The sequence below is a fragment of the Dorea hominis genome (genome assembly GCF_014287705.1).
Lineage (GTDB): Bacteria > Bacillota > Clostridia > Lachnospirales > Lachnospiraceae > Dorea_D > Dorea_D hominis.
This window is the reverse complement of record NZ_JACOOY010000009.1, coordinates 57,672-115,342: the sequence shown is the minus strand read 5'-3', so window position 1 is coordinate 115,342 and position 57,671 is coordinate 57,672. Positions and strand designations below refer to the sequence as shown.

42 protein-coding genes and 1 riboswitch (1 of these 43 only partly in view) are annotated in these 57,671 nt (G+C 41.0%); of the genes, 39 read left to right on the top strand and 3 right to left on the bottom strand.

The window, feature by feature from the left end; all coding sequences use genetic code 11:
* The first annotated feature begins 43 nt into the window (after positions 1-43).
* The 8 genes from H8S07_RS08665 (at position 44) to H8S07_RS08630 (ending at position 12,309) form a co-directional block, all read left to right on the top strand.
* Positions 44-847: a transporter substrate-binding domain-containing protein gene (locus H8S07_RS08665; RefSeq protein WP_118660628.1), complete on the top strand. Its 804-nt coding sequence runs from the start codon at positions 44-46 to the stop codon at positions 845-847.
* 8 nt (positions 848-855) lie between these two features.
* A complete protein-coding gene (locus tag H8S07_RS08660; RefSeq protein ID WP_021860943.1) occupies positions 856-1,545 on the top strand; it encodes an amino acid ABC transporter permease in 690 nt (229 codons plus the stop codon).
* A 10-nt stretch (positions 1,546-1,555) separates the two neighbouring features.
* A complete protein-coding gene (locus H8S07_RS08655) occupies positions 1,556-2,278 on the top strand; it encodes an amino acid ABC transporter ATP-binding protein (RefSeq protein WP_147323698.1) in 723 nt (240 codons plus the stop codon).
* A gap of 180 nt (positions 2,279-2,458) precedes the next feature.
* A complete protein-coding gene (locus tag H8S07_RS08650) occupies positions 2,459-3,385 on the top strand; it encodes a DMT family transporter (RefSeq protein ID WP_186855874.1) in 927 nt (308 codons plus the stop codon).
* 226 nt (positions 3,386-3,611) lie between these two features.
* Positions 3,612-6,329, top strand: coding sequence for a DEAD/DEAH box helicase (locus H8S07_RS08645; protein WP_186855873.1), 2,718 nt, complete (start codon positions 3,612-3,614; stop codon positions 6,327-6,329).
* Complete coding sequence (locus tag H8S07_RS08640; protein ID WP_330598544.1) at positions 6,307-8,019, top strand: ATP-dependent helicase; 1,713 nt, start codon at positions 6,307-6,309, stop codon at positions 8,017-8,019. Before H8S07_RS08645 ends, H8S07_RS08640 begins: the two co-directional genes overlap by 23 nt.
* Positions 8,020-8,136: 117 nt before the next feature.
* Positions 8,137-9,996, top strand: a complete 1,860-nt coding sequence (locus H8S07_RS08635; protein ID WP_207722412.1) for an acyltransferase family protein — start codon at positions 8,137-8,139, stop codon at positions 9,994-9,996.
* Positions 9,997-10,140: 144 nt separating this feature from the next.
* Positions 10,141-12,309 carry a hybrid sensor histidine kinase/response regulator gene (locus tag H8S07_RS08630; protein WP_186855871.1) on the top strand — a complete coding sequence of 723 codons (2,169 nt, stop codon included), beginning with the start codon at positions 10,141-10,143 and terminating at the stop codon, positions 12,307-12,309.
* A 96-nt stretch (positions 12,310-12,405) separates the two neighbouring features.
* On the opposite strand, the gene H8S07_RS08625 is transcribed toward H8S07_RS08630, so the two are convergent.
* Positions 12,406-13,821 carry an APC family permease gene (locus tag H8S07_RS08625; protein ID WP_186855870.1) on the bottom strand — a complete coding sequence of 472 codons (1,416 nt, stop codon included), beginning with the start codon at positions 13,819-13,821 and terminating at the stop codon, positions 12,406-12,408.
* Positions 13,822-14,094: 273 nt separating this feature from the next.
* On the opposite strand from H8S07_RS08625, the gene H8S07_RS08620 reads away from it, so the two are divergent.
* Positions 14,095-15,399 (top strand): MFS transporter, encoded by a 1,305-nt coding sequence (locus H8S07_RS08620; RefSeq protein ID WP_186855869.1) that lies wholly within the window; start codon positions 14,095-14,097, stop codon positions 15,397-15,399.
* 14 nt (positions 15,400-15,413) lie between these two features.
* Positions 15,414-17,462, top strand: coding sequence for a CocE/NonD family hydrolase (locus tag H8S07_RS08615; RefSeq protein WP_207722411.1), 2,049 nt, complete (start codon positions 15,414-15,416; stop codon positions 17,460-17,462).
* Between the two features lie 161 nt (positions 17,463-17,623).
* Here H8S07_RS08615 and H8S07_RS08610 read toward each other — a convergent pair whose 3' ends face one another.
* Entirely contained in the window at positions 17,624-18,280 is a 657-nt protein-coding gene (locus tag H8S07_RS08610; protein WP_186855868.1) for a TetR/AcrR family transcriptional regulator, read from the bottom strand.
* Between the two features lie 106 nt (positions 18,281-18,386).
* Complete coding sequence (locus H8S07_RS08605; RefSeq protein WP_186855867.1) at positions 18,387-19,058, bottom strand: TetR/AcrR family transcriptional regulator; 672 nt, start codon at positions 19,056-19,058, stop codon at positions 18,387-18,389.
* A gap of 296 nt (positions 19,059-19,354) precedes the next feature.
* Between H8S07_RS08605 and H8S07_RS08600 the strand changes: the two genes are divergently transcribed.
* The 29 genes from H8S07_RS08600 to H8S07_RS08465 form a co-directional block, all read left to right on the top strand.
* Positions 19,355-20,683 (top strand): bifunctional folylpolyglutamate synthase/dihydrofolate synthase, encoded by a 1,329-nt coding sequence (locus H8S07_RS08600; RefSeq protein WP_330598543.1) that lies wholly within the window; start codon positions 19,355-19,357, stop codon positions 20,681-20,683.
* Positions 20,684-20,756: 73 nt separating this feature from the next.
* The gene (folE, locus tag H8S07_RS08595) at positions 20,757-21,314 is read left to right on the top strand and encodes a GTP cyclohydrolase I FolE (protein WP_118660636.1); all 558 of its coding nucleotides are present in this window, start codon (positions 20,757-20,759) and stop codon (positions 21,312-21,314) included.
* A gap of 50 nt (positions 21,315-21,364) precedes the next feature.
* Entirely contained in the window at positions 21,365-21,856 is a 492-nt protein-coding gene (locus H8S07_RS08590) for an HD domain-containing protein (RefSeq protein ID WP_186855878.1), read from the top strand.
* On the top strand, positions 21,853-22,668 hold the full coding sequence (folP, locus tag H8S07_RS08585) for a dihydropteroate synthase (protein WP_021860921.1): 816 nt from the start codon (positions 21,853-21,855) through the stop codon (positions 22,666-22,668). Before H8S07_RS08590 ends, folP begins: the two co-directional genes overlap by 4 nt.
* 103 nt (positions 22,669-22,771) lie before the next feature.
* Positions 22,772-23,626 (top strand): 2-amino-4-hydroxy-6-hydroxymethyldihydropteridine diphosphokinase, encoded by an 855-nt coding sequence (gene folK, locus H8S07_RS08580; protein ID WP_118660640.1) that lies wholly within the window; start codon positions 22,772-22,774, stop codon positions 23,624-23,626.
* Positions 23,627-23,698: 72 nt separating this feature from the next.
* A complete protein-coding gene (locus tag H8S07_RS08575) occupies positions 23,699-24,199 on the top strand; it encodes an NUDIX hydrolase (protein WP_186855866.1) in 501 nt (166 codons plus the stop codon).
* A 234-nt stretch (positions 24,200-24,433) separates the two neighbouring features.
* A riboswitch (glycine riboswitch) is annotated at positions 24,434-24,544 on the top strand.
* An 80-nt stretch (positions 24,545-24,624) separates the two neighbouring features.
* Complete coding sequence (locus tag H8S07_RS08570; RefSeq protein WP_186855865.1) at positions 24,625-25,872, top strand: serine hydroxymethyltransferase; 1,248 nt, start codon at positions 24,625-24,627, stop codon at positions 25,870-25,872.
* Positions 25,873-26,214: 342 nt separating this feature from the next.
* Positions 26,215-26,520 carry a hypothetical protein gene (locus H8S07_RS14460; protein ID WP_021860916.1) on the top strand — a complete coding sequence of 102 codons (306 nt, stop codon included), beginning with the start codon at positions 26,215-26,217 and terminating at the stop codon, positions 26,518-26,520.
* A 140-nt stretch (positions 26,521-26,660) separates the two neighbouring features.
* Positions 26,661-26,855: a hypothetical protein gene (locus H8S07_RS14455; protein WP_021860915.1), complete on the top strand. Its 195-nt coding sequence runs from the start codon at positions 26,661-26,663 to the stop codon at positions 26,853-26,855.
* A gap of 126 nt (positions 26,856-26,981) precedes the next feature.
* Complete coding sequence (locus H8S07_RS08560; RefSeq protein WP_186855864.1) at positions 26,982-28,541, top strand: glycosyltransferase family protein; 1,560 nt, start codon at positions 26,982-26,984, stop codon at positions 28,539-28,541.
* Positions 28,529-30,748: a glycosyltransferase family 2 protein gene (locus H8S07_RS08555; protein WP_186855863.1), complete on the top strand. Its 2,220-nt coding sequence runs from the start codon at positions 28,529-28,531 to the stop codon at positions 30,746-30,748. The genes H8S07_RS08560 and H8S07_RS08555 overlap by 13 nt, the downstream gene beginning before the upstream one ends.
* A 19-nt stretch (positions 30,749-30,767) precedes the next feature.
* Positions 30,768-31,913 (top strand): glycosyltransferase family 2 protein, encoded by a 1,146-nt coding sequence (locus H8S07_RS08550; RefSeq protein ID WP_186855862.1) that lies wholly within the window; start codon positions 30,768-30,770, stop codon positions 31,911-31,913.
* Between the two features lies 1 nt (position 31,914).
* Positions 31,915-32,892 carry a glycosyltransferase family 2 protein gene (locus H8S07_RS08545; RefSeq protein ID WP_186855861.1) on the top strand — a complete coding sequence of 326 codons (978 nt, stop codon included), beginning with the start codon at positions 31,915-31,917 and terminating at the stop codon, positions 32,890-32,892.
* Positions 32,873-34,084 carry a glycosyltransferase family 2 protein gene (locus tag H8S07_RS08540; protein ID WP_186855860.1) on the top strand — a complete coding sequence of 404 codons (1,212 nt, stop codon included), beginning with the start codon at positions 32,873-32,875 and terminating at the stop codon, positions 34,082-34,084. Before H8S07_RS08545 ends, H8S07_RS08540 begins: the two co-directional genes overlap by 20 nt.
* Before the next feature lie 156 nt (positions 34,085-34,240).
* Positions 34,241-35,575, top strand: a complete 1,335-nt coding sequence (locus H8S07_RS08535; RefSeq protein ID WP_186855859.1) for a hypothetical protein — start codon at positions 34,241-34,243, stop codon at positions 35,573-35,575.
* Positions 35,576-35,608: 33 nt separating this feature from the next.
* Complete coding sequence (locus H8S07_RS08530) at positions 35,609-36,604, top strand: Ig-like domain-containing protein (protein WP_118660648.1); 996 nt, start codon at positions 35,609-35,611, stop codon at positions 36,602-36,604.
* Between the two features lie 104 nt (positions 36,605-36,708).
* Complete coding sequence (locus H8S07_RS08525) at positions 36,709-37,422, top strand: TVP38/TMEM64 family protein (protein WP_118660649.1); 714 nt, start codon at positions 36,709-36,711, stop codon at positions 37,420-37,422.
* Positions 37,406-38,749 (top strand): TIGR04283 family arsenosugar biosynthesis glycosyltransferase, encoded by a 1,344-nt coding sequence (locus tag H8S07_RS08520; RefSeq protein WP_243176003.1) that lies wholly within the window; start codon positions 37,406-37,408, stop codon positions 38,747-38,749. The genes H8S07_RS08525 and H8S07_RS08520 overlap by 17 nt, the downstream gene beginning before the upstream one ends.
* A 25-nt stretch (positions 38,750-38,774) precedes the next feature.
* The gene (locus H8S07_RS08515; protein ID WP_186855858.1) at positions 38,775-39,800 is read left to right on the top strand and encodes a phosphotransferase family protein; all 1,026 of its coding nucleotides are present in this window, start codon (positions 38,775-38,777) and stop codon (positions 39,798-39,800) included.
* 41 nt (positions 39,801-39,841) lie between these two features.
* Complete coding sequence (locus tag H8S07_RS08510; protein WP_186855857.1) at positions 39,842-41,089, top strand: ABC transporter substrate-binding protein; 1,248 nt, start codon at positions 39,842-39,844, stop codon at positions 41,087-41,089.
* A gap of 39 nt (positions 41,090-41,128) precedes the next feature.
* Positions 41,129-42,025, top strand: a complete 897-nt coding sequence (locus H8S07_RS08505; protein WP_186855856.1) for an ABC transporter permease — start codon at positions 41,129-41,131, stop codon at positions 42,023-42,025.
* On the top strand, positions 42,012-42,824 hold the full coding sequence (locus H8S07_RS08500) for an ABC transporter permease (RefSeq protein WP_021860902.1): 813 nt from the start codon (positions 42,012-42,014) through the stop codon (positions 42,822-42,824). Before H8S07_RS08505 ends, H8S07_RS08500 begins: the two co-directional genes overlap by 14 nt.
* 55 nt (positions 42,825-42,879) lie before the next feature.
* Positions 42,880-43,911 (top strand): ABC transporter ATP-binding protein, encoded by a 1,032-nt coding sequence (locus H8S07_RS08495; protein ID WP_186855855.1) that lies wholly within the window; start codon positions 42,880-42,882, stop codon positions 43,909-43,911.
* A 7-nt stretch (positions 43,912-43,918) separates the two neighbouring features.
* Positions 43,919-44,800, top strand: coding sequence for a nucleoside hydrolase (locus H8S07_RS08490; protein ID WP_186855854.1), 882 nt, complete (start codon positions 43,919-43,921; stop codon positions 44,798-44,800).
* Positions 44,801-44,836: 36 nt separating this feature from the next.
* Positions 44,837-50,008 carry a leucine-rich repeat domain-containing protein gene (locus H8S07_RS08485; RefSeq protein ID WP_186855853.1) on the top strand — a complete coding sequence of 1,724 codons (5,172 nt, stop codon included), beginning with the start codon at positions 44,837-44,839 and terminating at the stop codon, positions 50,006-50,008.
* A 148-nt stretch (positions 50,009-50,156) separates the two neighbouring features.
* Positions 50,157-52,433 carry a rhodanese-like domain-containing protein gene (locus tag H8S07_RS08480; RefSeq protein WP_186855852.1) on the top strand — a complete coding sequence of 759 codons (2,277 nt, stop codon included), beginning with the start codon at positions 50,157-50,159 and terminating at the stop codon, positions 52,431-52,433.
* A gap of 176 nt (positions 52,434-52,609) precedes the next feature.
* Positions 52,610-54,388, top strand: a complete 1,779-nt coding sequence (locus H8S07_RS08475) for a fibronectin type III domain-containing protein (protein ID WP_186855851.1) — start codon at positions 52,610-52,612, stop codon at positions 54,386-54,388.
* Between the two features lie 308 nt (positions 54,389-54,696).
* Complete coding sequence (locus tag H8S07_RS08470; protein ID WP_186855850.1) at positions 54,697-57,447, top strand: leucine-rich repeat domain-containing protein; 2,751 nt, start codon at positions 54,697-54,699, stop codon at positions 57,445-57,447.
* Between the two features lie 201 nt (positions 57,448-57,648).
* Positions 57,649-57,671: the 5' portion of an Ig-like domain-containing protein gene (locus H8S07_RS08465; RefSeq protein WP_186855849.1), read on the top strand. It continues 1,801 nt past the right edge of the window; the window shows 23 of its 1,824 coding nt (coding positions 1-23); the start codon lies at positions 57,649-57,651; its stop codon lies off the right edge, out of view.

Below are 57,671 nucleotides of genomic sequence, written 5' to 3'. Positions count from 1 at the left end.
GGTAATATCCAAATACTTTGAAGTCATTTTAGGAGGAAGAAATATGAAGTTCAAGAAGTTAGTAAGTGTTGTTTTAGTAGCTGCCTGTGTATTTTCACTTGCAGCATGCGGAAGTGACAAGAAAAGCGAAGACAAAAAAGTAGAAGTAACAAAAGCAGAAGATCTGAAAGATCTTACAATTGGTGTTCAGCAGGGAACAACCGGAGATCTGGAAAGTTCTAAGATCGTAAAGAAAGATACACAGATGAAACGTTATCCAAAGGGTGCAGCAGCAGTACAGGCTCTGGAATCCGGAAAATTAGACTGTGTTGTTATCGATGCTCAGCCGGCTAAGAAGTTTGTTGAGAAGAATGACAATCTGAAGATCATTGACGGTATCTTTGATGATGAGCAGTATGCAATCTGCGTGAAAAAAGGTAATTCCAAACTGTTAAAAGAAATGAATACAGCATTAGAAGAACTGAAAAAAGACGGAACAGTTGATAAGATCATCGGTAACTACATTGGTGATGATGCAGGTAAATATCAGTACAAAACTCCGGAAGGAACAGATACTTCCAAAGGAACACTTGTAATGGCAACAAATGCTGAGTTTGAACCATATGAATATCACGAAGGAGATGCTATTGTAGGTATCGATGTTGATATGTCACAGGCAATCTGCGATAAGATAGGATACAAATTAAAAGTAGAAGATATGGAATTTGATTCTATTCTCCCGGCAGTTGCAGCAGGAAAAGCTGATTTCGGTGCAGCAGGTATGACAGTAACAGATGAGAGAAAAGAAAATGCCGATTTCACAGATACATATGCTAACGCTTCACAGGTAGTGATCGTTAAGAAATAGGAGTAATCATGGCAGATTTTTCAGCAAAGTTTTATGCGAACTTTATAAAGGATGACCGTTGGCTCGGTCTTGTGAGCGGTCTCAAGGTGACAATTATTGTCACCTTAGAGGCTTTGCTTTTAGGTGTTATCATTGGTTTTATTGTAGCGATCATTCGTTCTTACCATGATAAGACAAACAAATTAAAGATATTAAATGCAATCTGTAAAGTGTACCTGACAGTGATTCGTGGAACACCGACGATGATCCAGATCTTGATCATGTATCTGGTTGTGTTCGGCTCTTCTTCACTGGATTCCATTATCATCGGTGGTATTGCCTTTGGTATTAATTCCGGTGCATATGTTGCAGAGATTGTGCGTTCCGGTATTATGTCTATTCCAATCGGACAGACAGAAGCAGGACGAAGCCTGGGACTTAATTATGCACAGACAATGCGTCTGATCATTGTTCCGCAGGCATTTAAAAATGTGCTTCCGGCGCTGGTAAATGAGATGATCGTGCTGATCAAAGAGACAGCGATCATCGGTTATATCGGGGAGCAGGATTTGACAAAGGCGGCAATGATCATTCAGAGCCGTACATTCGATGCATTTATGCCTCTTCTGGCGGCAGCAGTCATTTATCTGGCACTTGTTATGCTGCTGACATTCTTTATGAATAAGCTGGAAAGGAGGTTGAGAAACAGTGAGCGATAATAAGGATACAATGATCCAGGTCAAAGACCTGCATAAATCATTTGGAAAAAATAATGTACTCAACGGTATCTCAACAGATATTAAAAAAGGTGAAGTGGTTGTAGTTATCGGACCATCCGGCTCCGGTAAATCTACATTTCTCCGTTCTTTAAATCTTCTGGAGCAGCCAACAAGCGGTTCGATCATTTTTGACGGAGATGAGATTACAGATCCGAAGACCAATATCGACCTGCACAGACAGAAGATGGGAATGGTATTCCAGCATTTTAATCTGTTTCCACACAAGACGATCCGTGAAAATATTACGCTGGCTCCGGTCACACTGAAAAAAATGACAAAAGAAGAAGCTGATAAAAGAGCGGATGAGTTACTGGAACGAGTAGGACTTGCTGACAAAGCAAATGCTTACCCGGAGCAGTTATCCGGTGGACAGAAACAGCGAATTGCCATTGTAAGATCACTGGCGATGGATCCGGAAGTGATGCTTTTCGATGAACCGACTTCCGCACTTGATCCGGAGATGGTTGGAGAAGTTCTGGATCTCATGAAGCAGCTCGCGAGAGAAGGAATGACAATGGTCGTTGTCACACATGAGATGGGATTTGCCAGAGAAGTTGGAACACGAGTTGTGTTCATCGATGAAGGCAAGATCAAAGAACAGGCAGAACCGGAGGAATTTTTCAGTAATCCAAAAGATGAGAGACTGAAAGAATTTTTGAGTAAGATATTATAAATAATAACTATTCAGAACGCTTATGAATAAGAAAACTGATACTTCATATTTATGGGGTATCAGTTTTTTGTTAGGAAATGTTTTTACAAAATGTTTTCTTTGGAAGCGATAGTAGTTTATAATAGCGAATAATAGAAAATAACAATTTATATCATACAACAGGAAAGAGAGTATAAACTAATGACGCAAAAACAAAGCACATTAACCAGAACCGGCATCGTGGCACTTCTTGCCTGCGTTTGCTGCATTTTATGGGGCAGTGCAATACCAATGATAAAAACAGGATATCACCTTATGCAGATGGATTCAGCAGATACGGCAAGCCAGATTGTCTTTGCCGGAATACGGTTTACGCTGGCGGGACTGCTGGTTCTGACATTTACATCAATAAGAGAGAAAAAGGTGATGTTTCCTGATAAAGAAGTCCTGAAATACGCGATACCGGTTTGCCTGGCGCAGACAGTCGGACAGTATTTTTTCTTCTACATAGGTGTTGCAAATACATCAGGTGTGAAAGGTGGTATTATTACCGGACTTGGCAATTTTATTGCAATTTTGCTATCCTGTCTGGTATTTAGAAATGAACGTATGACGGTACGAAAATCAGCAGGCTGCATACTGGGATTTGCAGGAGTTGTTGTGATCAACATCATGGGAAATTCTCTGGACATGGGATTTAAGCTGACTGGTGAAGGGTTTATTCTGATCGCACAGCTTTCCTATGGAATTTCTACCGTATTGATCAATATATTTTCAAGAAAAGTTTCTCCGGTAATATTAAGCGGAACACAGTTTACAATGGGCGGAATCGTGCTGACATTGATCGGCACCGGAATGGGCGGACACCTCGGAAATGTCACGATTGGCGGTGTAGCAATTATTTTCTATCTTGCAATGGTTTCGGCGGTTGCATATACGCTCTGGTCGGTGCTTCTTGCATGGAATGATGTCTCAAAAGTTGCGATTTTCGGGTTTGTGAATCCATTGTGCAGTGTGATATTATCTGCGCTGATATTAGGAGAGGTACGTCAGGCATTTAATATTGGGAGTCTGGTGGCTTTACTTTTGGTTTGCACCGGAATATATATTGTCAATCATAAGAAATAGTAGGATATTAAAACCACAAAGAAAGGAACACGCATGGGAAATGAATCAGGCGAATGGATCATTTCATAAGAAGAGACGGAAGACACAGAGATTTTCTCGAACGAATTGAAGAAATTAGGAAATATTTTATGATTATTATTAGGTGGCATTTTAATGTGGCGAGAACAACAGTTCTGTGCTATACTTAAATGCGAATATATGTTCGAGGACAGAGGGCTGGAAATACATGACAGAAGAATTCAGAGATTATATTATTCATACAAGAAAGATACCGGCAAAAGAGGCGGTTTGTGAAGCATATCCAGAATCGCTTAAGGATGAGCTGAGAGATTATCTTAAAGAGAACGGATATCAGCAGCTTTATTCGCATCAGGTGGAGATGTTCAAAACTGCGGAAGCGGGAAAGAATGTCGTGATCACAACTTCAACGGCGAGTGGTAAGACGCTGGCATTTCTGCTTCCGGTTTTGCAGGAGATTCTTGAGAATCCGCTGGCGAGAGCGATTTTTGTTTACCCGACGAAGGCGCTGGCAAGCGACCAGTATCGTGCCCTGCAGCCGGCGATTGAGTTTTTCGGCGACGGGAAGATATCTGCCGGGGTATACGATGGAGATACGAAACCGGCAGAGCGTACGAGAATCAGACAGAGCGCAAATATTATCCTGACGAACCCGGAGATGTTAAATGGAGCTTTTTTGCCAAATCACAGCAATTACGGGTTTGATACGATTTTCGCAAATCTCAAATATATTGTCATTGATGAATTACATTCTTACCGCGGAGCGTTTGGAGCGCATTTGTCGAATATTTTCCGGAGACTTCACCGGATCTGCACATATTACCGCTCAGAACCGCAGTTTCTCTGTAGCTCTGCGACGATTGCCAATCCGATAGAGCTTGCAGAGAAGATCTGTGGTGTACCGTTTTCGCTGATCGACCGGAACGGTGCTCCGGCACCGGATAAAATCTATCAGATTGTCCAGCCGCCGGAGAACAAAGGAAAGAATGATAAAGTATATGGACGAATCGCGGCATCGGCAGTAGCGGCAAAATTAATCCCGAATCTTGTGGCAGAAGACAGACACTTCATTGCATTCGGACGTTCCAGACGGAATGTGGAAGTCATTTTAAAAGAAGCCAGAGATAAGATGAGTGCTGCAGGATTTCTTGGCGCATTCGGAAGAGCAGGAAAACAGCCGGAGGAGTTGATTGCCGGATACCGGAGTGGTTATACGCCACTTGAGAGAAGAGAGATTGAACGAAAGATGACACATGGAGAACTGGCTGGGCTGGTATCTACCAATGCGCTGGAACTTGGAATTGACATCGGTAAGCTGGATACGACCGTGATCGTTGGCTATCCGGGAACAAGAGCTTCGTTCTGGCAACAGAGCGGACGTGCCGGAAGAAGTGGTGTCTCCTGCGTCAACTACCTTCTTTTGGAGAACCGCCCCTTTGACCAGTATATTGCGATTGATCCGGAATGGCTTTTCTCAAATGAGAGTGAGAATGCAATCGTTGATCCGGACAATCTTCTCATTGAGCTGGCGCATCTGCGTGCGGCGGCAGCAGAACTACCATTGTCGCTGGATGATATTGCACTGTTCCCGGATCTGGGAGAGATGATTCCGGTTCTTTTAAGTGCAGGAGAAGTGAAGAGCCTTGGCGGACGGTTCATATGGGCAGGACCGGCATATCCGGCAGGTGACTACAGCCTCCGCAATATGGACAAGACGAGATTCAAACTTCTTGCGAAGAAAGACGGACATGAGATCACGGAGATGGATGAATTGCAGGCGTATCATGAGATCCACCCAGGTGCAGTTTATATGCATGAGGGAACACTGTATGAAGTTGTGAAGATGGATCTGGTCGGAAGAACCGCAGAGGCAGTTGATTTTGATGGAAATTATTACACAGTCCCGTCAGGAACAAAAGAGACGCGCATTTTACGATGCTTTGAAGAAGAGGAATATAAGAGGACAGAACTTCATTTTGGGGATGTGAATGTCAATGAAGTGATTTCCATGTTCCAGAAATTACAGTTTCACAATCACCAGAATCTTGGCTATGTAACACTGACTCAGCCTTTAAAGAAAGACTACGACACAGAAAGTGCATGGATCACACTGCCGGAGAATGTAGTGCGTGCTTACCGGAGTCTGCTGGTTCCGAACCGTCAGGGGCAGTATATACTTAATGACCATTTTGAAGGAATGAAATATGCGATAAAGAACGCATCTATGATGATTACGATGACAGAGCGTGATGATATAGATGTTGCGGTGTCGAACAATGCGACGATACCGGATGATTATTATCATGAAAAAGTCTCTCTTTTTATTTATGATAAATACGAAGGCGGTCTTGGGTATTCGGAGAAGATCTATGGACTGGTGCCGGAGATCCTGTACAATGCAATCAGGATGGTGAAAGGTTGTCCATGTGAAGACGGCTGCCCAGCATGCGTGGGCGATTACACGCTGGATAAAGGAATGATACTCTGGGGACTTGAGAATCTTCTGGAAGAGACAGAAGCACCGGAGTATGTGCGTAAGAACATAAAAGAGCCACATCCTGCAATAACGAAAGAATTTTCCTTTTTTGAATTGCCGGAGAAATGGCAGAGTTTCTGTGCGGCAGTTCTGAAAAACGGGGAAAGCGGTGGTCGTTTCCTTAAAACAGTAAAAGCAGTGGGTGTAGAAGAGCACAAACTGATTCTTACTGTGGAGAATGCATTTTATGCCGGATGGATACAGGAAGCAGAGAATCGGAAGAGCCTGGAGAATATTCTCAGATACTATGCAATCTGTCCGGGTGATATGAAGATAGAAGTTATTCTTGAAAACAGACAGGGAGAGAAGGAAGAGAAAGAGCAGGAACGAAAGAAAGCCCGCCTGCAAAGGAAATATGATGAACAGCTTGGAAAGAAAAAGACTGAATAGTTACCAGAAAGAAGCCGTATTAGATGAAAGCCCGGCATGTCTTGTGAATGCGAATGTCGGGAGTGGCAAGACGACAGTATTGACGGAAAAAGTACGCTATCTGCATGAGGAGAGACTTGTTCCTTATGAGAAAATGATGGTGCTTACATTTACGAATAAGGCAGCAGACGAGATCGCGGAGCGGCTGGGTATTGAAAAATCTATGTGGGGATTCGGCACATTCCACAGTGTAGCAAGACAGCTTCTCTGTAAGTATCTTCCTGAAAAATGTACAGTCGAAGACACAGATAGAGCAGTGAATCAGAATGAGACAACCGACTGGAATCGTGAATTTGAAGTGATAGAACCGGAAGAAGAGCTGCAGATGCTGCTTGACCTTGTAGATGCGAACGGATATAAGATCAAGTATAAGAACCGTCTGCAGGCGAGGCTGGAGAATGACTATGAAGCATATCTGCAGGGAAAACCAAAAGGAAAATATAAGGATGATCTGTTCCGGGTATTTCCGCTTCTTGATCGAAAGAAACGTCAGGAGAACAAGATGTCTTTCGCAGATCTTATCCGTGAGGGAACGAAATGTGCAGAGGAACACAGAAAAGAGTTGGGGCTTCAGTGGATTATTGTAGATGAAGTGCAGGATAGCGACCAGAAGCAGCTGGATTTTATCGAAGCACTGAAAGATGCACAGACCCGATTTTTCGCAGTAGGAGATCCGAATCAGGTGATCTACAGCTGGAGAGGAACTGCACCGAATATGTTCTTCATGATCAAGCACCGGTTTGAAGCAAAAGAACTTTCCCTGCCGGTCAATTATCGTTCAAGTGATGTGATCCTGGAAGCTGCGAACCGTTTTCTGCAATTTGGAGGAAAGATTGAGGGCAGCGGTGTGAAAGGTGATAAGATTCTGATAAAGAATCATTATGATCCGTTTATAGAGGCAGAATATCTGACAGAACGAATCCGGAAACTTCACGAAGATGGTCTGCCATACAGCCAGATCGCAGTTTTTTACCGTGTGCAGAAGCAGGCGGAGATTTTGGAAAAGGTATTTGAAAGAGCGGAATTGCCAGTTACATTTTCCAATGTCGGAAAAGAAGGAGAAGTACTACATTTTATGACGTTGCATGCATCAAAAGGTCTGGAATTCGATTATGTATTTATTGTCGGATTGAATCAGGGACTGATTCCCCTTCGGTGCACCGGTATGGAGCAGGAAGAAGAGGAGATGCGTCTGTTTTTTGTAGGGCTTACCCGTGCGAGAAAGAATCTGGAATTATCTTATTACACGAATCCGACAATTCCCGGCGTGTTTGAAGCACCGAGCAGATATCTGAAGCGTCTGCCGGAGCATCTGCTTGACTGGGAAGAAAAACCGGGAAGCGAAGAGCGAAAAGCAAATTTACAGAGTTTAAGACGGCAGGCAGTAGAAACGATAAGGAGAAAATCTGCGGAGGAAAATATGGCAGAAACAGAGCCTGTAAAACAAAAAGAAAGACAGATAGAAACAGAGTCTGTAAAACAAGAAGAAAGACATACAAATACAGAAGAGCGGGTTGTACGGAGAGGCAGACATCCAAAGTACGGTGAAGGCATCATCACATCAGAAGATGATATGACGATAGAAGTGGAATTTCCGGGATATGGAAAGAAACAGTTTCTGAAAGCATTCGGAGAAATAGATGTATCATAATAAGAAAACTTAAAGAAATATTAACTATTTAAGAAAGCGCAGAGGAAGGAGCATATGTTATAATCAATAGATAAAACGACAACATACGAAAGACAGCATACGAATGAGGAAAAGAAAATGGAAAAGAAAATACAGAAAAAGAGAAAGTATATCAAAGAAATTGACGGATTAAGGGCACTTGCTGTAATCATGGTTCTGGCATATCATCTGAAGATGCCATTTGCGAAGAGCGGGTTATTGGGAGTAACCGTATTTTTTGTAATATCCGGCTACTTGATCACAGGAATTCTGATAAATGAGATAGAAGAAAGCGGCGGCGTAGATCTGAAGAACTTCTGGCTGCGGCGAATCCGAAGACTGCTGCCGGCAGTACTCTCCATGGCAGTTGTGATGATCTTCGTCAGCGCAGTCGTGAACCGAGTTGTATTTACGAAAGGTTGTAATGATTTGTTATCCGCGGTGTTTGGATATAACAACTGGTGGCAGATTTTCAGAAAAGTATCCTATTTTGAAAATGCAGGAGCGCCTTCTCCATTTACCCACTGCTGGTCATTGGCGATTGAGACACAGTTTTATTTGATTTATCCAATCCTTTTGATTCTGTTATCGAAGGCAAGAAACAGAGGAAAAATATTTGCGGCAGTCACAGCAGTGCTTGCGATGATCTCAGTAGTATTGATGGGCGTACTCTACAGCCCGGACGGAGATCCGAGCCGCGTATATTATGGAACAGACACAAGAGCATTTTCTCTTCTGATCGGAGCGTTGGCTGCGATCCAGAAGGAATATCATATTATAAAGGTAAAGCTGCGGGGAAAACTATGGGCAGTGATCGGAAGTATTTCTGTATTGATCCTGATCGGAATGATGATGCTCATCAGCTCCTACAGCAGTTTCTTATATTATGGAGGTCAGGCAATCGTATCTGTCCTGGCGGCATTTGTCGTATATGCAGTGACAGTAAGCAGAAGCCTTTTAAATATAATATTAGGCTCCAGCATACTGAAATGGATCGGAGACCGCTCTTACAGTATTTATCTGTGGCACTATCCGATTATTGTGCTGATGAGCGGCGGAAAGAGAGCGGCATGGTGGATTGTGATTTTAGAAGTAGTCTTAAGTGTGGGGTTTGCAGAACTTTCCTATCGTTTTATTGAGACACCGGTCCGTCATGGGATCATCGGAGAATATATCGGAATCATCAACAGCAGACCGCATAACAGAAGAGAACGTCACAGACAGATCCAGGTGGCACGGAGAAGTCTTAAGGCGATGGCAGCAGTATTAGCCACAGGACTTGCATTAAGCTTATGTATTGCATTTGTTCCGAAGAAGACAACACTGGATACGGTAGCAAAGCGTGAAAAGAAAGCAACCGAAGTAACAAAGCTGACGAATCAGAAATTAAAAGAACAGAAAGCAAAAAAGACAGCAAAGACCAGCAAGAGTACAATGACGGATGAAGAACTACTGAAAAATGTACAGATGCTGCTGATCGGTGATTCCATTACTGTAGATGTAACAGATTATTTTTACAAAGTACTTCCAAACAGTATCAGCGATACGAAGATCGGACGTTCTACCCTGACAGGAGTGAAAGTATTTGACGAATACCAGACACAGAAGAAATGGGACGGCGATGGCGTGATCTTTGCACTTGGAACAAATGGTCCAATGTACGATACACTTGGACGAATAAGACAGAAAGTCGGAGACAAACCACTGTTCCTGACCACTGTCCATGCTCCGAAGGAAGATTTTGAGAGTTCTAATAATGAAGAAATCCGCAAGTTTGTCAAAGAACACGAGCATACCTATCTGATCGACTGGTATACGGCAAGTGCAGATCATCCGGAATATTTTGACCAGGACGATACACATTTGCTTCCGAAAGGGGCAGAAGCTTATGCACAGTGCATCAAAGATGCTGTTTTAAAGGCAATGCGCGCGGAAGAAAAGGTGAATGATAAAGTATAAAGCCTTCTTGCGAACCGGCGCCTGACAGGGTATACTGACTCTAACTATAGATAAATATTCAGACTGCCATAGCATTTTTAAAGGCATGGCCAACGGTAAGTCCGGCAGTTTATTTTGCGGCTGGAGAGCAGGGAGAAGGCGCATATGAAGATAAGGACAAGTCATAAAAAGTATTTTTATATTGAGCTGACCATTATTTTGATGATAATTATAGGAACTGTATTATACTGGTACAGCTCCAGTGTTCAGGACCGGTCAGCCAGACAGAGTTTCGTCATTCTGGATGAATCAAGAGATCAGTTAGGGCAGATGATCACGAATGAGATGGAGAATGAACAGGAGCATCTGGAGGCAGCGTCCAGTCTGCTAAGAGATCTGCTCCCGGAGCATCAGAAGAACCAGCAGGAGATCTTAAAGATTATGAACGCATCCAGTGCGGAAAATGCCTACACGCACTGGGAGATCTGTTTTCCGGATGAGAGTGGCGTGCGAACAAATGGAGAAACCTTTAAGTTGCTGCCGAAGTATTCGTTCAGGGATCGTGTTAAAAAGGGTTTCACAGTATCGGAGCGCAGAACATCATTGAAAGACGACAAGACGCAGATCATCATGCTGTCGAATCCTATATTTAAAGATGGAAAATGTGTTGGAATCATATCAGCAGTTATTGAACTGAAAGAGTTTGCAAGAGCATTTCACAGCAATATCTATGGCCAGCAGGCAGATATCATGCTGTTTGAAAGAGAAAGTGGGGATGTGCTGATCAATTCCTGGGAAAGTACACTGGGAAATATGAAGAACGGTGGAAAACGCAGTATCTTAAGTGCAGCAGGCGGCTATGACTGGACGACGATTACAGAGAATTATAATAAAGAGAAAAACGGACATGCAGCATTTATGTCACAGAAGAAAGGCGAGACGGTCTACTTCTCTTATGCAAAGATTGGATACAGTGACTGGGAACTTCTGTTATTTGTGCCAGGTTCTGTCTGTATGCAGACCGCAAATGCAAACCGGGCGACAGCATATCTGGCATTCACAGTGATAGCGGCAGCGGTGTTTGGTTTCTTTATCTTGATTACAATGGGAGAACGGAAAAGACAGCGAATAAATGAAGCGCGTTCAAGAGAACTGAGCGCAGCGCTTAAGAAGGCAAATGAAGCGAATGTGGCAAAATCCAGATTCCTGTCCAGAATGTCTCATGATATAAGGACACCGTTAAATGGCATTATCGGTTTCCTCGATCTGTTTGAAAGCAGAAAGGAAAGTCTGGAAACGCTGGAAGTACAGAGCAGAAAAGTGCGGGTGGCAGCAGAACATCTCCTGTCGCTCATCAACGATATTTTGAATATGAGTAAGCTGGAAAACAATAAGGTTGAATTGTCTCATGAAGCATTTGATATCCGCCAGCTTGCAGAGGAGATTCTGTCGATCACACAGATCCGTGCAGAAGAGGTGGGCATTACGATCCACTATGAAGACTGCGGAAAGAATATCCGCCATCCGTATATTTATGGAAGTCCGCTGCATGTACGCCAGATTTTTGTAAATATATTGAGCAATGCGATTAAATATAACAAGCCGGACGGAGAGATTTTTGCGAAAATAGAGAGCAAAAAATGTACGGAAAAGAAGATTTTTTATACCTGTACGATTACAGACACAGGAATCGGTATGAGCAGAGAATTTTTGCAGCACCTGTTTGAACCGTTTGTGCAGGAGAAGGTTGATGCGAGAAGTGTTTATTATGGAACAGGGCTTGGAATGGCAATTGTGAAATCGCTGGTTGACATGATGCACGGAATGATCAATGTGGTCAGCAGACCGGGTGAGGGAACGACTTTTGAAGTGACGATTCCATTTGACATTGCAGAAAAAGAAGATCTGGAAGGATATGTAAAACGAAAAGAAGAAGTATCGATAGAAGGTGTGAAGATCCTGCTTGTGGAAGACAATGACCTGAACCGTGAGATTGCAACTACACTGTTGAAAGAACAGGAAGCAGAGATTACAACAGCTGTAAACGGTGCAGAAGCAGTTGCAGCATATGAACAGGCACCGGATGGAACTTTTGATGTGATTCTGATGGATATTCTTATGCCGGTAATGGACGGACTGGAAGCAGTCAGAGCAATCCGAGCACTTGACCGGAAGGAGGCAAAGACGATTCCGATCATAGCACTGACAGCAAATGCATTTGCAGAAGACATCCGCAAGAGTAAAGAAGCAGGAATGAATGCACATATTTCCAAGCCAATACAGTTAGATAAGATGGTCTGTGTAATCGCAGGACTGGTGCATGAAAGCAGATAAGAATCATGATAAATGAATTAAAATAATCAAAGAATAACAGAAGCCCTGTGCAATCATCTGCACGGGGCTTCTGTTGGGAAAGGTACTCTATATTAATTATTCGATAGGTTCTACTTTGTTTTTCAATCCGGAACGTTTCCACAGATATAATCCGGATAACAGTACGAGAAGACCACCGCCGATCATCTCAATTTCATATACGATGTTGTCATGCATGTTGCCCATAACCGGGAATGCAGATGCTGCGATAGAAGCAACACATACAACCAGTTCAATCCAGCCGATTGCGACACCAAGAGAGCGACTCTTTGTCATTACATATAATCCTTCTTCTTCTTTTTTCTGCTTCTTAATCTTGATATATGCAAGATAGAGAAGTACATATGGGAAGAGAGAAGTTAATGCGGTCATTGTTACAAGTACATTGTAAATGGTATCAACACCAGGAAGAAGAGCAACTGCTGCAAGCAGAACAGAGATGATCACTGCCTGAAGGATAATTGCTTTCTCCGGAATACCATGTTCGTTAGTATTTGTCAGTTTCTCCGGGAAAATACCTTTTTCAGTATTACCGAAGAGGATCTTGATTGGGAATCCAATATAAAGGATCAAAGCTCCGATGACGGATAAGGTAATTCCGGCTGCAACAATCTGTACGAAGATATGAGGAATTCCAAGCAGATCACAAGCACGGGTAAGACAGTCCAGGATACCGGTAGAAGCCTGGATTTCTGAAGTAGGAAGAATACTTGTAATAGCAACAGAACCCAGTACATATAAAATACAGATCAATGTAGCGGCGGTAATGATCGCCTTCGGGAAGTTTTTCTTCGGATTTTCAATCTCTGTTACATATGTAGCTGAAATCTCAGCTCCTGTGTAAGCAAAGATGATACCGGAGATTGCAACCAATGAGTTTCCGTTTAACTTCGGTGTCATAGAAGCAACGGTATATGTAGAAGCACTTGGCGCTTTTTTCAATACAACGACTGCCAGAAACGCCATACCGATCATAAGGATCGTAGGTATGGTAGATCCCAAAGAACCGACGTTGGTAAAAAATTTACCAAAGGACATTCCTTTCATACTGAAGAATGATAATACCCATATAACGACGAGTGATAAGATAAGTACAAACATCTTGCTGTTAGCAAGATCCGGGTTTCCTAACATATAAGACAGATTGATCGCCAGGAATGTCAGGAATGAAGCAAACCAGAACAGCTTGGCTGTCCAGTTCAGCCAGGAGATAAGAAATCCATATTTTGTACCGAATGCGATCTTTACCCATTCACCAAGACTTCCGTCAGATGTATACGCAGCAGCAAGCTCTGCACACATCAGTGCCTGTGGTACGAAACACAGAAACATAAATATAACCCATGATGGAATACCGGCAAGCCCAAGTCCAAAACTGTCGGCAGTTGATTTCGCAATCCAGCGAATACCATAAATCGCTGATACATTCATTAGAACAAGTTCGCCGAATTTTATCTTTTTCGTAGTTCCCATTCTTTACCCTCCTTAAAGAAAAAATATAAATTGTGTGTTAATAAACCTTGCGCTAGTAGTAATTGTCTGAAAAACAATAAGCAGAGTATTTCTTTGCTGACATTATAACAGCACATAGCATAATAATCAATAGTGAAAATGCGATCATTATTAAAATATAATCATGATTGACAAAAATAAGACGACGTAGTATAGTGTAGTCAAAAGTAGAGTGTGAGTATTTCTTAAAGCAAATGATTTATAATTTTGATGAAAGAAATGAGGAAAAGTAAAATGAGTAAAAAGTCAGCATTAAAGAAGAATTTTCTGACCGTTATCTTATTAGCACTTGCCGGTTCCATTATTTACGGACTTCCTTACTATCGCTTCTATTATTATGATAGTTACATGCAACTGTATCATCTGTCCAATGTACAGATTGGTATGCTGGGAAGTGCTTACGGATTCCTTGGAATGTTATCCTATCTCCTTGGCGGCGTAATGGCAGATAAGTTTAATGCCAAGAAAATGGTTGTTTTCTCTCTGATCGCAACAGGAGCCTGCGGATTTTTACATCTTCTTACAGGACAGTTTTATGTATTGTTAGCGATTTATGTAATCTGGGGTCTGACATCTCTTCTGACTTTCTGGCCTGCATGTGTGAAAATGGTTCGTATGCAGGGAAATGCCAGTGAGCAGAGCCGTACATATGGAATATTTGAAGGAACCAGAGGCGCCTTCAATGCCGGACATCTGGCGATCGCAACAGCGATCTTTGCAGTATTTCAGGCAAAATCAATGCCGGCTATGGGAATCCACGGTGGCCTTATATTCTATTCTGTGACACCGATCATTTTAGGAATTTTATTTATTTTCATATTAAAAGATCCGGCGAAGATGGAAGCAGAGGTTGCAGCAGATGAAGAAAATAAAGATGCAAAACCACAGAAGAAATTCGAGTGGAGTGATGTCATCAAGATTTTGAAAATGCCTGCAGTATGGATGGTCGTAGTTATGGTATTTACAAGCTATACATTCAATATGTCTACGACATACTTTAATCCATATGCTACAAACATTCTAGGAACAACAGCAGTTGTGGCTGCCGTTATTACGACATCCACACAGTATATCCGGCCATTTTCCACAATTTTTGCTGGCTTTCTGGCAGATAAATTCGGAAAGAGTACATTTATGGCGATCGGTTACATTATGATGATGATCGGTCTTGGTCTGGTAATGTTTGCCGGTCAGTTAAGCGGAACAACAATGGGTGTTGTAATGATTGCCGGAATTGTTATCATGTATATCGGAATGTATTTTTGCTTCGGACTTACCTTCTCTTTTCTGGAAGAGGGCGGTGTCCCGATGGAACTTTCGGGAACAGCTACCGGTGTGATCTGTACACTTGGATATTTGCCGGAGGTCATTGATTCCCTGATTGCCGGTAAGATTCTTGATACTTATAAAGGAATCGGCGGATATTATATTTATTTTGTATTTATGCTTGCCATGGCAGTGATCGGACTTATCTTTGCGGTCATCTGGGGCAAAACATATGGAAAACGTTATAAAGAGCAGCAAGCTGCCAAAGAATAAAGGAGGACAAAACAATGGCGAAAGTAGAACCAAAAGCAAAACAGGTCATGAAAAAAGAGGATTTCCCATATGACTGGGACGTAATCGAGAACACATGGATCCCGATGCCGGACGGATGCAGATTATCCAGTCGTATTTGGCGCCCAAAGACGGACAAACCGCTTCCGACTATTTTCGAGACGCAGCCATACCGTAAGCGTGACGGTATGCGAGGCCGTGATGAACCAATGTATGGATATTTCGCAGGTATGGGATACAATGTAGTGCGTGTAGATATGCGTGGTGCAGGCGAATCTGATGAGTGCTTTTACGATGAATATCTCAAGCAGGAGCAGGATGATGCAGTAGCAAGTATCGAATGGATCGCAAAACAGCCTTGGTCAGACGGTAATGTAGGTATGATGGGTAAATCCTGGAGTGGATTCAACTCCTTACAGGTTGCAGCCAGAAGACCAGAGCCATTGAAAGCTATTATCTGTGTTGGCTTCGTTGATGACAGATATGTACAGGATATTCATTATAAAGGCGGATGCCTGTTAAATGATAACTTCTGGTGGGGCAATATTATGCTTGCTTACATGTGCCGTGCAGTTGATAAAGAGATGAAACCGGATACATGGAAAGAAGAATCAATTAAAAGACTGGAAGAAATGCCACTTTGGCCAAAGAACTGGCTGGAACATCAGACAAAAGACGATTACTGGAGACATGGTTCTGTCGGAGAAAACTATGCGGATATTCAGGTCCCAGTATTCGCTTTAGATGGATGGGCAGATTCTTATACAAACAGTGTACTGACATTGATGAACGGACTTAACGTTCCAAGAAAAGCAATGATCGGACCATGGGCACATGTATTTGCACATGACGGAGCACCGGGACCGGCTATCGATTTTCTTGGTGAAGCAACCAAATGGTGGGATAAATGGCTCAAAGGGATTGATAATGATGCAATGGACTGCCCACAGGTACAGGTATGGCTGGAAGACAGCATGAAACCAGAAACCGTGCATCCGGTCAGCAATGGGCGCTGGGTAGGCCTGGACAGCTGGCCGTCAGCAGATGTTGCAATGAAAACATTGTCTATGACATATGGAAAATTACAGGAAGAGGCAAATACAAAAGAAGAGATTGTAGATCTTTGCACATTACCGAACCACGGACTTCTTGCAAATGAGTGGATGGGCGCAGGTGTTCCGGGAGAAAGTCCGGCAGACATGCGTGTAGATGATGGTATGGCAATGGTATTTGATTCTGATGTTCTTGAAAAAGAAGTAGAAATCGTTGGATATCCGGAATTTGAAGTAGAATTTACAAGTGACAAACCAAATGCATTTATGTATGCAGAACTTTGTGATATTCATCCGGACGGAGCAGCAACAAGAGTTTCCTATGGACTTATGAATCTGACTCATCTGGAAGGACATGATAAAGTTGTTTATCTGGAGCCAGGCAAGAAGTACAAAGCAAAAGTAGAGCTGGATGTATGCGGACATAATTTCCCGGCAGGACACAGAATCCGTCTTGCTATTGCAAACTCCTTCTGGCCAATGATCTGGCCTTCACCAGAACTTGCAACTTTGAAACTGGATCTGTCTACAGCGAAGTTTGCACTTCCGATCTTCAGCGGAAAAGATATTGAAGGACCAAGCATGCAGCCGAAGTGCGCACCGCTTACGCCGATGACAACGTTATCACCGGGGCATGTAGACCGTGAAGTACATTACGATCTGATCACAGATACATGGACATCTATTACCAATGGTGTCGGTGGTGTATTTGGAGAAGGAATCTACCGATTTGATGATATCGGAACTGTTGTAGAGCATAATCTGAAACGTGAACTTGTTATGAGCAATAAAGATCCACTGTCAGCTTCCTATACAATAACACAGAAGATGAAGAACGGAAGAGAAGGCTGGCTGACAGACTGCGATATTGTTGTAACACAGACAGCGGATAAAGATTACTTCTATCTGAAAGGAAGTATGGATGCTAAGATCAATGATGAGAAAGTATTCCACAGAGATTACGATGAGAAAGTAAAACGTAACGGATTATAAAAGACAAAGATAGTTAAAAGACATAAAATCCCCTCTGATATTAACCATAAAAACTGCCGGCAGTGAAGAACTGTCGGCAGTTTTTAAACTTGCTGATCGGTAGGTATATAATAATAAAAGCCTCCATAAGGAGGCATAATATATGTTATATAAAATATATATCAGCAGGAACGTGATAAAATATATGAAATATAATGATTCATCTTAGCTGTGTATTCTGGAATATTAACAGAATCCTTTGATTCTTCCAAAAGACAACAATGCAATAATTGATGATAAGCACTGATGATCAGCTCACTGATCGTTTCAAGTTCATCCAGTGGACGTCCCTCTTCTACTAGCAATTCGCGAAGTGGTAGCAAATTGCGATTTCCGAGTTGGTAGTCGGATAAAATCGGATAAAGCACATCTCCTACCGGAGGAAGTTCTTCCGGGAATAACTGATAATATTCATCACAGATTGCAGTAAGCGAACTACTGTGTTTATTAAAAAAAATCTGATGAAATGCGTCAGGATGTGCGAAAGAAATCTGACAGAAAATCTGCCACATGACATAGAAGCGTTCTTTTGCGGTATGACACTTTTTTAGCTCTTTTGCAACGGAGTTGTTATAAAGACTCAGATATTTTAAACAGGCATACAGAACTACGTGATCCAGGTCATCAAAATAATTATAAAGCGTTGCATTATTATAACCGGCACCATCAGCGACCTTGCGAAGCGTAATTCCTTGCATGCCTTCAGCTGTCATAATATCCTGGGCTGATTTGATAAAATAAGTTAGCATTCTTTTTTTCTTTAATTCCATATATGCCATAGTTTCCTTCCACTTTTTCTACTTTAAGTATAACATTGAAAGAACGGAAGTTTCAATAGAAATATAATCAAAATATAAAAAATAAACACTGTTTATTTTTAAAAAATTATACATTGTCTGCCGGTGAATGTAAGACAATAAATTTCAGATAATCCAGCATACGTTCCACATAATCCGTAATGGAATAAGCAGTGTGTGTTTCAAGCTGTATCAGACAGTTATTTAATAATTGATGATAAGCTGCAACACATAATTCATTCATCAGTTGCAGGTTGTCTGTAGGACGGTGCTCTTCTTCCAGATAAGGCTTTAAAACCAGTGTGTTACGTGTGTTAAGATCATACCCGGAGAGAATGGGATACAGATGACTTGCAGCATCGGTTCTCTCTTCGGGAAATACTTCATAATAACGTTCACAAATCTGAGGTAGTGTATTACTGTGTTTATTAAAGAAAATCTGATGAAAAGCTTCCGGATTTTCAAAAGAAATTTCACAAAAAATTCGCCAGGAAAGATAGAATTTTTCTTTTGCTGAATTACAATCTGTCAGTTGTTCATTGAGTGCCTGATTATAAATTTGTAAGTATTTCAGACATGCGAATAAAACCAGCTGATCCAGATCTTCGAAATAATTGTAAAGTGTAGCAACATTATAGCCAGCACCCTGTGCAACCTTACGAAGTGTAACACCGGAAATACCATCCTCTTTGATGATGTTCTGCGTAGAACGAATGAAATAAGATAACATCCTGCGCTTTTTTAAATCTTTATTTGTCATGATATCCTCTCAAGTTTTGGGTATATTTTTATATTTATGATACGTGCAGATTATGTTGTACTGTGTGTACATTTATAACCCTATAACAGTGTTATTATACTGTAGTTTATTAAGAGTTGGCAAGGTATACAAAACGAATTCCAACAGATTTGTAAAGAAATTTATATGAATTATAGACAAAAGAGAAAGTGCTTATTAATAAAAATGATACTATAGGGCAGTGATTTTTCTTGAGAGAATGAAAGGTTAGTGCTATTATGAAGAGGTTAGAACAATTTCAGAAAGGAAATAGAAACGTGACTTATAAAGAAGCAAGGGTATATCTGGATGCGATGTCCAGATACGGAAGTGTACTTGGCTTGGATGCGATTCGGGGACTGCTTGAGGAACTGGGGAATCCACAGGAGGATTTAAAGTTCATTCATATTGCCGGAACAAACGGAAAAGGATCTGTGCTTGCGTATACTTCAACAATATTAAGTAAAGCAGGATACAGGACAGGACGATATGTTTCACCGACAGTGCTCTCCTATCGTGAGAAGATTCAGGTGGATGGAGAATGGATCTCCGAAAACGAACTTACAGAGTTGACGGAAGAGATAAAAGAAGCGATTGCCGGATTAGAAACAGCAGGTGCACCGATACCGACGCTGTTTGAAGTTGAGACGGCAATGGCTTTTTTATATTTTAAGAAAAAAAGCTGTGATCTGGTTGTGCTGGAATCCGGACTCGGCGGAAGACTGGATGCAACGAATATTGTAAAGACAACTGTGTTGGCGGCATTTGCAACAATCAGTATGGATCATATTGGGATTTTGGGAAATACAATCGAAGAAATTGCAGCAGATAAATGTGAGATTATTAAATCGGGATGTAAAGTTGTGTCTGCAAAACAGAAGCCGGAAGTGAAAAAGATACTGGAAGAAAAGGCAGAAAGAACAGGCTGCCCGTTTACGGAGGCAAAACCGGAACTTTTGATAATACAAAAAGAAACATACAAAGGAATGGATGTAGAAACACCGGATTTTGGAAACCTTCATAGCGGACTTACAGGTGAATATCAAAAAGAAAATCTGGCAACAGCGCTGGAGATAGTTTGTGCGCTTCGAAAAGAAGGATACAAAATACCGGAAGAAGCTGTGCAAATTGGTGTGGCAGAGACAAAGTGGCCAGGAAGATTTACCAGTCTGCGGGAGAATCCACCTTTGATTGTTGATGGCGCACACAATGAAGATGCAGCAAAAAAGCTCGCTATATCAATAAGACGATATTTTCCGAATTACAGGATCCACCTGGTCATGGGCGTTTTTAAAGATAAAGAATATAAAAAGATCACAGCATTGTTGTGTCCGGACGCAGAGTGTGTATATGCGATTCATCTTCCGAATGAAGAACGCACATTATTGGCAGGAGTGCTTGCGGAAGACGCAGCGAAATATTGTGAGAACGTAATTGCATTTGAAAAAGCAGACGCACATAGTGATTTGGAAGAGGCATTGAAGACTGCATATAGAAATGCAAAAAAAGAGATAGAAGAGAATCAGAAATCCGTTGTGATTGCCTGCGGTTCTCTATCTTATCTGGGAGATGTGATTCAGATTGTGGAAACATGGGATAAAGCATGAAAGTGATATATTTGCAGAAAACAACATTTTTGATAGAATAAAACAGATAGTAGAACTATAGAGGGAGAGAAACATGATCGATCATGAGAAAATAGAACAGGCAGTCCGTTTATTACTGGAAGGTATGGGAGAGGATATAACAAGGGAAGGCCTTAAAGATACACCGGACAGAATTGCCAGAATGTACGAGGAAATTTATGGCGGAATGGACGAAGATGCAGGAGTCCATCTGGCAAAAACATTTACCGTAGACAGCAGCGAAATGGTTATCGAAAAAGACATCACATTTTATTCAACCTGTGAACATCATCTGCTTCCGTTTTATGGGAAAGCACATATCGCTTATATTCCGGACGGAAAAGTTGTAGGACTTAGCAAACTGGCACGAACAGTAGAAGTGTTTGCAAGAAGGCTGCAGTTACAGGAACAACTGACCGGACAGATTGCCGATGCGCTGATGCAGTATATGTGTCCGAAAGGCGCAATGGTTATGGTAGAAGCAGAGCATATGTGTATGACAATGCGCGGCATTAAAAAGCCGGGAAGTCAGACCGTGACAATTGCAAGAAGAGGCGTATTTGAAACCGATCCGACTCTGGAAGAGCGGTTCTTCCGGATGCTTGGGAAATAGATGAAATGATGAAGATGAAGTCAATGGAACATGCAGAGAAAGAACAGAAGATGGAACGACTAAATACAGTACTCAGACATCCGTTATATCAGCAGTATTACGAAGAACTGAGAGAAGAAGAAAGAGACAGGATCTTCTGCTGTCATCAGATGGAACATTTGTTAGATGTAGCAAGAATTGCATATATTCGGAACTTAGAAAACAATCTTGGATATTCGAAGGAATTGCTGTATACGACAGCGATTTTACATGATATCGGAAAAACATTGCAATACAAAGAAAAGATTCCGCACGAGATTGCCGGAGCGCAGATTGCAGAGAAAATTCTGGATTCACTGCCAGAGGCAGTCGCCTATACGGAAGAAGAAAAAAAAGAAATTTTGACAGCTATCCGTGGGCATCGCAGGGAACGAAAAGATATGACAAAGTTGGAAAGACTTTTATACGAAAGTGATAAATGTTCCAGAAATTGTTTTGCCTGCCCAGCGAAAAAAGAATGTAACTGGAGTGAAGAAAAGAAAAACAGGGAGATACAGATATGATCATCGGGAAAAAAGAGTTTGATATTAAAAATGAAACGTATGTAATGGGAATTTTAAACGTAACGCCGGATTCATTTTCGGATGGAGGAAAATATAACGGTATGGATAGAGCGCTTGCACATGCAAAACAGATGATAGACGAAGGTGCTGCGATCATTGATGTAGGGGGCGAATCGACAAGACCGGGGCATGTACAGATTACGGAGGATGAAGAGATTGCAAGAGTAACACCGGTTATCGAAAGACTGAAACAGGAGTTTGCTGTTCCTGTTTCCATCGACACTTACAAGAGCAGAGTTGCCGAAGCGGCACTTCAGGCGGGGGCTGATCTGGTGAATGACATCTGGGGATTAAAATACGACCCGAAGATGGCAGGAGTGATTGCAAAGTATGATGTGGCATGCTGCCTGATGCATAACCGGGAAAAAGCAGAATATACAGATTTTCTGACGGATTTCATGACAGATATGGAGGAGTGTGTGACACTTGCAAAAAAAGCAGGTATTTCAGAGGATAAGATTATTCTTGATCCGGGTGTAGGATTTGGAAAAACTTATGAGATGAATCTGGAAATCATTGATAAAATGGAATGCCTGAACAAGCTCGGCTATCCGGTACTTCTCGGTACGTCGCGCAAATCTGTGATCGGACTTACTCTTGATCTTCCGGTAGAAGAAAGAGAAGAAGGAACGCTTGTTACAACTGTATATGGTGTACAGAAAGGTTGTGCGTTTGTGCGTGTGCATGATGTACAGAAAAATCTTCGCGCAATCCGCATGACGCAGGCAATTATGCGTGAGCATGAAGTGTAAAATATGGGAAACAGGTAGCTGATTAGGACAATAATACTCATGAAGTTTTGCAAACAGGAAAGCAGACTGGCAGAAAGAGTGACAGGTGTGAGGAATAATAATTATGAAATATATAAATAAAAAAACAAGTCAGGATTATGACCAGATAAAAATTACAGATCTGGAAGTATTTGCCAATCACGGTGTATTTCCGGAGGAAAACAAACTGGGGCAGAAATTTCTTGTGTCAGCAGTGCTTTATACAGATACAAGAAAAGCCGGGAAGACAGATGATCTGACGGCATCTATCCATTACGGTGAAGTCAGTGCATTTATCACAAAATATATGAAAGAACATACCTACCAGTTGCTAGAACGGGTGGCAGAAACCCTTGCGGAAGAGATGCTTAAGAGCATATCGGGACTTTGCAAGATCGATCTGGAGATCAAGAAACCATGGGCACCGGTAGGACTTCCGCTGAAAACAGTCAGTGTTAAAATTTCGCGCGAATGGCATACAACATATATCGCACTTGGCTCTAATATTGGTGACAGTGAAACTTATCTGAATGAAGCAGTCGAAAAAATAGGACAGATTCCTACTTGTACAGTTGAAAAAGTTTCTTCTTATCTTGTAACAGAGCCTTACGGAGTGACAGATCAGCCGGATTTTTTAAATGCATGTCTGAAACTGCGGACGCTATTATATCCGGAAGAATTGTTAAAAGAATTAAACCGGATCGAGAAAGAAGCGGGCAGGGAGCGGATTATACACTGGGGACCGAGAACACTGGATCTGGATATTCTGCTGTATGATGACATCGTACTGGAAGAAGATGATCTCTGTATTCCACATGTTGAAATGCACAAAAGAAGCTTTGTGCTGGAACCATTGGCCGAAATTGCACCGTACAAACGCCATCCGGTATATGGAAAAACAGTGCGGGAAATGTTAGAGGAAATTCAGGCACAGTTATAGTATAATAAACAGGGGCAATGAGGCAGAGAAACTGCAGACAGTAATATCAAGACAGAAGAAGGAGGCAGAAGAATGGAACTTTGGGATATTTATGACAAAGACAAAAATCCAACCGGTCGCACGATGAAGAGAAATGACTGGTGCTTGAAAGATGATGAATATCATCTGACAGTACTTGGAGTAGTTGCAAGACCAGATCACACGTATCTTATCACAAAACGTGTAATGACAAAAGCGTGGGCACCGGGATGGTGGGAAGTATCCGGAGGCGCAGCACAGGCAGGAGAAACTTCGGAAGAAGCTGTTATACGCGAAGTGAAGGAAGAGACAGGGCTGGATGTAAGGAATGCGGAAGGTGGATATTGTTTCACATATCACAGAGAGAACCCGGGAGAAGGAGATAATTACTTTGTAGATGTTTATCGCTTTGTTCTGGATATTGACGAGAGTGATATACATTTACAGGAAGAAGAAACAGCGGGATACCGTTTCGCGACAAAGAAAGAAATTGAAAATCTTGCCGGAGAAGGCATTTTCCTGCATTATGACAGTATCAAAGAAGTTTTCAGATAGATTATCTATAAAATTGATAACTCTATAGATATAATAAATACACAAAAAAATGATAAAAAAATAACTTATTTTGTAATTATTGACGAAAACAAAAGCATTGTGTATACTAAGGGCAGTTGATAAGTCGGCAGATGAATTCGTGAGATACCGTATGGATAAAGAACAGGGGCTAGGCTTTATCCGAAACGGAGCCGAAGGGGTAGGCAGAAACTCTCAGGTAAAAGGAATGGATTCGGACGACACTCTGGAGAACAATATTTTTAATTGTACCGAAGAAGTAAACTGGCAGTTATATGGGGGAAAAACGATCAGCAATCTTTCAGGTAAAAGGACAGAGGCAGACAAAAGATCTTTAGTAAATGAAGCAAAGGTTTTTTGCCTGTTTTTTATTGGGGGAAACAGGCGTATCGAAGGAGGACAATAAGATGAACAGAATTGAAGATGTAACAAATTATATCAAAGAGTATGATGACGAAGTTGGAAAAGCACTGGAGCTGGAACTTGGAAGACAGAGAAGAAATCTCGAACTGATTGCTTCAGAGAATATCGTAAGCCCTGCGGTTATGCTCGCAATGGGAACAGTCCCAACAAACAAATATGCCGAAGGATATCCGGGAAAACGTTACTATGGTGGATGCGAAGACGTAGATATTCTGGAGAACATTGCAATCGAACGTGCGAAGAAGTTATTTGGCGCAGAGCACGCAAATGTACAGCCACATTGCGGAGCAAATGCTAATACAGCAGTTTATCAGGCACTCATCAAACCGGGTGATACAGTTATGGGACTGAACCTGGCACATGGCGGACATCTGACACATGGTTCACCGGTAAACTTATCAGGACTCTTGTATAATTTTGTACCTTATAATGTAAATGATGAAGGATTTTTGGATTACGACGAGATTCGTAAGATTGCACATGAGTGCAAACCTAAATTAATTGTAGCAGGAGCCTCTGCTTATCCAAGAGAGATCAAATTTGATGTTTTCGCTGATATCGCAAAAGAAGTTGGCGCATATCTGATGGTTGATATGGCTCACATTGCAGGACTGGTAGCAGCAGGACTTCACCAGAGCCCGGTTCCATATGCAGATGTTGTAACAACAACAACACATAAGACACTGCGTGGACCAAGAGGTGGACTGATCCTTTGCAAAGAAGAGCATGCAAAAGCAATTAACAAAGCTATTTTCCCAGGAACACAGGGAGGACCGCTTGAGCACATCATCGCTGCAAAAGCTGTATGCTTCGGAGAGGCTCTGAAACCAGAATTCAAAGAGTATCAGCAGCAGGTTGTTAAGAATGCAAAAGCACTTGCAGATGCTATGGTAGCAGAAGGATTTAACCTTGTAAGTGGTGGAACAGATAACCATCTGATCTTAGTTGATCTTCAGAATATGAACATTACAGGAAAAGAATTACAGAATCGTCTGGATGAAGTATATATTACTGTTAATAAAAATGCAGTACCGAACGATCCTGCAAGCCCGTTTGTAACAAGCGGAGTTCGTATCGGAACACCTGCAGTTACAACTCGTGGACTGAAAGAAGAAGATATGAAGACAATTGCAAAACTGATCAAGATGACAGTTACAGATTTCGATACAAAAGCAGATGAGATCCGTGAAGAAGTTAATAAGATCTGCACAAAATATCCGCTGTATGAATAAGAGCTGAAAACGCTTCATAGATGAATGGAATAGATCCCTTACTCAATTATAAACAGAAAAGTCCGGTGCGTTATGGAGAAGCACCGGATTTTTCTGTAGCTTTTTTCGCACCGCTGTGATAAAATACATCTACAACATATGTTGATTCATAAAAATCTAAGAGTACTTAATTTCAAAAAAATCAAAAACCATTATCAAAAGAATATCAAAACATATTCAAAAGGTTCGAGTCGAACAGGAGAATCCCAACTAAATTTACTTTCTAGCATATTAATAGAAAAGGGCGGACTGTGTAGATGTAGACGATTTTTCACTAATCCGTTATACTTAAGGAGGAAACATATGATTAAAAACGAAAAAATAAATATGGAAAATGATGCAATGCTTCAGAAGAATCAGGGTGGGAAGAAAGGTCGTACATTGAAAGATCTTAACTTGATGGACGATTTCCTGTTTGATGTTGCAACAGAAGATTTGGAAACATGTAAGACAATTATTGAGTTTGCAACAGGAAAAAGATTAAAAAGCTTGCGCTGGAAAGAAGGACAGAAAGTAATACATAATCTGCCGGGAAAACGAGGAATCCGTATGGACTTTGTTGCAGAAAAATATTCCTTAACACGAACGGAACAAATGCCGAAGAAGTAGAGCCGGAGCTAGTGGATTTTCTGCATTATATTACAGAAAGCAATGATACAGGATTGCGTGAAAACAGTGACCATCGGCTGAAGGACTTGCATCATAAAATTCAACAAATAAAAGCCAGCGATGAGATGGAGGCGAGTTTTATGAAAGCAGAGGAACGCGAAAGACTGATTAGGGAGAAAGGAAGAGAAGAGGGAAGAGAAGAGGGAAGAGAGGAAGGACGAAGACAAGTAGAATTGATAAAATTACTATTAGAAAAGAAACAGTATGATGACGCAAAGCGAGTAACGGAAGATGAAGAGTATTGTGAACAGTTATGTGAAGAATACAACATATAGATAATGCCTATAATAAAAAAAATCAATTAGACGGTCCGGAAAATGTTCTCTATAATTAATAAGATATAGAAAATGGAGATACTGTGTCTAAAATAAGAATCCAGAGGAGAAAGCGGTAAATCAGATATGGAAGATAGAAGAAAACTGGCGAACGGAAAAGAAATATGGGTCATCAAAGCCGGATTCCCGAATAATGCATCGAAGAAGAACTGGTCTGACTATTTTTTTGCCTGTACATTAAAAAAATATCTGAACAGAGCAGGCGTATATACAGTTATAGAATCCAGAGATGAATGGGAAAACGAAGGTGCAGCGGATGTTGTAGTTGCATTGCGGGGACCGGAAGCATATTATCCGGACAGAAGGGATCCGGATACCATTTACATTATGTGGAATTTAAGCCATCCGGACAGAGTTACGGTGGAAGAGTATAATGCCTATGACCTGGTCTGCATTGGTTCCGCAAAAGAAAAGTATCTGGAAGAGATCTGTAGGAAAGTGCAGGTTCCGGTACGTCAGTTGTTAATCTGTGCAGATATGGAGATCTTTCACCCGGCAAGAGTGGAGAAAGAAAAAAAATATGACTGGGTGTTTGTAGGTAATTCCAGAGGAATTAAAAGAAAAAGTGTTGTTTGGGCGCTGGAGCATCATATCCCGCTTAAGATATGGGGAAAAGGATGGGATAAGTTACTGCCGGAGCACGCCGATGCAGTCATGGCAGAGAACATTCCTAATTATATGCTGCCGGAATTGTACTGGGAGACGAAGATTACATTGAACGATCATTATGAAGACATGACGGAACATGGCTTCATGAATACTAGGATACTGGAAGCAATGGCATGTGGAGTTCCTGTTCTTTCCGATTATGTAGATATTATAGAAAAATTATTTGGAGATTCGGTACTGTTTTATACTAATGAAGAACAATTTGTAGAACAGGCAAAAAAAATACAGGTTGATTATCCTGCAATCCGGGAACGGGTAGAACAGATGTGGCAGGTGTTGCAAGAAGAATATTCCTTTGAAAGCCGTGTAGAGCAGCTGCTGACATTAAGAGAAGAATTGCAGGGAGAAAATCAAGGGATATTTGATATGTTTTATAAGAAGTTTGAGCAATTACAAAACGAAGCGGATACATTGGATTATGAGACATGGCATGATAAATATACAACAATAAAGGAAGCGTATATGCAGCTCCCGTGGATGGCGCAGAGGTCTGAAGAGCTTTTGGAAGATAAGAAGCGGATTCAATTTGAATCTTGCTTTCCGGGACTGAAAGAAAGAATAAAGGTTGCTGAAAGACAAAGAAGAGAGAGAACCTGGAAAGAGCAGGAACAGCATCTTCTTGATGAAACGGCTAAAAAAATAAAAGAAAATGACAAATTAAAAGAACGGAATCAATTTCTGGAAGAATGGAAAGACAGATTGGTGCGTGAAAGAACGGAGCTTCAGGAAAAGTTACAGCGGACTTATGAGGAAAAATCGGAGATTAACAGGAAATTGCAACAGACTTATAGTGAGAAATTCGACCGTGGTGTGGAAATTAAAGAATTAAAACAGATCAACAGAGAGCTGAAGAAGAAGATTGACGGAATCAAAGGATGTAAAACATACCGCCTTGCAAGATGCATAGGCTTCCCGGTCAGAATGTGGAGAAAATTGATAAGAGGATGGAAAAAGTAGGAAAAACAGACGTATCGGTGATTATGCCGGTATATAACACAGAACCTTATTTAAGAGAAGCGCTGGATTCGCTTCTTAAACAGACGAATCCGAATATAGAAATCATATGTGTGGATGATGGATCGACGGATGCCTCGGCTTCCATTTTGAAAGAGTATACAGAAAAGGATCCGCGTGTGCAGATACTAAGGCAAAATCATCAAGGCGCCGGAGCAGCACGGAATCTGGGAATGGAGAGTGCGCAAGGTGAATATCTGCTGTTTCTGGATGCAGATGATTTTTTCACAGATACACTTGTGGAAGAGATTGCCAAAAAAGGTAATAAAACAAATGCGGACGTGATTCTTTTTGGAGCAAGGAGGTATGATGATCTGACAGGGAGATCGGAGCACGTACCGCGTTATCTCTGGAGAAAATTACTGCCGGTACAGGAAGTGTTTTCGAGAAAGACCATGGAGGGGGAACTGTTTACACTGACAACACCTGCTCCGTGGAACAAGTCTTTCCGGCGAGAATATATTCAGGAGCAGAAACTTAAGTTCCAGAATCTTCCGAATAGCAATGATGTCTATTTTACATTAATGGCACTTGGAGCAGCGGACCGTGTGGCGGCTGTGAGAGAAGATCTGGTATATTACAGAGTCAATTATGGTGGAAGCCTGCAGAACAGAAAGGATCAGAACCCGCTTTGTTTTCTTGAAGCGTATGAATCGGTTTATAAAGAGCTGACAAGAAGAGGTATTTATGAAGAACTGGAGATAGGATTCTGCAATATGGTGGCATCCGGCTGTGTTTATAATCTCCGGACACTTCATTCGGAACAGGTGCGCCAGAAAGTGATCGATAAATTATGTTCGGACAGATTTCTGGATATGCATTTGTTGGAGCATGCGGATGAAGAATACGATATGCCTGAAAATATCAATTATCTGCGTGGACTTCCATATGCCAGAGAGGTGAGAAAAGAACGGGAACGCAGACAGAATTATGGAGCTATACGTTGCATAAAGGAAGGAAAGTCAACCGGGCATCCGGTAGTTACTGTTGTGATTGCCGCTTATAATGTGGAAAAATATCTGGAAGAGTGTCTGGACAGCATTACAGGACAGACTTTAAAAGAGTTGGAGATTATCTGTATTGATGATGGTTCCACGGATTATACACTGGGAATTTTGAAGCATTATGCAGAAGAAGATGAGAGAATTTCTGTATATACACAGGAAAACTGCGGATTGTCTGTGACAAGAAACAGAGGAATGAAAGCAGCATCCGGAGATTATATTTATTTTATGGACAGTGATGACTGGCTGGAACGGGAGGCACTGGAACAGCTTGCCGGAAGATGTCAGGAACATGATTTGGAAGTTTTATACTACGATGGCTGTGCGTTCTTTGAAGAGAAAGACATGGAGGATGTGCACAACGAATTTGACGGATATTACCAGAGAAAGGGCAACTATCCTGCTTGTTGTGATGGGAAAGAAATGTTTCAAAGGATGCAGAAAACAAAAGAGTACCGCACAAATGTAGGCATGCAGTTTTTTAAACGCCGGTATCTTGAGGAACATCATTTTGCTTTTCAGCCGGGGATTTTGCATGAGGATATAGATTTTACATTTATGACAATGCTGATGGCAGAGAGATGTGGATATTGGAAGAAGGAATTCTTCCACCGCAGAGTGCGATTGGGTTCTATTATGACGGCAAAGACCAGTTTTGAACATATTTATGGACTGATGAAGAGCTATGTGGCGATGGAACATTTTCTGGGAATCCATTCCATGCCGGAAGAGATGGCAGATGTCCTTTATGATACAATGCATACTGTATTATGGCGTGCGGCAAAACAATATTCCGAGATGCCGGAGGCACAGAAGTACGCATATGAAGGATTGTGGGGGCTGGATAAGATCCAGTTCCAGACGCTGGTGAGAGAGCATACACGGATCACGGAAAAACTGTTTCGGACATATAAGGAAAAATCCGAGATCAACCGTAAACTTCAGATCACATATGGAGAGAAATTTGACCGTGGAGTGGAGATTAAGAAGCTGAAAAAAGAACTTGCGGAAACCAGAAAAGAGCTTACAAAGACACAGAAAAAGCTGTCGGGCATCCAATATTCGGCTACTTACCGTGTAGCCAGAGTGATTGGATTTCCCATTCGTATGATACGCAAACTTTTCAAAAAAGCGAAGGAACAATAAGAAACGAGGAATTTGGAATATGAAGAAAGTATCGGTGATCATACCGGTTTATAATGTAGAAGAATATCTGGAAGAATGTATGGAGAGCGTGATTCATCAGACACTGAAAGAGATTGAGATTCTCTGCGTTAATGATGGATCAACGGATCATTCGCAGCAGATTCTGGAGCAGTATGCGAAAAAAGATGACAGGATCCGCATTATTTCACAGAAAAATGGTGGCTATGGGAAGGCGATGAACTGTGGACTGGATGCGGCGACCGGAGAATACATCGGCATTGTGGAGCCGGATGATTATGTTCCGTTAAATATGTATGAAGATTTGTATAGAAAAGCAAAAGAACAGAATCTGGATTTTGTGAAAGCTGATTTTTACCGTTTTGTAACCGCAGAGAATGGAAATAAAGAATTATATTATAATCATCTGAGTTTGAATCCGGAAGATTATAATCATGTGTTTAATCCGAGTGAAACACCGGATGCAATCCGCTTTATTATGAATACATGGAGTGGTATTTACAGAAGAGATTTTCTTGAACAGTATAAAATAAGACATCATGAGACACCAGGAGCATCTTTTCAGGATAATGGCTTCTGGTTTCAGACGTTTATCTATGCGAAACGTGCAATGATTTTAGATACACCTTATTATATGAATCGCAGAGATAATCCGAATTCATCCGTGAATAACCGTGAAAAAGTATATTGTATTAATCAGGAATATGACTATATTAAAGATATTTTAATGCGGGATGAAGCGTTGTGGAATCGTTTTCGTCATGTATACTGGTTTAAAAAATATCACAATTACCTCGGTACACTTTGGCGGATCGCAGAAGAATACCGCTATGAGTATCTGATGCGGTTCAGTGAGGAATTAAAAAGAGGAATTGCATTAGGAGATGTTAATCCGGATACATTTACAAAGAAAACATGGAATAACATTGAACGGATAGTGCAAGATCCGGAGCATTATTATAAAATGTGCGTGTATCCAAGAACCATCAATCAGCAGGTGTTCGAACAGATTACGAAGCTGGAAGAAGAAAATCAGGAACTTCGCCAAGAGATTAAAAAGATCAGGAGTTCCAAAACATTTCGTGTTGGAAAACTTCTCCTTGGAGCACCGAGTCTTTTAAAGAAGAAACTTCGTGGAGGCAGATAAAATGTGCAAAATATCGGTGATCATTCCGGTTTATAATGGAGAAACATATCTTGCGCAATGTCTGGACAGTATCATCGGACAGACGTTAAAAGAGATTGAGATCATATGTGTAAATGACGGATCGAAAGACCGGACACAGCAGATCCTTGAAAAATATGCGGAAAAAGACAGCCGTATCCAAATAATCAGTCAGGAGAACGGCGGCGCCGGAGCGGCGAGAAATGCAGGACTTCGCATTGCAAGAGGAGAATATTTATCCATTCTGGATGGAGACGATTTCTTTGAACTGGATATGCTGGAAAAAGCATATAAAAAAGCAAAAGAAAGTCGGGCAGAGCTTCTGGTGTTTGGATCAGATCAATACTACGAAACAACCGGCGAGTACAAAAGTGTGGCATGGACGATCAGGCGGCATGCACTTCCTCCATACCGCCCGATGAATTACCGACAGTTTACCGATAATGTATTCAAAGTATTTGTCGGATGGACATGGGACAAGCTTTTTCTTCGAAGCTTTGTAGAGGAACAGAGGCTTTATTTCCAGGAACAGCGCACATCAAACGATCTGCTATTTACCTTCCTTGCTATTGTGACCGCAAAGAATATAGAGATTCTGGATGAAGTACTCATCCATCAGCGCAGAGACAATCAGAATTCGCTGTCTAACACAAGAGAACAGTCATGGACCTGCTTTTATGAAGCACTTCTGGAACTTCGAGAGGAGTTGAAAAAAAGAGGACTCTATCATGAACTGGAGCAGGACTATATCAATTATGCATTGCATTTTTCGCTCTGGAATCTGGAGACGCTGAATGGCCCAAAGAAGAAAGAACTGTATCAGATATTAAAGAAAACCTGGTTTCACGAACTGGGAATAGACGGAAAAAAAGCGTTTTATTTTTACCAGAAGGGAGAATACCGCAAGTATCAGAATATTCGAAAGAAAAGCTGGAGAGTTTATGAACAGGAGCAGAGATAAGAACGAAGATAAAAAAATGATACAAGTGAATAATGTCAGAGAAGAGTCGGGAGAGCATGTGCCGAAGGTATCCGTGATCATTCCGTTTCATAATGCGCAGAGTCACCTGGAAGAGATGATGGATTCTGTAGAAGCGCAGACATTCCGGGAGATTGAGATTCTGTGCGTCAGTGACGGATCAGAAGATGACTCCATTAAGATTATACGTGAGCGCATGGAGAAAGATCCGAGAATTCATCTGATCGAGCAGGAAAAGCACAATGCCGGAGTTGCAAGAAACAAAGGTTTGGAATGTGCAGTGGGGAAATATGTTGTGTTCTGGGATGCAGATGACCGGTTTCATCCAAAAGCACTGGAGGAACTGTATCACAAATCCGAGCAGGTCCAGGCAGACATCTGTGTCTGTGAAGTGTGTGAATTTCGCGGGGACGGCAAATTATATGAAACAGGCGGATATCTGCAAAAAGATAAATTGCCGGAGAAAGATCCATTTAATAAATATGACATACCGGGGGATATCTTTGGCTTTGCATCGAACATGCTGTGGAATAAAATGCTTCGCAGAGCGTTCATTGTGGAAAATGAGATTACATTCCAGGATATCCGGCAGGGAAATGATACTGCATTTGTCATGCAGGCAATGTATCATGCAGAGCGGATTACAACGGTCAGTAAAGAGCTTGCTTATTATAGAATGAACAATCCAGGAAGTTTAACGTCACAGGCATCAGAGACATGGAAATGCCCATTTGAATCGTATCGTTATACATGGGAACAGTTGAAAAAGCAAGATGATTTTGCGTTGGTAGAGAAAAGTTTTCGCAATAAGATGATAAGAGGATTGTTTCGGTCTTTGAATATACAGACTTCTTTTGCCGCTTACCAAGAATTGTATGATTTTCTGAAAGAGGAGGGAATGCATGCGGTTGATCTGGAGGACGTGACAGAAGATATGGTAGAAGAACCATGGATGTATGCGGATCTCATGCGAATGAAGTCGATGTCGGCAGGAGACTTTCTTCTATGTAAAGCAACGGAACGGATGAATGACAGAGACCAGTTAAAATATACGCTTCGCAGGGTGCGCAGAAGACTGGCATTCCTACTGGCTCTTAATGAGAAAATAAAGCGATTAAAGAAGAAAATTAAAGGGAAATCTAAGAAAAGTATCGATGAAGAAGGAAACAGATAGAAAATCTATTGATTAAAACGACAAAAATATAAAATATGGTTTATTTATTGATACAAATGATAAATAAGCCATATTTATTGAATTTATCAATTAGAGAAAAGCCGGAAAATATGATACGCTACATAATAGACTATCGGGTCATTTAGGAGGAAAAACATGAAAAACAACAGATGGAAGAAGGCACTTTCTGTTGCTCTCGTCTGCTGTATGCTGGCTGGAACAGGACAGGGATTCACTGTTCATGCACAGGATGAAGCAGCGCAGGAAGAGGCAGTAGTAACAGCTGTTAAAGCTACGCCAGACACGCTTCCGGAGGACGGAGGGACGATTACGGTTAAAGCAACCGGAACAGGTCTCACATCCGAAAACTGGGGAGTAGAATTTGATGCGACTTTGAAAGAGGGAGGAATGTCTGTATCGAACAAGATACAGCCTACAGTCAAAGAAGTGAAAAAAGACACTGCAATCATCGAAGTTCCGGAGAACCCGATGAGGAATGATATTGACTTAAAGATCAAAGCAGGTGTCAAAAACGGGGAAACAATTGAGGAACAGGCTGAGACAACAGTCTTACTGGAAAAGAAGACAAGAGATATGGTGGAATTTCCAGTAGAGCAGATCGCACAGACAGGTTCCAATGCGATCACAGCAACCTTCAAGGAAGATATCCAGTTTGGATATGCGGATATGGAGAGAGTTAAGAGTAAAATCTATATTGCGAAAATGCACGGTACATTCGAGAAAATCCGTACGGTTTCAGATGAAGATGAAGTGCTCATCGAAGGAAATCAGCTTATCGTTCGCTTCAAAGAAGATTTTACGAAAAACGAACTTGGAGTGGATTCCGGTCTTTATGTCGGAGCCGGTGCATTAAAAAATGACGACAACAAATATAACAAAGAAGTTTCATGGTCAATCACTACAAAACCAACGATCAGTCAGATCGATCTTAGTAAAGATGTTCTTGACTATCAGGGTGGAACTGTAACTGCCACACTCAAAGGCGTACGTGTAGATGAGATTGATATTGAAAAGGATGTAGAAGCGTATTTAACCGGAGCAGGAGAAACAGATGCGGCAGTAGGAACAACGCTTGATGTTGTAAAGACAGAGAATGGTCCGCAGATGACAGTAACTGTACCGGAGAATACGACAGACAATACAATGGCCTATGCGATCAACGTAAAGTATAAGGGCATGTTAGTATACGAAGGAAACAATGGAAACCCGGCGAAGAAGGCAATCATTTCTGTATTGGCAAAAGGAACAGACCCGGCCAAGCAGACATTGGCAACAATGACGATCACCGGTAATAACAAAGACAACGCGGGTGATTCCAATAAAGATATTACAGTAAAAGTATCCCCACAGGTCGGAGAATTAAAAACCGTTCTTCGTCTGTATGGAACAAATCTTGATTCCAAAATAGTAAAAGTTCGTGCCATCGATGAGAATGGAATTATCTTCCCGGTGTATGACATTCCGGAATGAGATGGCACCTTACGATTCGTTGCAATCGCAGGAATGAATAAGAACGGAGCAGTTGGTGATGGAAACAGTCAGCTGATCGAAGTCCTTCCGGCAAGATTCGCCGGCACAAGAACAGACGAACCTAAGAAATTTACAATTCAGGTAGCACTGGATGGAAAACATTTCCTGGAAAGTCCGTCCGTAGTATTAAGAGTAGATAATACTGGAATCAGAGAAGAGACAGAATACGCATTTACAGATAAAGAAGACATTCGAACAGTCACTGTAAATTACAAAGAAGAGGGCACAGGAAAAGCCCTTGCAAAACCGGATAAATATGAGGCTTATGCAATCTCAATGGTACAACAGTTTGACATTGCGCCGAAGAGTATCCCGGGATATGAAGTAGTGAAAAACAAAGCGGGAGAACCGGTCATCAGCCCGGCAGTAAAATGGGATAAAGATCTGATCGGGGATGCTGGCCGCAATTACACATACACATATCGCAGATTAAAACCTGCAACTGTAAAAGTGAAAAAAGTTAAAGTTACAGGTTCTTATAAAAAAGTTGCAGCAGGAAAGAAAGTGAAGCTTACCGCAGCGGTTTCACCATCCAATGCGACAAACAAAGCAGTCACATGGAAGAGCAGCAATACAAAAGTTGCAACTGTAGATAAATATGGCAATGTGACATTAAAGAAAAATTCAGGTGGTAAGAAAGTTACCATTACAGCAACTGCAAAAGACGGAAGCAAAGTGAAAGCCGGTTATACGATCACTTCTATGAAAGGAATTGTGAAAAAGATCAGCATTTCCGGAGCCAAATCTGTAAAAGCAGGGAAGATTTTAAAATTAAAAGTAAAAGTAACTGCAAGCAAAGGTGCAAACAAAACAGTCAGATGGACAAGCAGTAATACAAAATATGCAACTGTTTCATCTTCCGGTAAAGTAACTGCCAAGAAAGCCGGAAAAGGCAAAAAAGTGAAGATTACAGTAACAGCAACTGACGGAAGTAATAAGAAGAAAACAGTAACAGTAAAGATCAAATAGTGAAAATGATCTGGTAGTCAAGGAAACACAATTACATTCAATAATAAGCAGGGGCTCTGCCCCAACACTAGTTATAAAGATAAAAGGTATGGAAGAGTAGCGGTATGAACGAAGAGAAGAAAAAAGAAAACCATATAAAATTAATTATTTTTGTCGTAATCATCATAACAATTCTGGTGCTGAACCATATATTCGGATGGTCGAAATATATTGGCAATATCAACAACCTGAAGATGTTAGACGATATGGTAGACAATAACCTGCCGGCGGCACTGGCAATCTATGCAGGGCTTACAATTGTCGGTTGTGTAGTACTGGCATTGCCGGGAATCACATTTGCCATTGTAGCCGGACTTCTCTTCGGACCGGTGCTCGGAACAATCGCATGTTCCGTAGCAACAACGATCGGTGCGATGCTTGCATTTATTGCAGGAAGATTTTTCCTGAAAGACAGTATCAAACCGGCAGCTATGAAGAACAAATATTTGAAAAAATGGTTATTTGATGAATCTGGAAACAACGAGATCTTTATCTTAATGATCACAAGACTGGTGCCTCTGTTCCCATACAATTTACAGAATTTTGCGTATGGAGTAACGGATATCAAATTTACGATCTATTCCGTATGTTCCCTCCTTTTTATGTTGCCGGGAACGGCAATATATACAGTAGGGACAGCCGGACTGGCAGATAAAGAGAATCGAATTTTATATATTGGAATTGCAGTCGTACTCGCAGTGGTTGTGCTTGCAATGGGTGCGTTCCTCAAAAAACGTTATGTACAGCCGGAAGAGAGTGAGAATGAACATGAAGAATAAACGGGCGGTGATCGTCTTTACACGAGTGCCTGTTCCGGGAAAGACAAAGACAAGACTGATGCCGTATTTTACACCGAAACAGTGTGAGCAGATACATATTTGTCTGCTTAAGGATATTGAGAGAGAATGTGAGCAGGCGGCAGCAGATATTTTTGTCTGTTACACGCCGGAAGATAAGGAGAAGAAGATCCGTAAGATTTTTGGAAAAGAAGCAAAATATTTTCCGCAGAGAGGCGAAGACCTTGGTGTGCGGATGTATGTCGCTATCAAAGATATTTTGAAGATGGGATATGATTCCTGTATTTTATTTGGCACGGATATCCCGGAACTTCACAGCACAGATATGGAAAATGCATTCCGTATATTAGAGACGAAGGATATTGTATTCGGACCAACGGAAGACGGCGGTTACTATCTGGTTGGAATGAATGAGCCGCACAAAGAAGTATTCGAAAAGCAGAGTTATGGACATGCCAGTGTGATGGAAAATACACTGGCAGGACTGAAAGAAGTCGGATTACAGGTCGGATGTATCCGGGAATTAAGTGACATTGACAGAAAAGAAGATGTCATAGCTTTCCGGCAGAAGATGCGGGAGAATTCGAAATTACAGAAAACGCAGACTGGAAAATACCTGATGCGTACAACGAAGATATCAATTATTATACCGATTTACAATGAAGAGACAACGATCCTTGCTATGAAACGGCAGATGGAAGGCCTGAAAGATAAATGTGAAGTTATATTTGTAGATGGTGGAAGTACAGACCGGACATTGGAATTGCTGGGAGATACATTTCCGGTATATCATTCGGACAAAGGAAAGGCAGCACAGATGAATGTCGGTGCAAAGAACAGCCACGGAGATATTTTATGTTTTTTGCACTGTGACAGCGAAATTCCGGTTACACTTGTACCAGAGATCCGGTATGTAATGAAAGACCATCAGGCAGGATGTTTTGGAATCGCATTTCATTCAAAAAATTTCTTTATGTGGACATGCCGCGTGATTTCCAATCACCGGATCAAAGACCGGAAAGTCATGTTCGGAGATCAGGGTATATTCGTGACAAGAGAGCTGTTCTTTGAAGCAGGAATGTTTGCAGAACTGCCGATACTGGAAGATTATCAGTTTTCACTGACTTTAAAAGAAAAAGGTATCCGCTTAGGAATGGCAAGACACCGTATTTACACATCGGACAGACGTTTCCCGGATGGAATCATTCCAAAATTAAAGCTCATGTGGCTGATGAACCGGTTACGCAAGATGTACCGGGATGGTGTTCCGATTGAGAAGATCGCAAGCCTCTATAAGGATGTGCGATAGATGTATTGTAATTTAGGAGACAAATATGGATAGCATTAAAGGATTAAAAGAATATGTCCGACATTCCTTTTACCGGGAGGTATTGGGGCTCCCGGAGGAAGTGACAGAGAGATATGAGATGTTGGCGCAGGGTGAATATAACCGTAATTATGTATTTACACATCCGGTGACAGGTAAGAAACTGGTGCTCCGCGTGAACTGCGGAAGCCAGATGCATTTAAGACATCAGATTGAATATGAATTTCACGCATTGAAACTTCTGGAATCTTCCGGAAGAACACCGAAGCCACTTTATGTTGATGGCAGTCTGGAGTATTTGGAACATGGCATTATGGTCATGGAATTCTTGCCTGGAACAACTTTGGATTATCACAAAGGGCTGGGCGGTGCAGCAGAATGTCTTGCAGATATTCACAGTGTAAAGATGCCGGAAGAAGGTATGCACACACTGATCACACCGGAGAATCCGCTGGAAGCGATTCTGGATGAGTGTGAGGAAATGGTGAAGACATATATGGAATCATCGCTTGGTGAAGAAGAGAAGAAAGAAAAGATTCGTGAGATGCTGGATACGGGCCGGGAGATTGTAAGAAGCATTCCGAATGAGCCGGTTTACCAGTGCTGCGTCAATACAGAATTGAACAATACGAATTTTCTTGTAGATGAGAAGGGATATACTTATCTCGTAGACTGGGAAAAACCGTTATATGCCGATCCGGCGCAGGACCTCGGACATTTTCTGGCACCGACAACGACATTCTGGAAGACGGATGTGCTGTTAGAAAGAGAGGAGATGTTAGATTTCCTCGATACATATATTAGGGCGGTTGCCGGAAGATTCGATGTCACAGGACTGAAGAAACGTGCCATGCAGTTTACAGGAATCACTTGCCTGCGTGGAATTACATGGTGTGCCATGGCATGGGTACAGTACAGAGAGCCCGGGAAAATGTTATTTAACCAGTCTACGTTTGAGAAATTGAACGCATATCTGGACGCAGATTTTCTGGAGAAGATGCATCAGTTTCTGAAAGATACATTTTGTATGTAAATAAAATTTACATAAATATATGATACAAAGGGAGAGACACAATGAAAAAGAAAATTTTGTCAGTGTTGCTTGCAACTACGATGACACTTTCACTTGCAGCATGCAGCAGCAACAGCAGCAAAGACTCTTCGGACAAGAAAAATTCGAAAGTGGAAGAGATGTCATTTGATGACATGAAAAAGGAAGCCAAAGGCTCAACCGTAACATTTTATGGATGGGGTGGAGATGAAGTCTTGAATAAATGGCTGGACGACGTATTCGCACCGGATATGAAAGAAAAATACGATATCAAGATGGAACGTGTTCCGATGGATATTGATCAGATCTTAAGCCAGTTATCCGGAGAAATGGAAGCAAACAAAAAAGACGGTGACATTGATATGATCTGGATCAACGGTGAGAACTTCAAATCAGCAAAAGAGAAAAACATGCTGTACGGACCATTTACAGACAAGCTTCCGAACTTCTCAAAATATATCGACACCAAGTCTGAAGATGTAAATTATGACTTTGCATATCCGATCAAAGGATACGAAGCACCATACGGAAAAGCACAGTTTGTATTTATGAAAGACAATGCTGCTGCAAAAGAAACTCCAAAGAATGCAGAAGAATTCTTAGAGTTCTGCAAGAAATACAAAGGAAAAGTAACATATCCAAAACTTCCGGACTTCACAGGAAGTGTATTTGTGCGAAATATCATTTATGAAACCTGTGGTGGATACGAGCAGTTCATGGATATGAAAGCAGACAAAGCAACTGTGAAAAAAGCAATTCAGCCAGCACTGGATTACCTGAAGAAATTAAATCCATATCTGTGGAACGGTGGAAAATCATTCCCGGATTCCTCTACAAAGTGTGAGAAGATGTACTCTGACGGCGAACTGGTTATGTATATGACATATGGCGCTTATGATGCAGCTGTAGGAATTGACAACGGAACCTATCCGAAGACAACTCAGACATTCCAGTTTGACAAAGGAACAATCGGTAATACGAACTTTATGGCAATCGCAGCAAACTCTGCTAACAAAGCCGGAGCAATGGTAGCAATCAATGAGATGATGTCACCGGAGATCCAGGCAAGCCGTTACAAAGAGATGAAGACTCTTCCGGTTGTATCTTATGACAAACTGTCTGATGACCAGAAGAAAGAATTTGACAATGTTGACTTAGGAAAAGGTGTTATCGCACAGGATGAGCTCCTTTCCAAGAGACTTCCTGAGATGCCTGCACAGCTTGTTCCGGTTATCGAAGAGATCTGGCAGGAAGAAGTAGTCGGCAAATAATTTAGCAAAAAACGATTTAGTAAGTGTGGAAAAGAATACATGTGGAAAAAATTCATACCATATGCGTTGTTGGTTCCGCAGATTATACTTGGAATCATATTTATAGCAGGACTGGCAACCGGAATCACCCAAAGTCTTGGGGTGATTCCGGCTTTTGGTCTTACAGAACCAACATTTAAATATTATAAAGAGATCTTATCCAGACCGGATATTGTAAAATCAATCATTTACAGCTTGTATATTGCAGTCACATCAGCAACTCTGGCAGTTCTGATCGGAGTCGGAATATGTGCGGTACTTGTTATGAATACAGATACAAAAGGAAAAGGGATGCGGATCATTCAGCTCCCGATCATTGTGCCTCATGTAGTCGTTGCACTGTTTGTAGTGAATATTCTTTCGCAGAATGGTCTGCTTGCCAGACTTTTATGTGCAATGGGATTTATTAAAGAACAGCAGGATTTTGTACAGCTTTTATATAGTACAAATGGTGTAGGGATCATTATCGCATATTTGTGGAAGGAGATTCCGTTTGTGATATATTTTGTCATTGCATTGATGGCAAATATTAATGGAAGCCTTGGAGAAGCGGCGATTAATCTGGGAGCCTCCAGAAGAAAAGCTTTTATGAAAGTCACCCTGCCGCTTTGTAGAAGAGCGATTGGCAGCAGTTTTCTGATCATTTTTACATTTGCACTGGGCGCTTATGAGCTTCCGCTTTTACTGGGACCGACCTCCCCGGAAGCATTACCGATCCTGGCACATACACAGTACATTCATCCGGATCTTGAAAATCGTCCGTATGCAATGGCATTGAATGGAATTATTACTATTATTTCCATGATCTGTGCAGTTGCATATTTTCGGCTGATGCAGAAAAATACAGAGATTTTAAATCGTAGAAAGGCTAAGAAAGAGCACAATGAAAAAAAGTAACAGTTATTTAGGCAAAATCCTGCTTGGGATATTTGTATTTCTCATTCTATTTCCGATACTGACGATGATCGTCTGGGTATTTACAGAACGGTGGGCATGGCCGAATCTCCTGCCACAGGTTTTTTCTACTCGTGCATTAGATGAAGTATTTGGAAGAAAAGAAGAATTAATACAGTTGTTTGCATCCAGCATTTTTATTTCTGCTGTTGTAGGTGTGTTGTCAGTAATGATAGGCACAATGACAGCAAGAGCGCTTGTGTTGTATGATTTTGCAGGAAAAGGCTTCTTTTATTTCCTTTCGATGTTGCCGTTTTTAGTGCCTTCTACTGTATTTGCGATGGGAATCCAAGTATCCTTCATACGCTGGGGACTGAGCAATACCGTTACCGGAGTCGTCGTAGCACATACGATTTGTTCACTTCCGTATGCAGTACATCTGATGATTGAAGGAACAGAGGCAGTTGGAAATAAACTCGAAGAGCAGGCAAGAGTACTTGGCGCCGGACCATGGAAAGCATTTTTCAAAGTGACATTTCCGATGTTAATGCCTGTGATGTTAGCTTCTATGAGTATGTCTTATATTGTTTCGTTCAGCCAGTATTTCATTACATTGCTGATCGGTGGAGGAAGTGTCAAGACATTCGCGATTGTTATGGTGCCGTATCTGCAAGGTGGCGACCGCAATATCGCAAGTATTTACAGCATGATCTTCCTGGGAATTACTTTGATCGTGTTTGCGATATTTGAAGGAATCAGTAAGTTGTGGACGAAAAATGGAAGCGGAGAATATTACACATAAGAGATCGGGAAATGTGGAAAAGAGATAAAGAAGTACAGAAATTGGTGGATAAGAAATGGAATTAAAAATAGAAAATCTGGAAGTAACACTTCAAAAAAATAAAATATTAAATAGAGTGAGCCTGACTGTCAAAAGCGGCGAACTAATTTCCTTACTGGGAGCTTCTGGCTGTGGAAAAAGTACAATGTTGAAAAGCATAGCCGGATTACTCGATATTGAAAAGGGACGAATCTGTTTGGATGCAAAAGAAATTCAGAATATGGCGCCGGAGAAACGGGGAACTGTGATCGTGTTTCAGGATTTAAGGCTGTTCCCACATATGACAGTGGAAAAGAACATAGCATTTCCAATGGAACTTAAGAAAGTCCCGAAGGCAAGACAGAAAGAGATCATAAAGAAACTGTTGGAAGACGTACAGCTTCCGGGATTCGAAAAACGTAAGATCAAAGAAATGTCCGGTGGACAGATGCAGAGAGTGGCGCTTGCTAGGGCACTTGCCTGTGAACCGTCGATCCTGCTTCTGGATGAACCATTTTCCGGATTGGATGAAAAGCTACGCTTAGAGATGGGTGCGCTCGTCAGAAAATTACAGAAAGAGCGAAAGATTACGACAATCCTTGTCACACACGATAAGAAAGAAGCGCTGCAGATGTCTGACCGGATCGCACTTATGAGCAACGGACATATATTGCAGTATGCCTCACCGACAGAGATTTTCCAGCATCCGGAAAACCGGCAAGTGGCGGCATATTTCGGAAAAGCCAATTATATTGAAGGAACCGTGCAGAAAGAACAGTTTGATAGCGATTATATTTCCTGTGAGGCGAAAGGTTATGCGGATGGAAAGTATGAGCTTCTTGTCCGGCCTTTTGATGTAAAAGTTATAGCGGAGGGTTCTGCTGTGGAGATCAGGGAAATGACGTACTTAGGAGAGACTGTGGATCTTTATTTGCAGGATGAGAAGCAGACATTCTATGCACAGGATATCAGTGCAAGAATCCATGCTGCCGGACTTATGGAAGGGGCAAAAGCAGGAATAGAATTTGCACCGGAGAGCATCTGTTTATTTCCGGAAGAGAAGGAGTAATTTAGAAATGAAACATGTAATATTTGATTGTGACAATACACTGGGAGTAAAGGACTGCGACGTTGATGACGGACTGGCACTTCTCTACCTGCTTGGATGTGAAGAAGTAACTGTGCATGGAGTGACCTGCACTTATGGAAACAACAAGCTTCCGGTTGTGTACGCACAGACAGAAAAATTGTTAAAAGATATCGGCCGCACAGATCTGACTGTGAAAAAAGGTGGTGAATCCGCTGGAACAGAGCAAAGTCCGGCAGGAGATTATCTCGCAGAGATGGCAAGAAAATACAAAGGCGAACTTTCTATTCTTGCAACCGGGTCGCTTACGAATCTAAAGCATGCCTATTATTCGGATGAGCATTTCTTCGAAAATGTAAAAGAAATTGTATTGATGGGTGGAATTACAGAACCATTGATTTTTGAAAAGAAACAGATGGATGAATTGAATTTTTCCTGTGATCCAAAGGCAACATACCTGGTGCTGACAAAAGGAAATAATGTTTCTGTTATTACAGGAAATAATTGCCTGAAAGTGCTATTTACCAAAGAGGAATATCAGCAGAGATTAGGTGGGCAGAATAACCCGATGGGTGAGTATATCCTGAGAGAAACCGATTATTATTTCGGTTATAACGAAGGAGATTACGGAATCCATGGATTCTATAACTGGGATGTGATCGCAGCGGTGTATCTGGTTCATCCGGAGTTATTCGATGATCAGAAGGGTACTTACTGCTTATCAGAAGAAGACTTAAAAACCGGATTCCTGCGATGGGCCGAGGATGGACAAACCAATTTAAATCTTCCGGAAATCGGGGGAGAAGTGCCATTTAAAAACAATATATATGAGACCTGGCTTCGTGTGCCGGTAAAAGGTGTATGTAAATAAAGTTTACATAAATAAGTAATAAGGAGGGCTAAAAGCATGAAAATGAAAAAGTTTTTAGCGGTTGTATTATCGTTTGCGTTGTCGTTTTCCCTTGCAATGCCGACATTTGCACAGGATAATACAGCAAGCGCAGCCCAGGCTGTGCAGTCCGAAGTAACGGAAACTTCGAACGATGAGAACGTATCTGCAGACGAGAATACGTCCAAAGATGCGTCTGCCAAAACTGTAACAGAAGATTCTAAAACAGAAGCTTCCAAAACAGATGAGAAGACAGAGGATGCTTCTGAGAACGCAAAAGTGAAAAAAGAAGTAACCAAGACGACCAAGACGGATAAGAAACAGGCAGACTCTGACGCATCTGCAAGTGACATCGACACATCTGTATGGACAGCAGAAGATTTCACTTACACAGAGATGAGCCAGAGACTGAACGGCTGTGATTACAGTCGTGACTTTACCGTATCCGGTACAGCAATTTCAGGATTTTCTGAGACAGGTTCAGAGAAGATTAAAGTGAATAAGAATCTTGTCATTCCGTCTGAAGATCCGAATGGAACTACAATCGTAGGTATCGCTGACAGTGCATTTAAAAAGCAGGGGATTGAAAAATTGACACTGCCGGATGGTATGATGGTAGATTATAATGACACAGTTACACATGTAGTAACAAGAAGAGGTAATTTCCTGATTGGCGCAGGTGCTTTTGACGGAAATGAACTGACCTCTCTCGACTTGCCGGAAGGTGTGATCTATATCGGACCAAGTTCATTTGCAAGAAATAAACTGAAATCCGTAACCATTCCACATACATTCTGGTGGTTGGAGAACTCCGCATTTGCATACAATGAGATCACAAAGGTCAATTTCCCGAAAACCTGTGATTTCCAGGCACAGATTCATGCCTTTGCATTTGCACACAACAACATCAAATCCGTAAGACTTCCGGATTATATGGAAGTAGTAGAAAAGAAAGTCTTCTACTGGAATCCGGGAATGGAAGAGTGTTCCAAAGATGCACCGGAGAAAGAGCAGGAATTTGGCGGCGTTGTCTATATGTACACAGACAATGAGAAGTTGTTTGACATGGAACGTATCCACCATATGGATCGTACCGCAGAGTCACAGCACTCCTGGCATCAGAAACTGATCCTTGGTGAAGATCCGAATGCGGACAAGACATGGACAGCAGATGATTTTACATTTGACGGAACAACGATCACCGGTTTCTCTGAGAGCGGTATTGAAAAGAGAAAAGACAATACAGATCTGGTATTACCGAACAAGAATTCAGATGGTGAGTATGTGACAGCAATCGCTGATTATACAGGAAATGGTAATAATGGCATGTTTGCAACAGCGGACGAGAAGTTTACAAGTGTTACACTTCCGGCAAAACTGGAAAAGATTGGTGCAAAAGTTTTCGCAGACTGCGGTATTACGAAGATTGAATTTCCAAAAACACTGAAAGAAATCGGGATGACAGCATTCCAGAAGAATCAGTTAGAGAGCATTATTTTACCGGACAGTGTTACAAAGATCGGCGGTGGTGCATTTGCAACAAATCCGAAGTTAAAGAAGATCATCCTTTCCAAGAACCTGACAGACATTCCGGGAGGAGCATTCGGATGCAGCGATGCGCAGAATTATATGACGGATCTGACAGAACTGACCATTCCGGAAGGAGTTAAAACGATTGGAAATAATGCATTCGCAGGAAATAACATCCATAAGATTGTCATTCCATCTACGGTAACTTCGATTGGAAATTATGCATTTTCTACTAAGGAATATTTGACAGATGAGTGTACACTGACACTGCCGGAAGGCTTAAAGTCAATCGGAAGCAGAGCATTCCGAAATAAAACGATTAAATCGGTAGTATTACCATCGACCGTTGAGAAATTGCAGGCAAATACATTTGAAAAAATATATTCTTCCGGTGCTGCAGCAGTGAAGACAAAAGTATATGTAAGTTCGGAAACACAGTACAACGATACAAAGAACTTCCCACAGTCTGATTATCACAGCCTGATCCTGAAAGTACCGGGACAGGAAGATAAATGGAACGCAGAAGACTTTACATATGATACGATCAGTCAGGAATTATATCCGGCATCAAATACATCGGATGTAACAACAATCAGTGGTGTTGGTATCACGGGCTTATCTGCATCCGGAGAAGAAAAATTAAAAACAAATACAGACCTTGTGATTCCTGCAAAGGATACAGACAGAAATCCGATTATTGGTATCGGAACAAAAGCTTTCTATAAGAAAGGACTTACATCTGTAACATTCCCGAAGGGAGTGATGGCAAGTTACAGTGGAAGCGCAATTGCAGAAGGATTAACAGAAAGAGGAAATTTCATTATTCAGAATAACTCTTTCACAAACAATAAGCTGACATCTCTGGATTTACCGGAAGGCGTAATCTATGTTGGCGGAACAGCATTCCAGAGCAACCAGTTAAAGAGCGTAAAATTCTCTCATACAATCTGGCAGATTGGAAATGCAGCGTTTGCTAAAAATCAGATTACAACTGTTGACTTTCCGAAGACATGTGATTTCAATCTGAATCTGGATAATATGTGTTTTGCATATAACAACATCAAATCTGTAAGACTTCCGGATAGAACAGAGAAAGTTACAGTATATGCATTTGGAGCAAACACAGGTAAAGAAGATCTGGAGTCAGATGCACCGACAAATACAATCTTAAAGGCAAGTCGTATCGTATACATGTACAATGAGAATGTGGATCTTCGAAAGAAAGGAATGATCCAGCATGTAGAGGGTACTGGAAAGGGCACAAATACACAGGGAACCAAATCCTGGGTACAGAAAGTTATTTACGGTGAGATGCCGGCAGAAGAGCAGCCATGGAATACTTCCCAGTTTACATTTGACGGAACAACCATTACCGGATTAAATGATGCCGGAAAGGCGAAAATTGCAAATGGTGATACAGAAATAACACTTCCTGAGACAAACGAAAACGGCGAAGCAATTACTGCAATCGGCGCAAGTGCATTTGCAACAATCGGAATGACAAAAGTAACGATTCCGGATACGGTAACATCTATTGGTGCAACAGCATTCCAGACAACAGCGCTTACGGAAGTAACCATTCCGGACAGTGTAACAACACTTGGAAATGGAGCATTTACAGCAAGTGCTTCTCTGGAGAAAGTAACACTTTCCAAATCCATAAAAGAAATTCCGACTTCCGCATTTAATGCAACAAAGATTAAAGAACTGACAATTCCGGAAGGAGTAGAAACGATTGGAAGAATGGCATTCAGAAATGCACCGCTTACTTCTTTAAGCCTGCCTTCTACAGTGAAATTAATTGACAGAGATGCATTTAAAGGAAACCAGTTAGAGTCTGTAGACATTCCGGTATCCGTAACAACCATCGGACAGAGTGCATTCTCACAGAATGTAACCGGAGAAGGTCTTGCACCGAGAATGACAAGTGTAACATTGCACGAAGGTCTGACCGAGATCGGAAAGACAGCATTTGAAAAAACATTATTAACAAGTGTATATCTCCCATCAAGCCTGCAGAAACTGGCAAACACAGCATTTGTCAAAGGTGAAAAAGGACAGGTCAAATTATATACTTCAAATAAAGCACATTTAGAAGAAGTAGCAAATGTATTCTATCCGGAATATGCAGACAAGAACGATGGAACCGGACATAAAGTCATCTATGATGAAATCGTAGGAAGCGGCTGGACACACGCGGACTTCACTTATGATGGAAATAAGATTACAGGATGGAGCGAGCAGGGAAATAAAACACGTAAGAGCGATGCAGTTGTAAAAGACGGTGTACGCACACTCGTAATCCCGTCACTGAATCCTGAGACACAGGAAGCAATCACAGAAGTTGCAGACGGAGCATTTGAGATTCCGGATGGCGAATGGGTACAGGGAAAAGACAGCGTAGAATCACCGAATGGTATGGATACGGTTGTATTACCTGACACACTTACAACCATCGGTGCAAGCGCATTCCGTTATAATAAGATTAACAATGTAGAATTCCCGGCATCTGTAACAAAAATCGGAGAAAGTGCATTTAACTCCAACCAGTTGAAGAAACTTGTTATTCCGGATACGGTAACAGATTTAGGAGCAGGAGCATTTTCAACGAATGACATCACAGACCTTACATTATCCAAGAATGTAACTGTAATCCCACAGGGAGCATTCTCAATGAACATCCGCTTAGATCATGTAGACATCCCGGATACAGTAACAGAGATCGGTGAAATGGCATTTGCAGGAGCAAGACTTACAAGTCTTACAATTCCGGCATCCGTAACAAAGATTGGAAGAAAAGCTTTCCACTTACACCACATCGAAGAGCTTGTAATTCCAGGTAACGTAAAAGAAATCGGCGAGTCTGCGTTTGAAGGAACGTTCAAAGCAATCACATTAAAGAAGCTGACGATCGAAAACGGTGTAGAAAAGATTGGTAAATACGCATTCAAGGAAGGATATCTTGAGAGCGTAGATATTCCGGCATCTGTAACAGAGCTTGCAAGTGATGCATTCTATGGCAATGCGGGAACAAACAACGATCATGTTGTAGTAGTTCGTGTATTTGCCAAGAGTCAGGCAGAAAAATTTGAATCCAGCGATTGCCAGAAAATCGTCTACGTTGACAATACACCGATTAAGAAAAAAGTTACATCTAAAAACGTAACATTATCAACAACTGCTTATACATATACCGGAAAGGTTCGCAAACCTGCAGTGAAAGTTGTTGTAAACGGAAAGAAAGTTGCTGCTTCAAACTACACTGTAAAATACAGTAGCGGAAGAAAGAATGTCGGAACATACAAAGTTACTGTAACAATGAAGAACAACTATACAGGAAAAGTTACAAAGACATTCAAGATTCTGCCGAAGGGAACAAGCCTGAAGTCTGTGAAGAACTCCGGTAAGAAACAGATCAAAGTAACATGGAAGAAGCAGAAGAAGCAGACAACCGGTTACAAGATCCAGTACACAACGGACAAGAAGTTCAAGAAGTCTGTGAAGGCATCAACGATAACAAAGAACAAATACACAAGCAAGACCATCAAGAAATTGAAAAAGAATAAGAAATACTATGTAAGAATCTGCACATACAAGAAAGTAGGCAAGACTACATATTATTCTACATGGTCAAAAGTAAAAAGCGTAAAGGTAAAATAAAGAAATATTTTGCTTAAATAAGAGAGGCAGCCGTTTCCGGAAAAATTCTGAGGCGGCTGCTTCTTTTACAAATTGAAGAACTGGAGAGTTAATGTTATACTGTGGATAAACGTTGCGGAATAAATCATTACATTGGAGGAAATGCGTGATGAAAAAGAAAATCAAAAAACAAGCACTGGGATTGCTTGCCTTAGTTGTGGTTATGGCAGTTGCATTTACTGCAATCCCGAGTGAAGCGGCATCGAAAAAGCCAACAAAGATGTCACTCAAAGTTACAGCGAAGACGATTGATATCAAAGGACATGCAACGATATCTGTAAAATCCGTCAAACCGTCAAAAGCAAGCAAAGCGGTAACATTCAAATCCGGCAATAAAAAGATTGCAACCGTATCATCCAAGGGTGTTGTGACAGGAAAAAAGGCTGGAAAAGTTAAGATTACAGTAACAGCAAAGGCAAATAAAAAGCTGAAAAAGTCGGTAACAATGAAAGTAAAAGATTTAAAACCGACAAGCATTTCAATCAGTGCATCAAAGGCAGCCTTATATGTTGGTGGGACAAAGACATTGAAATCGACAGTTAAACCGTCAGGTGTGTACTGTCCGGTAAAATGGTCATCCGGCAATAAAGCAGTTGCAACAGTAAGCAGCACCGGAAAGATTACAGCAAAGAAGCCGGGAACAGCAACAATTACTGTTCGCGCAACACAGAAGAACAATAAGAAAAAATACCTGGCAAAGAGCTGCAAGGTAACGGTGAAAGTGAAAAATGTTCCTAAGAGACAGGTGTATGTATCACCGGAGTGGTATAAGAGTGCGGCAGAAGGACAGCAGCCTGGATATGAACATGTGTTTTTAGCAGAAGTTGCCTATGGCAAGACAGAAAATGACAAAGCTTATAACGAAGCACATATTCCGGGAGCGGTTCATATCAATTCCGATGCAGTAGAGTATGACGACTGGAATCTGGATGGAATCGACGATCAGCAGCTATATGAAGAGACAGAAGTAAAACCAGAAGACAATTTCAATATCCGAAGTGCAAAGCAGCTTGGAGAATTTCTAAAAAACAACGGAATCACCAAAGATACCAAGGTAGTACTGTACGGAAGAAGTGCATCGGATTCCAGTGTTACACGAGTAGCATTCGCTATGTTATACGCCGGTGTAGAAGATGTCAAAGTGATAGATGGTGGCATGACAGTATGGAATAAACTAGGATTACCGACAGAGACAAAAGTAAATGAAGCAACAGCCGGTGGCACAGATTATACGTTTGGTACGACGATTCCGGCACATCCGGAATATATTCTGTCCACCGATGATGCAAAAGAAAAGTTACAGAATGATGCTAATTTCCGCCTTGTAAGTATCCGTTCGGAGAAAGAATTCCGCGGCGAAGAGACAGGATATTCCTATATTAAATATGCAGGTGAACCGTTAGGTGCAGTATGGGGACACAATACAGACGATGGAAGCTATATTGAAAATGGAAAAGTAGTCGGACTTAATAAAGTGAAATCCATTCTTGCAGAATCCGACTCATCCCTCGATAATGAATTATCCTTCTACTGTGGTACCGGTTGGCGTGCAACGATTCCATTCTTAATTTGTTATCAGAATGGAATAAAAAATATCAGCGTCTTCGATGGCGGCTGGTGGGCATGGCAGGTAAACTGGCAGAAAGAGCCGGAAAATTGGCCAATCCAGAAAGTTTCACCGAAAGATGCCAAGACTTATGGTCAGCTGAAATTTGCAAAAAAAGAAGTTACAACAGACAGTGAAGGACATAAGCTGATGGCGCTTGAGGCAACTGTTGCCGAAAATAAACTGACCTGCTGGCCGGCGAGAGTTCGTAAGAACATAATATATGGTTATGGTTCCGAGTTGAGTAATCGGATTGTTAATGTAGATCAGGATGGAAAAGTGAATACAATTGGCTTTGGTAATGCAACTATTACGGCAAAGACAACAGCATCAGAAGAAGTAAGTTATAAAGTTGCAGTGTCAAGGGGCGAAGATTATCTCATGCGGTGGGATGATATGTATCTGGATGCAGATACTGTTCTGAAAAGGGTAAAAGCCGGAACATTGAATGTTCTCGACATTCGATTTGAAAAAGAAGTAGTAGGCGGTGTTGAGGCAGGATATGCAGCCGGACATATCGAAGGATCTATGTGGGCGCCTGCATGGCCGACGAAGACAGCAGAAGCACAGGCGAATGTGCGGAAAGAAGAAGCGAAGATCAAAGATCTGGATGTTCCGACAGTTATTGTATGTATGGCTGGTGAGCAGGGAGCTCAGCGTGCGGCAGCAGTCCTGATGGATGCAGGGGTTGCGAAGAAACAACTGTATATTCTGACCGGTGGTGGCAAGAATCTGGTGTTGAATTACAAAGACCAACTTGTAACCGGAACAGAGAAATAAAAAGAAAGCGTGGCAAAAGACCACGCTTTTTTGCTATATAATATATAGATAAAATAAATAAATCAGACGATATATTTATAAAAACGATTGGATACATATCATAAAAAAAGGTAAAATGAAAATGTAAAGGACTGTCTGAAATCAATGGATTTCAAAAAAAGAAAAGGAGAAACGTTATGGGGAACAAGAAGAGAATTTTGGCTTGGATTCTGTCCCTTGCAATGGTCTTTGGATTGTTTGCAGGACAGGTGAGTGTAGCAAAAGCTGCAAGTTTAGGTATCTACAAGTTTGAACTGGAATCAGACAAACTCCCAAGTGAAGGTGGAGAACTTGTCGTAAATATTCAGTTTGATGACTTTGCAACAACAGATATCCCGATTTATTATCAGTTAAAGAAAGCTGTTGGTGAGTATGAGTATGAAGTAGTAGAAGGATATGACAATGTTGAAGGTCAGGTCGTTGGTAACAAACTCAAAATAAATATCCCAGCAAACAAAGAAACAAAAGATGTCAAATATAAACTGATTGTAAACCTGACAAGTGGAAAATTTGAAACTTTATGGGGAACGGCAGAGACTGGTGCAAAGAGAGCAACTTTTACTGTTGCAGCAGCAACAGGAACAGAGCCTGGAACTCCTGATACACAAAAAGTTTTACCAGATGAGAGCCATTTCCGCGCAAGAGCAGTAGATCAGAATGGCAATCCGGTAGCTGGTGTAAAATTTGATGTAAAAAATTCATACAACAATTTAACTCCAAAGTCAGTAACAAGTGATGCAAATGGTGTAGTTGAAATTGCAATTGATCAGTATGACACTGATGCAGCAAAAACGATTTCTCTCGCAGAGAATGATAAGTGGGAATGTGAAACAACACATAGTTATACGACATATTACTACGAAGGAAAAATTGAGAAGATTGATGGACAGAATCTCAAAGATATCAATGAGGAATTAGTATATGTTCTGAAAGAAAAAGGTGCAGTAGAAAAAGCTGACAAAGCAGCATTAAAAGCAGCAATCGACGAAGCAACAGCAATCGATACAGACAAATACAGTGCAGGAGTAGAAGAACTCAAGAATGCACTTGCAGAAGCAAATACAGTATATGCAAATGAAAAAGCAACACAGACAGAAGTAGATGCACAGGTTACAAAAGTAAAAGCAGCAATCGCAGCTTTAGTAGAAAAAGCTGACAAAGCAGCATTAAAAGCAGCAATTGATGAAGCAACAGCAATCGATACAAACAAATACAGTGCCGGAGTAGAAGAACTCAAGAGCGCACTTGCAGAAGCAAACACAGTATATGCAAATGAAAAAGCAACACAGACAGAAGTAGATGCACAGGTAAAAAGCTTAAAAGCAGCAATCTCAGCATTAGTAGAGAAAGAGCCACAGCCAGAGCCAAAACCAGAACCACAGCCGGAAGTGAAGAAGGTTGGAACTGTAGCACTCAAGACAACAGTTTACACATACAACGGAAAAGTGAAAAAACCAGCTGTAGTTGCTAGAAATGATAAGAAAAAAGTCATTTCTGCATCTGATTACACAGTAAAATATGCAGCAGGACGTAAAAATGTTGGGAAATATTCTGTAACAGTAACATTTAAAAACGGTTACAAAGGAAAATATACAAAGACATTTACAATTCTTCCAAAAGGAACAAAGATGAGTTCTGTAAAAGCAGCGAAGAAAGCATTTACTGCAAAATGGGCAAAACAGTCTGTACAGACAACAGGATACCAGGTACAGTATTCTACAAGCAAAAACTTTAAGAAGAGCGTTAAGACAGCTACAATTTCTAAGAACAAAACAGTTTCTAAGACAGTTAAGAAATTAAAAGCTAAAAAGACATATTATGTTCGTGTACGAACTTACAAGACAGTGAAAGTAAATGGAAAATCTGTGAAGTTATATTCCGGATGGTCATCAGCTAAATCTGTTAAAACAAAATAATAAATATAAGTTGCATAATAATTTAAGAAAACGGCGTGTGAGAAAATTAAGATTCTTACGCACCGTTTTCTTTTTATAACACAAATTATGGCATATGAAAATTATCTATAAGTGTTATACAGGAAATGAATTTACAAAGAGTAAGCTTCTCGTTATAATTAATTTTGGTACTATATAGATGTATTAAAATAGAGAGGAAAATAGTAATGAACTGGAAAAAATTAGGACAAAAAATTACAGTAGCGTTACTGGCAGCTATGTTATGTGCGGGAAACATATCTATGGCAGCCCATGCAGCAGATGCGTGAGTGAATGTAGAGGAAGAGGATGTCTTCCAACCGGCACCAGAAGATGTGATCCAGGACTGGATGTTAAACTGGGTTATCCGTGGTGTGACACTCGATCAGAGTTATAAAAAAGAAGATTATAAACCCATTACACCGGAACGTTTTGAAGGGCTGAAACAGTTTACTTTCTCAGCAGGTACACATCCGGAAGCATATCCGGAGACATTGGATATTTATGTACACAGCTTAGAAGGATTACAGTATGGTAAAGATCTTTACAAGATTGATTTATCTTACAATAAGATCAAGGACTTAAGCCCACTTTCAAAATTGACGAATCTTGGTGATTTAAGATTTTACATGAATGAGCTTACAACGCTCAAGCCACTTTCCGGCTTAGTGAATCTGGAACGTTTGAACTGTGGCCATAACACAATATCAGACCTTACACCGTTAAAGAAGATGAGCAAGCTGAAATATCTGGCGATGGAGTCTAACAACATCAAAACGCTGAACGGTTTAGAGGGATGTACAAGTTTGCAGGAAGTAACACTGCGTAATAATAATATTACTGATATTTCTGCACTGGAAGGTGTTACGAATATAGAGAAGATGCTGTGGCTTGGAGATAATAAGATCACAGATATCAGTGCTCTTAAGAATATGACAAAGTTAAAAGAACTTGATCTTATTAACAATCAGGTTTCAGATATTACTCCACTTGCAAATCTTAGAAATCTGGAATCTTTGAATCTGGGTAATAATAAAAATATCTCAGATATTACACCGCTGACAGAGCTTACAAAACTTACAAAGGGTAAATTGAACTTAAGTGGTACAAAGATTGAGACAAAGAAAGATTTGTTATTCGAAGTAATAAATGTAAATCGTTTGATTGAGAAGTTTAATGCGAATACAGTAGAACTTGGTGACAAGACAAATGTGATTGCTGCAAGAAAAGCATATAACAAAGCTTCCGAAGATGCGAAATCCTATATTAATGAGAATCGTATCAGCGTTGCAGAGAAGAATATTAAACTTTTAGAAGAAGGAAAGGCTGTTGAGCCAGACAGTTCTCTTTCCAAATACGATAAGTACTATGAAGCAGACAAATCTACAATTAATATTTTTGTTGGTAATGCAGACAGACAGCCACTGAAAAATGTAAAATTCAGTGTGAAAAAGCAGGGCTCCGATGAAGTGCTTTCTGAAATCAGTACAGATGGCAACGGAATTGCAGAGTACACATTCCCGACAGCAGTAAAGACGCTTACATATAATATTTCACTGAATGAAGAGTCTAAATTTACCGGAGACAAAGATGCGATCACAGTTGAGGTGAATGAAGAAGGACAAATTGGTAAGATTAATGGAACAGAAGTTGATAAGCCATCCATTAATCGTACACTACAGCTGAACGCAGGTGAGGTGCTTTGTGTAAATAAACAGAATCTTGAGAAAGCAATCAAAAAGGCGGAAACAGTTAAAGAAGCTGGGCACACAGAAGAGTCTTATAAAGCATTGAAAAATGCACTTGCTCAGGCAAACAGTGTCAATGAAAATGAAAATGCGACGCAGGAGCAGATCGATGCAGCAGAAGAAAAACTGATCAATGCCATTGATGGACTCGAAAAAGGACCGGATTACAAGACACTGCACATCGCTTTTGTAGATAGTAAAGGTGTTGCAATTCCTGGACTTAAATTTACGGTTGGAAATTCCTGGACACCGGGAACTACAGAGATAGAGTCCGATGCAGATGGACTTGCAGAATATACGACACAGGGCAGATCTTATAATTACTATACAATAGACATGCTTGAATCGAAAAAGTATGAAAAAGTAAGAATTCGTCTTGTAGAAGAACAGTCAAAAGTAACGAAAATAGAAGTATATTATGTGAAAGGCGAATATGGCGCAAACAGTGAACTTATAAAGTCGATCACTGTAGACGACCCTGCGGATCTTAGTTTCTTTGTAGAAGTAGCAGAAAAAGAAAAAGAAAAGCTTGATCTGAAAGGACTTCAGACACAGCTTAGTATTGCAAGAGGACTGAAAAAGGCTGATTACACAGAAGAATCATGGAACGCTTTCTACCCGGTATTCTGGGAAGCAAATGAAGTCAGAAATAACGAAGATGCAACCCAGCAGCAGGTAGATGAAGCAAGAACAAAGCTGGAACAGGCTATTGCAGGACTGGAAAAGATTGTGAAACCAGAACCGAAGCCAGAACCAACACCGGAAGTAAAGAAAGTATCTTCTGTTGCACTTAAGACAACGGTTTACACATACAACGGAAAAGTAAAACGTCCGACAGTTGTAGCGAAGGATGATAAGAAGAAAGTAATTTCATCATCCAACTACAAAGTAAAATACGCATCTGGATGTAAGAATGTCGGCAAGTATTCCGTAACCGTAACATTTAAAAACGGGTACAAAGGAAAATACATAAAGACATTTACGATTGTTCCAAAAGGAACACAGTTGAAGTCATTAAAGGCAGCCAAGAAGAGTTTCAAAGTAACGTGGGCAAGACAGAAAACACAAGTATCTGGATATCAGTTGCAGTATGCAAGAAACAAGAGTTTCAAGAGCAGCGTGAAGACTTCGACAATCTCTAACAATAAGACTGTTTCAAAGACAGTAACAAAGTTAACTGCGAAGAAGACATACTACGTTCGCGTTCGTACATACAAGAAGGTGAAAGTAAACGGAAAGACAATGAAATTATATTCCGGATGGTCTACAGTTAAGAAGACAACAGTAAAATAATTAAATCCATTTTATGAGCAGGAAACCCTTACAATAAGGGACCTGCTCATTTGTTATATAGCAATAATATACAATAGATGACATCTATAAAAAGGCTCGTTTATCAATGTAATCGATTGGAAGGAGTGCGGAGGATATATTACAATAAAAGTAAAGAAAAGTAATGATTTAACAAAGAATTACAAGAAAAATGGAGGGAATATGAAAGGGAAAAAGATACTTAC

What these genes read in the sequence shown, in the direction of transcription:
- H8S07_RS08665 (WP_118660628.1), top strand. Translation starts at nt 44, where the DNA reads ATGAAGTTCAAGAAGTTAGTAAGTGTTGTTTTAGTAGCTGCCTGTGTA.
- H8S07_RS08660 (WP_021860943.1), top strand. Translation starts at nt 856, where the DNA reads ATGGCAGATTTTTCAGCAAAGTTTTATGCGAACTTTATAAAGGATGAC.
- H8S07_RS08655 (WP_147323698.1), top strand. Translation starts at nt 1,556, where the DNA reads ATGATCCAGGTCAAAGACCTGCATAAATCATTTGGAAAAAATAATGTA.
- H8S07_RS08650 (WP_186855874.1), top strand. Translation starts at nt 2,459, where the DNA reads ATGACGCAAAAACAAAGCACATTAACCAGAACCGGCATCGTGGCACTT.
- H8S07_RS08645 (WP_186855873.1), top strand. Translation starts at nt 3,612, where the DNA reads ATGACAGAAGAATTCAGAGATTATATTATTCATACAAGAAAGATACCG.
- H8S07_RS08635 (WP_207722412.1), top strand. Translation starts at nt 8,137, where the DNA reads ATGGAAAAGAAAATACAGAAAAAGAGAAAGTATATCAAAGAAATTGAC.
- H8S07_RS08630 (WP_186855871.1), top strand. Translation starts at nt 10,141, where the DNA reads ATGAAGATAAGGACAAGTCATAAAAAGTATTTTTATATTGAGCTGACC.
- H8S07_RS08625 (WP_186855870.1), bottom strand. Translation starts at nt 13,821, where the DNA reads ATGGGAACTACGAAAAAGATAAAATTCGGCGAACTTGTTCTAATGAAT.
- H8S07_RS08620 (WP_186855869.1), top strand. Translation starts at nt 14,095, where the DNA reads ATGAGTAAAAAGTCAGCATTAAAGAAGAATTTTCTGACCGTTATCTTA.
- H8S07_RS08615 (WP_207722411.1), top strand. Translation starts at nt 15,414, where the DNA reads ATGGCGAAAGTAGAACCAAAAGCAAAACAGGTCATGAAAAAAGAGGAT.
- H8S07_RS08610 (WP_186855868.1), bottom strand. Translation starts at nt 18,280, where the DNA reads ATGGCATATATGGAATTAAAGAAAAAAAGAATGCTAACTTATTTTATC.
- H8S07_RS08605 (WP_186855867.1), bottom strand. Translation starts at nt 19,058, where the DNA reads ATGACAAATAAAGATTTAAAAAAGCGCAGGATGTTATCTTATTTCATT.
- folE (WP_118660636.1), top strand. Translation starts at nt 20,757, where the DNA reads ATGATCGATCATGAGAAAATAGAACAGGCAGTCCGTTTATTACTGGAA.
- H8S07_RS08590 (WP_186855878.1), top strand. Translation starts at nt 21,365, where the DNA reads ATGGAACGACTAAATACAGTACTCAGACATCCGTTATATCAGCAGTAT.
- folP (WP_021860921.1), top strand. Translation starts at nt 21,853, where the DNA reads ATGATCATCGGGAAAAAAGAGTTTGATATTAAAAATGAAACGTATGTA.
- folK (WP_118660640.1), top strand. Translation starts at nt 22,772, where the DNA reads ATGAAATATATAAATAAAAAAACAAGTCAGGATTATGACCAGATAAAA.
- H8S07_RS08575 (WP_186855866.1), top strand. Translation starts at nt 23,699, where the DNA reads ATGGAACTTTGGGATATTTATGACAAAGACAAAAATCCAACCGGTCGC.
- H8S07_RS08570 (WP_186855865.1), top strand. Translation starts at nt 24,625, where the DNA reads ATGAACAGAATTGAAGATGTAACAAATTATATCAAAGAGTATGATGAC.
- H8S07_RS14460 (WP_021860916.1), top strand. Translation starts at nt 26,215, where the DNA reads ATGATTAAAAACGAAAAAATAAATATGGAAAATGATGCAATGCTTCAG.
- H8S07_RS14455 (WP_021860915.1), top strand. Translation starts at nt 26,661, where the DNA reads ATGAAAGCAGAGGAACGCGAAAGACTGATTAGGGAGAAAGGAAGAGAA.
- H8S07_RS08560 (WP_186855864.1), top strand. Translation starts at nt 26,982, where the DNA reads ATGGAAGATAGAAGAAAACTGGCGAACGGAAAAGAAATATGGGTCATC.
- H8S07_RS08555 (WP_186855863.1), top strand. Translation starts at nt 28,529, where the DNA reads ATGGAAAAAGTAGGAAAAACAGACGTATCGGTGATTATGCCGGTATAT.
- H8S07_RS08550 (WP_186855862.1), top strand. Translation starts at nt 30,768, where the DNA reads ATGAAGAAAGTATCGGTGATCATACCGGTTTATAATGTAGAAGAATAT.
- H8S07_RS08545 (WP_186855861.1), top strand. Translation starts at nt 31,915, where the DNA reads ATGTGCAAAATATCGGTGATCATTCCGGTTTATAATGGAGAAACATAT.
- H8S07_RS08540 (WP_186855860.1), top strand. Translation starts at nt 32,873, where the DNA reads ATGAACAGGAGCAGAGATAAGAACGAAGATAAAAAAATGATACAAGTG.
- H8S07_RS08535 (WP_186855859.1), top strand. Translation starts at nt 34,241, where the DNA reads ATGAAAAACAACAGATGGAAGAAGGCACTTTCTGTTGCTCTCGTCTGC.
- H8S07_RS08530 (WP_118660648.1), top strand. Translation starts at nt 35,609, where the DNA reads ATGAATAAGAACGGAGCAGTTGGTGATGGAAACAGTCAGCTGATCGAA.
- H8S07_RS08525 (WP_118660649.1), top strand. Translation starts at nt 36,709, where the DNA reads ATGAACGAAGAGAAGAAAAAAGAAAACCATATAAAATTAATTATTTTT.
- H8S07_RS08520 (WP_243176003.1), top strand. Translation starts at nt 37,406, where the DNA reads ATGAACATGAAGAATAAACGGGCGGTGATCGTCTTTACACGAGTGCCT.
- H8S07_RS08515 (WP_186855858.1), top strand. Translation starts at nt 38,775, where the DNA reads ATGGATAGCATTAAAGGATTAAAAGAATATGTCCGACATTCCTTTTAC.
- H8S07_RS08510 (WP_186855857.1), top strand. Translation starts at nt 39,842, where the DNA reads ATGAAAAAGAAAATTTTGTCAGTGTTGCTTGCAACTACGATGACACTT.
- H8S07_RS08505 (WP_186855856.1), top strand. Translation starts at nt 41,129, where the DNA reads ATGTGGAAAAAATTCATACCATATGCGTTGTTGGTTCCGCAGATTATA.
- H8S07_RS08500 (WP_021860902.1), top strand. Translation starts at nt 42,012, where the DNA reads ATGAAAAAAAGTAACAGTTATTTAGGCAAAATCCTGCTTGGGATATTT.
- H8S07_RS08495 (WP_186855855.1), top strand. Translation starts at nt 42,880, where the DNA reads ATGGAATTAAAAATAGAAAATCTGGAAGTAACACTTCAAAAAAATAAA.
- H8S07_RS08490 (WP_186855854.1), top strand. Translation starts at nt 43,919, where the DNA reads ATGAAACATGTAATATTTGATTGTGACAATACACTGGGAGTAAAGGAC.
- H8S07_RS08485 (WP_186855853.1), top strand. Translation starts at nt 44,837, where the DNA reads ATGAAAATGAAAAAGTTTTTAGCGGTTGTATTATCGTTTGCGTTGTCG.
- H8S07_RS08480 (WP_186855852.1), top strand. Translation starts at nt 50,157, where the DNA reads ATGAAAAAGAAAATCAAAAAACAAGCACTGGGATTGCTTGCCTTAGTT.
- H8S07_RS08475 (WP_186855851.1), top strand. Translation starts at nt 52,610, where the DNA reads ATGGGGAACAAGAAGAGAATTTTGGCTTGGATTCTGTCCCTTGCAATG.